Below are 56,358 nucleotides of genomic sequence, written 5' to 3'. Positions count from 1 at the left end.
GTGCGTTAACCTCCGATCAGCAAGCGCATTTTGCCCAGCAGGCCGCCGCCCGTATGATGGCGTATCCCCCTGTCGTGATGGCGCACACTGTTGCCCTGTTTCTCTCATTTGACGGAGAACTGGATACCCAACCGCTCATCGAGCAGCTCTGGCGCGCCGGGAAAAAGGTGTATCTGCCGGTGCTGCACCCGTTCAGCGAAGGCAATCTGCTGTTCCTGCACTACCACCCGCACAGCGAACTGGTGGTGAACCGCCTGAAAATTACCGAGCCGAAACTCGACGTCCGCGACGTGCTGCCGCTCTCTGAGCTGGACGTGCTGATCACGCCGCTGGTGGCGTTTGATGAACAGGGCCAGCGTTTAGGGATGGGCGGCGGTTTTTACGACAGAACGCTGCAAAACTGGCAGCAGTACGGGTTGCAGCCGGTGGGTTACGCGCATGATTGTCAGGGCGTGGAGGCGTTGCCGGTAGAGAAGTGGGATGTGCCGCTGCCGGCTGTGGTGACGCCCAGTAAAACGTGGCTTTGGTAGAATTAAGCCGGGTGGCGGCTACGCCTTACCCGGCCTACATAAATCCTCGGACGTTGTAGGTCGGGTAAGCGTTAGCGCCACCCGACACCACAGACCGCACATTAGTAAAGCAGACGCGCGCGAATAGTCCCCTGAATCGCCTTCATGCTCTGCAACGCTTTCTCGGCAACATCTTCATCCGCTTCGATATCAATAACCACGTAACCCATCTGCGAATTGGTCTGCAGATACTGCGCGGCAATGTTGACGCCCTGCTCGGCAAAGATCTGGTTGATGGCGGTCAGCACGCCTGGACGGTTTTCGTGGATGTGCAGCAGACGACGGCCACCGTGCAGCGGCAGAGACACTTCCGGGAAGTTCACCGCAGAGAGCGTAGAACCGTTGTCGGAGTATTTGCTCAGTTTGCCCGCCACTTCCAGACCGATATTCTCCTGCGCTTCCTGAGTTGAACCACCGATGTGCGGCGTCAGGATCACGTTGTCGAACTCGCACAGCGGAGAGGTAAACGGATCGCTGTTGGTGGCTGGTTCCGTCGGGAACACGTCGATGGCCGCGCCCGCCAGATGCTTACGTTTTAGCGCATCCGCCAGTGCCGGGATATCGACAACCGTGCCGCGCGCGGCGTTAATCAGCAGTGAGCCTGGCTTCATCAGCGCCAGCTCTTCCGCGCCCATCATGTTTTTGGTGGAGGCATTTTCCGGCACGTGCAGGCTCACCACGTCGCTCATGTTCAGCAGGTCAGACAGGTGTTGAACCTGGGTCGCATTGCCCAGCGGCAGCTTGCTTTCGATATCGTAGAAAAACACGTGCATCCCCAGAGATTCCGCCAGAATACCGAGCTGCGTACCGATGTGGCCGTAACCGATAATCCCCAGCTTTTTACCACGCGCTTCATAGGAGCCAGACGCCAGTTTGTTCCACACGCCACGGTGCGCCTTGGCGTTAGCTTCTGGAATACCGCGCAGCAGCAGCAGCAGTTCGCCAATCACCAGCTCCGCCACGGAACGGGTGTTGGAGAACGGGGCATTGAAGACGGGGATACCGCGTTTGGCGGCCGCATTCAGGTCAACCTGGTTGGTACCGATGCAGAAACAGCCGATAGCCACCAGCTTTTCCGCCGCAGCAATAACATCTTCAGTCAGATGAGTACGGGATCGCAGGCCAATGAAGTGGGCATCACGGATGGACGCTTTCAGCTCTTCAGTATCGAGCGCGCCTTTGTGAAATTCGATGTTGGTGTAACCTGCCGCACGAAGGCTATCGATTGCTTTTTGATGCACGCCCTCGACCAGCAGGAATTTAATCTTGTCTTTCTCCAGTGATACCTTTGCCATTTACCCGACCCTGTTTTTGTCTGAACTGATGTTGTGCTGGATATGAATCCGCTGTAGCCAACATATCAAAAAAAACTATTGCAGCAATATGAACGTTTGCGTCGGCACTCTGAAGAAAAGTCATACAGAGCAAAATGTCAGAGGAAAATGCTATGGAAATTTACAAACGCGGCAGGATCGGCAAAAGAGGCGGAAAAACGTGACACAAGTCACCGAATTTAGCTTTTCAAATTTTTTTTAGCGGGGGGAGGTCTCCCCCCGTCAGATCATTTTACGATGGTTTTCACGCCGTCAGCGGTGCCAATCAGCGCCACATCCGCGCCACGGTTGGCGAATAGCCCTACGGTCACTACGCCAGGAATGCCGTTGATGGCATTTTCCAGGGCAATCGCGTCGAGAATTTCCAGACCGTGAACGTCGAGGATCACGTTACCGTTGTCGGTGACTACGCCCTGACGATATTCCGGACGACCACCCAGCTTCACCAGTTGACGGGCAACAGCGCTACGCGCCATCGGGATCACTTCGACCGGCAGCGGGAAATTACCCAGAATGTCGACCTGCTTGGAGGCGTCCGCGATGCAGATAAACTTGTCCGCAACGGAGGCGATGATTTTTTCGCGCGTCAGCGCCGCGCCACCGCCTTTGATCATCTGCATGTGGCCGTTGATCTCATCCGCGCCATCAACGTAAATCCCCAGACGATCCACTTCGTTGAGATCGAAAACGGTAATGCCGAGGCTTTTCAGCTTTTCCGTAGAAGCATCAGAGCTGGACACCGCGCCCTCGATCTGCCCTTTCATCGTGCCAAGTGCATCGATAAAGTGTGCCGCGGTTGATCCCGTACCGACACCGACAATGGTACCCGGCTGTACGTACTGGAGAGCGGCCCATCCTACTGCTTTTTTCAGTTCATCCTGCGTCATGATCGTTTTGCCTGTGGTGTGAAAACTCAGGGCGCATTATAGAACACGTCGAATGGAATTCGTCTGCCACGAAGGGAAAATTGTGTCATAGTGCAGATTAAGCAAAATTAAGGAGCCAGCCAGAGCAATGAAACGTCCGGACTACAGAACACTACAGGCACTTGATGCAGTTATTCGTGAACGAGGTTTTGAGCGCGCGGCGCAAAAGCTTTGCATCACGCAGTCCGCCGTATCGCAGCGTATCAAACAGCTTGAAAACATGTTTGGCCAGCCACTGCTGGTGCGTACCGTGCCGCCTCGCCCAACGGAGCAAGGGCAAAAGCTCCTCGCCCTGCTGCGTCAGGTTGAACTGCTGGAAGATGAGTGGCTGGGTGACGAACAAACGGGCTCCACGCCGCTGCTGCTCTCTCTGGCGGTCAACGCCGACAGTCTGGCAACATGGCTGCTGCCGGCTCTTGCGCCGGTCTTAGCGGATTCCCCTATCCGCCTGAATTTGCAGGTTGAAGATGAAACCCGTACCCAGGAGCGCCTGCGTCGCGGTGAAGTGGTCGGGGCGGTCAGTATCCAGCCTCAGGCGCTGCCAAGCTGCCTGGTGGATCAGCTCGGCGCGCTGGATTACCTGTTTGTCGGTTCAAAAGCCTTTGCCGAGCGCTATTTCCCCAACGGCGTGACCCGCGCCGCGCTGCTGAAAGCACCTGCCGTGGCGTTCGACCATCTGGACGATATGCATCAGGCTTTCCTTCAGCAAAACTTCGATCTGCCGCCGGGCAGCGTGCCGTGTCATATCGTCAACTCATCCGAAGCGTTTGTGCAACTTGCGCGCCAGGGTACGACCTGCTGCATGATCCCGCATCTGCAGATTGAGAAAGAGTTGAAAAGCGGTGAGCTGATTGACCTGACGCCGGGGCTGTATCAGCGCCGGATGCTCTACTGGCACCGTTTCGCGCCAGAAAGCCGAATGATGCGCAACGTCACCGACGCGCTGCTGGCGTTTGGGCATAAGGTGTTGAGGCAGGATTAATCGCTTGAATTCCCTCTCCCTGTGGGAGAGGGTTAGGGTGAGGGCAAATTACTGCGCCTTAGCCGCCTCAGTTTGCTGAGTTTTAGTTGGCTCCAGCTGGAACACCACATCCACCTGATCGTCGAACTGAATCGTCGGCTGCTCGTAAGTTTCCTGAGCGGATACCGGCGCCGCATCGGCCTTCATCATCCGCACCATCGGGCTTGGCTGATAGTTAGAGACGTGGTAACGCACGCTGTATACCGGGCCGAGCTTGCTGTTAAACCCGGACGCCAGCTGCTGCGCCTGGTGAATTGCATCATCAATCGCCGCTTTACGCGCTTCGTCTTTGTATTTCTCCGGTTGCGCAACGCCCAGCGACACAGAACGGATTTCGTTCAGCCCCGCCTTCAGCGCGCCGTCCAGCAAGGCATTCAGCTTATCCAGCTGACGCACGGTCACTTCAACGGTGCGCACGGCACGGTAGCCTTTCAGGATGCTTTTGCCATTCTGATAGTCGTAATCGGGTTGAGTACGCAGGTTCGCCGAGTTGATATCTTTTTTACCGACGCCGTTCTGCTCGAGGAAAGAGAGATATTGCGCAACACGATCGTCAGCCTGCTTCTTGGCAGACGCCGCATCTTTCGCAGCCACATTCACTTCAATTGCCAGCGTTGCAACATCGGGTACCGCATCCACGCTTGCGGTGCCTGAAGTGACGATGTGCGGGCCATCCGGCAGTTCACTTGCCTGCACCGACACCGCACCTAAACTTACTAATGCCGCCAGGGCCATCACTTTAAACTTCACTGTTATTCCTCCATGTTGCAAAGAGTGCCCAATAACAGGGCGCATGCCAGCAAGCTTAGCGGGTCCTGGTCAGTTGTCCATAAGACAAGGATTAGTTGAACAATTCCTGAACGTGGTGAATGCCCTCTTTTGCCAGTTGAAAAGCAATAAACCACATCACCAGCCCCACCAGGGTATTAATGATGCGCTGGGCTTTGGCAGTCCGCAGACGAGGTGCCAGCCATGCCGCCAGAATGGCGAGACCAAAGAACCAGAGGAACGAGGCGCTGACCGTGCCGAGCGCAAACCAGCGTTTCGGCTCAACGTCCAGCTGCCCACCCAGGCTGCCCAGCACCACGAAGGTATCAAGATAGACATGCGGGTTAAGCCAGGTCACCGCCAGCATGGTGACGATGATCTTCCAGCGCCCCTGCTTCATCACTTCTGCACTCGCCAGTTCGAGATTGCTACTCATCGCCGTTTTCAGGGCACCAAATCCGTACCAGAGCAGAAACGCCACGCCGCCCCAGGTAACAAGCGCCAGCAGCCAGGGAGACTGCATCAGCAATGCGCTGCCGCCAAAAATCCCGGCGCAGATCAGGAGTAAATCGCTTACCGCACACAGCAGGGCAATCATCAGATGATACTGGCGGCGGATGCCCTGGTTCATCACGAACGCATTTTGCGGGCCAAGGGGAAGGATCATGGCCGCACCTAAGGCAAGTCCTTGAAAGTAATACGATAACATGACGAAACTCTCACAGTATTGTTCTGGAAGCAGACTATACTGCGGGAATAACATTAGAGGAAATGGATAATATTAATTGGGGATTAGCTAGTCTAATAAAAGAAAAGCCCGGTGGCGGTGGCGCTTACCGGGCCTACGGGAGACGTTATTCTGCTTCTTTGACTTTTTTGACGTTTACGTCCATCTGCGGGTACGGGAAGCTGATGCCGTTAGCGTCGAAGTCGCGCTTAATGCGTTCCAGCACGTCCCAGTAGACGTTTTGCAGATCGCTGCTCTTGCTCCAGATACGCACCACGAAGTTGATGGATGACGCGCCCAGCTCGTTGAGGCGAACGGTTTGCTCTTTATCTTTCAAAATACGATCGTCTGAGGCAATGATATTGCTAATCAGCGACTTCACCTGATCGATATCCGAATCATACGCCACGCTGATAATCAGCTCGTTACGACGCACCGGCTCACGGGAGAAGTTAATGATGTTGCCGGCGATGATTTTACCGTTCGGCACCACCACGATGCGGCCATCGACGGTACGCATGGTCGTTGAGAAAATCTGCACCTGCAGCACGGTTCCGGCAATGCCACCAAGATCAACGTATTCGCCGGAGCGGAACGGACGGAAGGTCACCAGCAGCACGCCTGCCGCCAGGTTTGAAAGCGAGCCCTGCAGCGCCAGACCAATAGCCAGACCGGCAGCACCGAGAACGGCAATGACGGAGGCGGTCTGCACACCCACACGGCCCAGCGCGGCAATCAGCGTAAAGGCGATAATACCGTAGCGCACCAGAGCAGAGAGGAAGTCAGCCACCGTGGCGTCAATGTGACGGGCCAGCATCACGCGGTTAACCGCGTTCGATACGATACGCGCAACAATCATCCCGACGATGATGATGGCAATCGCCGCGACGATGTTCACGGCGTAGCTCAGCAACAATGCCTGGTTACGCGCCAGCCAGTTACCGGCGTGATTGATGCTGTCTACAACATCGAGTTGTTCCATTTATTCTTCCTTTTGTTAAACCAAAACACAAAATCCATCCCCCATGGAGACAGGCAGGTCCGTAAAGGGTAAACAAAAAGCACCGGGTTTGCCAAACAGATCACAAAAACTGCTCTGGCAGGGTATTGAAAAAGCATAAAAAAAGGCCCGCATTTGCGGGCCTTCAGATGCTGTTAGCAGCTCAAATTACAGAACGTCAACCGCGTTCAGCTCTTTGAATGCCTGCTCCAGACGAGTAATCATTGAAGTCTGTGCAGCACGCAGCCATACGCGTGGATCGTAGTATTTCTTGTTCGGCTGGTCTTCGCCTTTCGGGTTGCCCAGCTGACCCTGCAGGTAAGCTTCGTTGGTTTTGTAGTATTGCAGGATGCCGTCCCAGGTTGCCCATTGGGTGTCGGTATCGATGTTCATTTTCACTACGCCGTAGCTTACGGAGTCTTTGATTTCCTGAGCAGAAGAACCGGAACCGCCGTGGAAGACGAAGTTCAGGCTGTTGTGCGGCAGGTTGTGTTTCTTGGAAACATATTCCTGAGAATCACGCAGGATGGTTGGGGTCAGAACCACGTTACCTGGTTTGTAAACGCCGTGCACGTTACCGAAGGACGCTGCAATCGTGAAGCGTGGGCTGATTTTGCTCAGCTCGGTGTAAGCGTAATCAACGTCTTCTGGCTGGGTGTACAGTGCAGAAGCGTCCATGTGGCTGTTGTCCACGCCGTCTTCTTCACCACCGGTGCAACCCAGTTCGATTTCCAGGGTCATGTCCATTTTGGACATACGCGCCAGGTATTTGGAGCAGATTTCGATGTTTTCGTGCAGTGACTCTTCAGACAGGTCGATCATGTGAGAAGAGAACAGTGGCTTACCGGTAGCTGCGAAGTGTTTTTCACCCGCATCCAGCAGACCGTCGATCCACGGCAGCAGTTTCTTCGCGCAGTGGTCAGTGTGCAGGATAACCGGAACACCGTAGTGCTCAGCCATCTGGTGTACGTGGTGCGCACCAGAGATAGCACCCAGGATTGCAGCGCCCTGAGGAACATCAGTTTTCACGCCTTTACCTGCGATGAACGCAGCGCCGCCGTTAGAGAACTGAACGATAACCGGTGCTTTTACTTTTGCAGCGGTTTCCAGTACGGCGTTGATGGAGTCGGTACCCACGCAGTTAACTGCTGGCAGAGCGAAGTTGTTTTCTTTAGCTACCTGGAACACTTTCTGTACGTCATCACCAGTGATAACGCCAGGTTTTACGAAATCAAAAATTTTAGACATGTTGCTTAGTCCTGTATCTTCGGCCGTTAGAAAAGGTGCGAGCTCTTAAAAGCGCGCTGAAAATTGGGCAGGTTTCCCTGCCCTTGAATGGCTTACTTCTTAGCGCGCTCTTCGAGCATTGCTACTGCTGGCAGTACTTTGCCTTCCACGAATTCGAGGAATGCACCGCCACCAGTGGAGATGTAGGAGATCTTGTCAGCGATACCGAACAGATCGATTGCTGCCAGGGTGTCACCACCGCCTGCAATAGAGAACGCTTCGCTGTCTGCGATAGCGTTAGCTACGATTTCAGTACCTTTGCGGAAGTTCGGGAATTCAAACACGCCAACAGGGCCGTTCCACAGGATGGTTTTTGCGTTTTTCAGGATTTCAGCCAGTTTCTGTGCAGAAACGTCGCCCAGGTCCAGAATCTGCTCTTCATCTTTGATGTCGTTTACAGATTTCAGGGTCGCTGTTGCAGTTTCAGAGAACTCAGTCGCAACGCGAACGTCAGTTGGAACCGGGATATCACAGGTTGTCAGCAGGCGTTTTGCTTCGTCAACCAGGTCTGCTTCGTACAGGGATTTACCGACGTTGTGGCCCTGAGCGGCAACGAAGGTGTTCGCGATACCACCGCCAACGATCAGCTGGTCAGCGATTTTAGACAGGGAATCCAGAACGGTCAGTTTGGTAGAAACTTTAGAACCGCCAACGATAGCCACCATTGGACGAGCAGGTTCTTTCAGCGCTTTACCCAGTGCTTCCAGTTCGTCAGCCAGCAGAGGACCAGCACACGCAACGTCTGCAAATTTACCGATACCGTGGGTAGAAGCCTGTGCACGGTGAGCCGTACCGAATGCATCCATCACGAATACGTCGCACAGTGCAGCGTATTTTTTGGACAGCGCTTCGTCGTCTTTCTTCTCGCCTTTGTTGAAGCGAACGTTTTCCAGAACCACCAGTTCACCGGCAGCGACTTCAACGCCGTCCAGGTAATCTTTTACCAGGCGAACAGGGTTAGACAGTTTGTCTTTCAGGTAATTAACAACTGGCAGCAGAGAGAACTCTTCGTTGTACTCGCCTTCAGTTGGACGACCCAGGTGGGAGGTTACCATCACTTTAGCGCCCTGCTTCAGAGCCAGTTCGATGGTTGGCAGAGATGCACGAATACGCGCGTCGCTGGTCACTTTGCCATCTTTAACCGGTACGTTCAGATCGGCACGGATGAAAACGCGTTTACCAGCCAGATCCAGATCGGTCATCTTAATTACAGACATGGTGAATCCTCTCGTTGATTCTTAAAGTTTTGCAGACGCACGATGCGTCTTACCTGAAACCTTGAGCGGCCATTGCTAACGTGGTGTCGAGCATTCGGTTAGCAAAGCCCCATTCGTTATCACACCAGACCAGCGTCTTGATAAGGTGTGCGCCACTGACGCGCGTTTGAGTGCCATCAACAATGGCGCTATGCGGGTCGTGGTTAAAATCCACTGAGACCAACGGTAATTCCGTATAGTCAACTATACCATGAAATGCCCCCTGTGCCGCTTTTTGCAGCAACAGGTTGACTTCACAGGCTTTTACCGGTTTTTTCACCGTCACGCTAAGGTCGATTGCGGTGACATTGATCGTCGGAACTCGCACGGCAATCGCTTCAAAACGGTCTTTAAACTGCGGAAAAATTCGGGTGATCCCTGCAGCCAGCTTTGTGTCCACCGGAATGATTGACTGGCTCGCTGCACGCGTGCGCCGTAAATCCGGGTGGTAAGCGTCAATTACCTGCTGATCGTGCATGGCGGAGTGAATCGTGGTCACGGTGCCAGATTCAATGCCATACGCATCGTCTAACAGTTTGATGACCGGAATAATGCAGTTAGTCGTACAGGAGGCGTTGGAGACAATGCGGTGTTCGGCTTGCAGTTCATGCTGGTTGACGCCAAACACGACGGTCGCGTCGAGGTCGTTACTGCCGGGATGAGAAAACAGGACTTTCTTCGCGCCTGCTGCCAGATGCGCTTCGCCATGTTCGCGGTTGCCGTACACACCGGTACAGTCAAGCACCACATCCACACCCAGTTCACGCCAGGGCAACCCGGAAATGCTGTTCTCATGCAGCACACGAATAGCATCGTCACCGACAAAAAGCTGATCTCGTTCCTGGCGTACATCCCAGGCAAAGCGTCCGTGGCTGGTATCATATTTCAACAAATGCGCCATGCCCGTAGCATCCGCCAGTTCATTGATTGCCACCACGGTCATCTCCGCTCGACGTCCGGATTCATACAAAGCACGAACCACATTACGCCCGATGCGACCGAAGCCATTAATCGCTACGCGTACGGTCATAGATCTCCTGCAAAGCTATCCCTGAATCTGAGGTGGCTGAAAGAGTAATCCAGCTACGCCCGAAGGGGAATCCTTGCTGTCACAAACTGCGATTGATTGGTCAATTGTCGAACATTTAATCGACTGAAACGCTTCAGCAAGAATAAGCGAATCGGGGAATAAAAGGAATGTCTGTCCAGATGAATAAGCGAGCTATATGACTTGCGTCACATTTTCGGTGGAATAATGCCGACAAAAAAGCCGGGTGGCGCGCTAGCGCTTACCCGGCCTACTTTCGTGCTATTTGTTGGCCCGGTAAGCGTAGCGCCACCGGGCAAAACAGCAATTACAGCAGTTCTTTCGCCTTCGCGACAACGTTCTCAACGGTGAAGCCGAACTCTTCAAACAGCAGTTCCGCCGGAGCAGATTCACCGAAGGTGGTCATGCCGACGATTGCGCCGTTCAGGCCCACATATTTGAACCAGTAGTCAGCGATACCCGCTTCCACTGCAACACGAGCAGAAACCGCTTTAGGCAGAACAGATTCACGGTAAGCAGCATCCTGCTTGTCGAACGCATCGGTAGACGGCATGGATACCACGCGCGCCTTCACGCCTTCGGCAGTCAGTTTGTCCCAGGCCGCGACAGCCAGCTCAACTTCAGAACCGGTTGCGATGAAGATCAGCTCAGGCTGGCCTGCGCAATCTTTCAGCACGTAGCCACCGCGAGCGATGTTCGCCAGCTGCTCTGGCGTACGATCCTGCTGCGCCAGGTTCTGACGGGAGAGGATCAGTGCGGTTGGGCCGTCATGACGCTCAACACCGTATTTCCACGCAACGGCAGATTCAACCTGGTCACATGGACGCCATGTGCTCATGTTCGGGGTCACACGCAGGGAAGCCACCTGCTCTACCGGCTGGTGGGTTGGACCGTCTTCGCCCAGACCGATTGAGTCGTGAGTGTAGACCATCACCTGACGCTGTTTCATCAGCGCAGCCATACGCACGGCATTACGTGCATATTCTACGAACATCAGGAAGGTAGACGTGTACGGCAGGAAACCGCCGTGCAGGGAGATACCGTTCGCAATAGCCGTCATACCGAATTCACGTACACCGTAATGGATGTAGTTGCCGGCAGTATTTTCGTTGATAGGCTTAGAACCAGACCACAGGGTCAGGTTGGAAGGTGCCAGGTCAGCGGAACCGCCCAGGAATTCCGGAAGCAGTGGACCGAACGCTTCGATCGCATTCTGAGACGCTTTACGGCTGGCGATTTTAGATGGGTTCGCCTGCAGCTTAGCGATGAATTCGTTCGCTTTCGCGTCGAAGTCAGACGGCATGTCGCCTTTCATACGACGAGTGAATTCAGCCGCTTCCTGTGGGAAGGCTTTCGCGTAAGCAGAGAACTTCTCATTCCATGCCGCTTCTTTCGCCTGACCCGCTTCTTTTGCATCCCACTGAGCATAAATGTCAGATGGGATTTCGAATGCAGGGTGTTTCCAGCCCAGTGCTTCACGGGTCAGTGCGATTTCCGCGTCGCCCAGTGGTGCGCCGTGAGAGTCGTGAGTACCCGCTTTGTTCGGTGAACCGAAGCCGATGATGGTTTTGCACATCAGCAGGGACGGTTTGTCAGTGACCGCGCGCGCTTCTTCTACCGCACGTTTAATCGAGTCAGCATCGTGGCCATCAACGCCACGCACAACGTGCCAGCCGTAGGCTTCGAAACGTTTAGCGGTGTCATCAGTGAACCAGCCTTCAACGTGACCGTCGATGGAGATACCGTTGTCGTCATAGAACGCAACCAGTTTGCCCAGCTTCAGGGTACCTGCCAGGGAGCACACTTCGTGAGAAATGCCTTCCATCATGCAGCCGTCGCCCATGAACGCGTAGGTGAAGTGGTCTACGATGTCGTGACCAGGACGGTTGAACTGTGCCGCCAGCGTCTTCTCAGCAATCGCCATACCCACAGCGTTAGCAATACCCTGACCCAGCGGGCCGGTGGTGGTTTCTACGCCAGCGGTGTAGCCCACTTCCGGGTGACCTGGAGTTTTGGAGTGCAGTTGACGGAAGTTTTTCAGCTCTTCAATAGGCAGATCGTAACCAGTGAGGTGCAGCAGGCTATAGATCAGCATAGAGCCGTGGCCGTTGGACAGCACGAAGCGGTCGCGGTCAGCCCATGACGGGTTCTGCGGGTTGTGGTTCAGGAAATCACGCCACAGGACTTCGGCGATATCAGCCATACCCATAGGAGCCCCTGGGTGGCCGGATTTGGCTTTCTGTACTGCGTCCATGCTCAGCGCACGAATAGCATTAGCAAGCTCTTTACGTGAGGACATTTTAACTCCAGATCGGACTGTTAAAGGCCATGCCCTTGACGACAGCGCGTTTTGGGCTACGCCGGAAAAAAGTGCCAACAATGTAACCCAAGCGGCATGCCATGTACATGGACCATTCTTTTGCTTGTTAAGAAATCTCTGGATCATGCTCGCATGTTGCGCAATCTGCTCGCCCGGCCCTGTAGATATTCCTTATACTTAGCCCGACACCGGCTTCGCTGACGGTGCACTTTTCGGATTTTATTCAGATTAACGAGTACGGAAGCAACCTCATGAAAATGCGTGCAATAGTGCTGGCCCTGGGTACAACGCTCCTGCTGAGCGGCTGTCAGAGTATGGATTCTAACGGCCTGATGACGTCAGGCGCAGAAGCCTTTCAGGCCTATTCCCTGAGCGATGCGCAGGTTAAAGCGCTGAGCGACCAGGCCTGTAAAGATATGGACGGAAAAGCCACGCTTGCGCCGGCTAACAGTACCTACACGCAGCGTCTGAATAAGATTGCTTCCGCGCTGGGCGACAACATCAACGGCCAGCCGGTGAACTACAAGGTTTACATGGCGAAAGACGTGAATGCGTTCGCCATGGCGAACGGCTGTATCCGCGTCTATAGCGGATTGATGGATATGATGACCGACAATGAAGTCGAAGCGGTTATCGGTCATGAAATGGGCCACGTTGCACTCGGCCACGTGAAGAAAGGGATGCAGGTTGCCTTAGGCACCAATGCCATCCGCGCTGCGGCGGCCTCAGCGGGCGGTATCGTTGGCAGCCTGTCACAATCACAGCTTGGCGATGTCGGTGAAAAACTGGTTAACTCCCAGTTCTCACAGCGTCAGGAGTCCGAAGCGGATGACTACTCCTACGATCTGTTGCGCAAACGCGGTATTAATCCATCAGGTTTAGCCACCAGCTTTGAAAAGCTGGCCAAACTGGAAGCGGGACGCCAAAGCTCCATGTTTGACGATCACCCTGCCTCAGAAGAGCGTGCACAACATATTCGCGACCGTATGGCCGCAGACGGAATTAAATAATTTTGGAAGGAGGCAGATTTGCATCCTTTTTATTTCGCATGAATTGTTAACTTAACCGCACATATCGACAATGCCCTGTAAAGCCCCGCCATATCTGCACTTAACCATTGAAATGTCTGGTCACATAATTATTGCAAACGTTACTTTTTCCGGTAATTATCACCCCCGCAGTTATTCAAATTAATATATCCAGACAGAGACGTTCCCTCCGTGAAAAAAGAATTATCATTAATTGCTTTAAGCTTATTTACCGCATTATCCGCCGCTGCAAGCCAGCAATCCGGCAGCCAGGGTTTTATTGACGACAGCCATCTGGATCTGTTTTTACGCAATGCGTATATCAGCCGCGACTACCATCAGGGCCAGCAGGACAAAGCCGAATGGGGCCAGGGTATTATTGCCACCTTTGAATCCGGTTATACCGAAGGGCTGGTGGGCTTTGGGGTCGATGGCATCGCGCAATACGGCGTGCGCCTGGACGGCGGCCGCGGCAAGAGTGGCGCTGGCGGCATCGACTTCTTTAAACAGGAAGACGACGGCCGGGCAAAATCCGATCTGGCAAAGTTTGGCGCAACCGCAAAAATGCGCATCTCGAATACCGTACTGAGCTACGGGAATCAGCGTCCTGAGCTGCCCATCGTGAATGCCGACAGCTCTCGCCTGCTGTTTGAAAGCTACACCGGCGCCATGCTGACTTCAAAAGAGATCGACGGTCTGGAAATCAACGCCGGTTACTTCACCGATGAGCAGCGTAAAAGCGACGATCGCCACGACAGCGGGCTGAAGAGCCTCTCCTTCGGCGGTGCGAGCTACCAGTTCAACGACCAGTTCAGCGGCGCGCTGTACGCTTCTCATAATGAAGAGGTGATGAACAAGCAGTACCTGGGCATGAACTTCAAACAACCGTTCAGCACCGGGCAGCAGCTGGTGCTCGACTTCAACGGTTATAACTCCCGTCTTGATCAGGGTTACGCTGACAACCTCAACACGGGCCGAAGCAACACCATCTGGAGCCTGGCGGCGAGCTACATCTGGGACATTCATACGTTCAAAGTGGCGTACCAGCAGAGCAGCGGCAGCACCGGTTACAACTACGGCGGCTACCGTGACCAGGGCGGCGTGGGTGACGGCGGCAACACCATCTGGCTGGCGAACTCTTACTGGTCTGATTTCAACGGCGAAGACGAGCGTTCATGGCAGGCGTCTTACGGTCTGGACTTCGGCGGCCTGGGCTTGCCGGGGCTGAGCTGGACCACGGCCTACGTGCGTGGCGACAACATCAAAACGTCTGAAACCAGCAACGGCAAAGAGCACGAGTGGTTTAACCAGATCCAGTACCAGGTGCAGGATGGCCCGGCGAAAGACCTCAAGCTGAAACTGCGCTATTCCGTACTGCGCGTCTCAAGCAACGCCAGCGATTACAACGTGGGCGGGGACGAGATCCGCGCTTACGTGGAATACCCATTTAACGTGTTCTGAAGACAATAAAAAACCTCTCCATGGAGAGGTTTTTTTTCACATCACGTAAGGCTTATTCGCCTTTTTTCGCCGCCTGGATGTAGAGCATTTCCAGTGCCAGGGTCGCCGCGGCCAGCGCGGTGATTTCGGACTGGTCATAGGCAGGCGCCACTTCCACCACGTCCATCCCGACAATGTTCAGATCCTTCAGGCCGCGCACCAGTTTGATGGCACGATCTGAGGTCAGGCCGCCGATCACCGGCGTGCCGGTGCCTGGAGCAAACGCCGGATCCAGACAGTCGATGTCGAAGGTCAGGTAAACAGGCATATCACCGACGATCTGCTTCACCTGAGCGATGATGTCATCAACGCTGCGATCGTTCACCTGGCCCGCATCCAGCACGGTGAAGCCGTTGTCTTTGTCGAACTCGGTACGGATGCCGATCTGCACCGAGTGGTTCGGGTCGATCAAGCCTTCGTTTGGCGCGGTGAAGAACATGGTACCGTGGTCAAACTCGCAGCCGTTCGCGTAGGTGTCGGTATGCGCATCGAAGTGCACCAGCGCCATTTTACCGAAGTGCTTCGCGTGGGCGCGCAGCAGCGGCAGGGTCACGAAATGGTCGCCACCGAAGGAGAGCATGCGCTTACCGGCAGCCAGCAGCTTCTCGGCGTGCTCCTGCAGCTTTTCGCTCATCTCACGCGCGTCGCCGAAGGCGTACACCAGGTCACCGCAGTCCACCACGTTCAGACGCTCGCGCATGTCAAAGTTCCACGGGAAGCGGTTATGCTCCCAGGCCAGGTTAGTGGATACCTGACGGATCGCTGCCGGGCCGTGACGACCACCCGCACGGCCAGAGGTTGCCATATCGAACGGCACACCGGTGATGACCCAGTCAGCGTCACTGTCGTACGGCTGGAAGTTCATCGGAAGGCGTAAAAAACCAAACGCGTTAGATACCAGAGAGTTATCGTACTGATGACCTAAAGTGCTCATGTCCTGACCTCTTTTAAAGTCGATACATTAAAAACAGATGAAAAAAAATCCCCTCCGCGTCGTTAAACCCGACGAGGAAGGGATTGATTCGTAAATCGCTAATTGGGGCGAATTATCGCCGGTAATGCATACGGGTTCAAGTGAGTATAGGGCATTGCGCGGTCTGATGCCCTCACCCCGCCCCTCTCCCACCGGGAGAGGGTGGTTACCTACTCGTCTTCCAGGTAGGTGTACCCGTACAGACCCGCTTCAAACTCTTCCAGGAACTGCTGCTGCAGCGCATCATCCAGACCGGTGTTTTTCACCTGGTCGCGGAACTGAGTGAGCAGTTTTTTCGGATCCAACTGTACGTATTCCAGCATGTCCGCCACGGTGTCCCCTTCATCGGACAGCTCGATTTCCACGTTGCCGTCAGGGAAGACAAATACGTCAACCGCCTCGGTATCACCGAACAGGTTGTGCATGTTGCCGAGGATCTCCTGATACGCACCGACCATAAAGAAGCCCAGCATTGGCGGGTTCTCCGGGTCGTATTCCGGCATTGGCATCGTCGTTGCGATACCGTCGCCGTCAACGTAGTGGTCGATAGCACCGTCAGAGTCACAGGTGATGTCCAGCAGCACTGCACGGCGTTCCGGAGCGTGGTTCAGCCCTTCCAGCGGCAGAACCGGGAACAGCTGATCGATACCCCAGGCATCCGGCATAGACTGGAACAGCGAGAAGTTGACGTAGATCTTATCCGCCATGCGCTCCTGCAGCTCGTCGATAATCGGACGGTGCGCGCGGTTGCTTGGGTCGAGTTGCTTCTGCACTTCGTGGCACATGTTCAGATAAAGCTGCTCTGCCCACGCGCGCTCCTGCAGGCTAAAGGTGCCTGAAGAATAACCCACGTGAATGTCGTGCAGGTCCATCTGGCTGTCGTGCAGCCATTCGCGCAGGGAACGGCGCGTGCCCGGCTCGTGCATCTCCTGCCAGGTTTCCCACATGCTTTGCAGGGAACGCGGGGCATCGTCTGCCGGAGGCGTCGCTTCGGTAGTTTCGCTGCGCTCAACGCCGATAATGTTAGAGACCAGCACCGTATGGTGCGCGGTCACCGCGCGACCGGATTCGGTAATCACCGTCGGGTGCGGCAGGCCGTTCTCTTCACAGGCGTCGCCGATCGCCCAGATGATGTTATTGGCGTATTCGTTCAGGCCGTAGTTCACGGAGCAGTCAGACTGCGAGCGGGTACCTTCATAGTCCACGCCCAGGCCGCCACCCACATCGAAGCACTGAATATTCACGCCAAGCTTGTGCAGCTCAACGTAAAAACGTGCAGATTCACGTACGCCGGTCGCGATATCGCGAATGTTGGCCATCTGCGAACCGAGGTGGAAGTGCAGCAGCTGAATGCTGTCCAGACGACCGCGCTCGCGGAGGATCTCCACCAGCTGCAGAACCTGGTTCGCCGCCAGGCCGAACTTGGATTTTTCGCCACCGGAGGACTGCCATTTACCGGAACCTTGCGACGCCAGACGCGCACGCACGCCAAGGCGTGGCACCACGTTCAGACGTTCGGCCTCTTCCAGCACGATCGCGATTTCAGTCATCTTCTCGATAACCAGATAGACCTTGTGGCCCATCTTCTCGCCAATCAGCGCCAGACGAATGTATTCACGGTCTTTATAGCCATTACAAACGATCACCGACCGGGTCATGCCCGCATGCGCCAGCACGGCCATCAGTTCCGCTTTGGAGCCCGCTTCCAGGCCCAGCGGTTCGCCGGAATGGATCAGGGATTCAATGACGCGACGGTGCTGGTTTACCTTGATCGGATAGACCAGGAAGTAGTCGCCTTTATAGCCGTAGGATTCACGCGCACGCTTGAACGCAGCGTTAATAGAACGCAGGCGATGTTGCAGGATCTGCGGGAAGCAGAACAGTGCAGGCAAACGCTGGCCCTGCGCTTCGCGGGCTTTCACCAGTTTGGCGAGATCCACGCGCGCGTCAGGGACGTCGGGATCCGGGCAGACGCTAATGTGGCCCAGTTCGTTGACGTCGTAGTAATTATTGCCCCACCAGGCAATATTGTAGGTGCGCAGCATCTTGCTGGCTTCCTCGGAGCTCATCGCAACCTCCTGCATAGAACGTAGTACACCCTGTTCGCCCGCTGACGAAGGCGAAAAAGAAGACATGTCGTCAGACATAGCGAACCTCAACTCTTTGTATTAAGTGTAAAACAGTTGACTACTATCGCAGCGTTATACGGCGATAACAACCCATAAACGGCTCCGTTTCCCAGCAGAGTATGCTGAAATCCAGACCGTGCGACCGGTTTCTTATTCATATCATTGTAAAACACGTATCCGAACTCTGTATGACAAGGTTCGGCGAAACCACGAGAAAACTCTTGTATTAACAAGAGCGCCCTTGTTCAGTTTTCACAGAGCGTAACCGGCCCTTGAATCCTGAGAAGCGCCGAGATGGGTATAACATCGGCAGGTTTGCAGATTAGAAATGCGGGTTGCGGGAATCAAATGCGCGCCAGAACGGCTGCGCTGAATGTGCGGAAAACGATGGTTCATTATCTCGTATCACCTCCACGGCCGCCTCTGCTGAAACGGACCACAAGCCAAAGCTAAAAGTTAACTGCTTAACCCGGCTGGAAGTGGCGACACGATGAGTTCATCGAGCGCTTATTTTATATGAGCCGCGCGCCGCGTTTTATACCGAGAAGGGGGCTAAAAAGCAAAACAAAAATGCGCGTGTTGCCGGCAGCGTCAGGAAAAATTTCCAGCCGCCATTTCAACGCAGTGAGAGATGAATCAAAAAAAACTGGAAATGGGGCGAAGAAGTGACCTAAAATAGCCATCCAGATGTTAATCCATCTATACTGATTAACACTCATACTGCCAGTGTCATAAACCTGCAGGCCTTGGTAGAATTATCTCCTTTGGCTATTCCACACAGCAGCTTGAGCTAACCAAATTCCTCTTAGGTGAAATAAAACATGGCAAAACACCTGTTTACGTCCGAGTCCGTATCAGAAGGACATCCTGATAAAATTGCTGACCAAATCTCCGATGCGGTGCTGGATGCGATCCTGACCCAGGATCCAAAAGCGCGCGTAGCGTGTGAAACCTATGTCAAAACCGGCATGGTTCTGGTTGGCGGTGAGATCACCACCAGCGCATGGGTTGATATCGAAGAGATCACCCGTAACACGGTGCGTGAGATCGGCTATGTGCATTCTGATATGGGCTTTGATGCCAACTCCTGCGCGGTACTGAGCGCGATTGGCAAACAGTCTCCGGACATCAACCAGGGCGTTGACCGTGCCGATCCGCTGGAACAGGGCGCGGGAGACCAGGGTCTGATGTTCGGTTATGCAACCAACGAAACCGACGTACTGATGCCAGCACCGGTAACCTACGCACACCGTCTGGTGCAGCGTCAGGCTGAAGTGCGTAAAAACGGCTCTCTGCCGTGGCTGCGCCCGGATGCGAAAAGCCAGGTGACCTTCCAGTACGACGACGGCAAAATCGTCGGTATTGACGCGGTGGTTCTGTCTACCCAGCATTCCGAAGATATCGATCAGAAATCCCTGCAGGAAGCAGTGATGGAAGAGATCATCAAGCCGGTGCTGCCTACCGAGTGGCTGAGCAGCGCAACCAAATACTTCATCAACCCAACCGGACGCTTCGTTATCGGCGGCCCAATGGGTGACTGCGGTCTGACCGGTCGTAAAATCATCGTTGATACCTACGGCGGCATGGCGCGTCACGGCGGCGGTGCATTCTCCGGTAAAGATCCGTCTAAAGTTGACCGCTCTGCTGCGTATGCAGCGCGTTATGTTGCGAAAAACATCGTTGCTGCCGGCCTGGCTGACCGCTGTGAGATCCAGGTTTCCTACGCTATCGGCGTGGCTGAGCCAACCTCCATCATGGTTGAAACCTTTGGTACTGAGAAAGTGCCTTCAGAGCAGCTGACCCTGCTGGTGCGTGAGTTCTTCGACCTGCGTCCATACGGCCTGATTCAGATGCTGGATCTGCTGCACCCAATCTACAAAGAAACCGCTGCATACGGTCACTTTGGTCGCGAACATTTCCCATGGGAAAAAACCGACAAAGCCGCTCTGCTGCGTGAAGCTGCCGGTCTGAAGTAATCGACTGACAACTGCTTTATAAAAGGCCAGCCTTCGGGCTGGCCTTTTGCATTTGTGCGGTCATCTTTGCCCGGCGGCGCTTCGCTTGCGCGGGCCTACAGGTTTTGCGGTATTTGTAGGCCGGGTAAGGCGCAGCCGACACCCGGCTGAAAGGCGCACCATTTGGAACCGATTACACCGCAGCGGATGCCTTCCGCTTTCAGAATATTCTCTTTGCACGATCGCTTTTCTTCTGCTGTTACATCCCCTTTCAGTTAAGTCTGAAATGTGTTCTTTCGCGATGCGCATCACCTCGTTTACCTCTATATTTTCAAAGCTTTAATTATTTTTACGGTTCCGCGTTAGTGTAACCGATTACACCAATGTGATTAATCTCACATATTTTTACGGGTCGCTCACCTACCCTTAACCTCGATAAAACTGATAACCCAACTGGAGGGCATAATGCCTGACAATAAAAAACAGGGGCGTACGTCCAACAAGGCGATGACATTCTTCGTCTGTTTCCTCGCAGCCCTGGCAGGATTACTTTTTGGCCTGGATATCGGCGTGATTGCCGGTGCATTACCTTTCATCACTGAAGAGTTCCAGATCAGTGCTCACACCCAGGAGTGGGTGGTCAGCTCCATGATGTTTGGTGCTGCCGTCGGGGCCGTCGGCAGCGGCTGGCTCTCCTTCAAGCTCGGGCGTAAAAAGAGCCTGATGATCGGCGCCATCCTGTTCGTTGCCGGTTCACTCTTCTCTGCCGCTGCGCCTAACGTTGAGGTCCTGCTGGTTTCTCGCGTTCTGCTCGGTCTGGCCGTGGGCGTGGCGTCCTATACCGCCCCGCTTTACCTGTCTGAAATCGCGCCGGAGAAAATCCGCGGCAGTATGATTTCGATGTACCAGCTGATGATCACCATCGGCATTTTGGGCGCATACCTTTCCGATACCGCGTTTAGCTACAGCGGTGCATGGCGCTGGATGCTCGGCGTGATCATCATCCCGGCCATTCTGCTGCTGATTGGCGTCTTCTTCCTGCCGGACAGCCCGCGCTGGTTTGCCGCTAAACGCCGCTTCGTTGATGCTGAACGCGTGCTGCTTCGCCTGCGTGATACCAGCGCGGAAGCTAAAAATGAGCTGGAAGAGATCCGCGAAAGCCTGAAGGTCAAACAGTCTGGCTGGGCGTTGTTTAAAGAGAACAGCAATTTCCGTCGCGCCGTTTTCCTCGGCGTACTGCTTCAGGTCATGCAGCAGTTCACCGGGATGAACGTCATTATGTATTACGCACCAAAAATCTTTGAGCTGGCGGGTTATACCAACACCACCGAGCAAATGTGGGGGACCGTCATCGTGGGTCTGACCAACGTGCTGGCGACCTTTATCGCCATCGGCCTGGTAGACCGCTGGGGACGTAAGCCAACGCTGACGCTGGGCTTCCTGGTGATGGCGGCCGGTATGGGTGTCCTTGGTACAATGATGCATGTGGGCATTCACTCTCCAACCGCCCAGTACTTCGCGGTAGGCATGCTGCTGATGTTTATCGTCGGTTTTGCAATGAGCGCCGGTCCGCTGATTTGGGTGCTGTGCTCTGAGATCCAGCCGCTGAAAGGGCGTGATTTTGGTATCACCTGCTCCACCGCAACGAACTGGATTGCCAATATGATCGTCGGCGCAACGTTCCTGACCATGCTCAATACCCTGGGCAATGCCAACACCTTCTGGGTCTATGCGGGTCTGAACCTGTTCTTTATTGTTCTGACTATCTGGCTGGTTCCAGAAACCAAACATGTGTCCCTGGAACATATCGAACGTAACCTGATGAAAGGTCGTCCTCTGCGCGAAATCGGCGCCCACGACTAATCCTCCCATGGGAGGTGCCCCTTGCACCTCCCCGCTTCGCGCTTTATGCTCTGCCCCTATGAAAGCTCCCCGTCTCCCCATCGCCCTTCAGCAGGCCGTTATGCGCAGCCTGCGGGAAAAACTCGCCCAGGCGAACCTGAAGCTCGGTCGCAACTACCCTGAACCTAAGGTAGTTTATCAGCAGCGTGGCACCGCGGCCGGTACCGCCTGGCTCGAGTCTTATGAGATCCGCCTTAACCCGGTACTCATGATGGAAAACCAGCAGGCGTTTATTGAGGAAGTGGTGCCGCACGAGCTGGCGCATCTGCTGGTCTGGAAGCACTTCGGGCGCGTCGCTCCCCACGGAAAAGAGTGGAAATGGATGATGGAGGCGGTGCTCGGCGTTCCGGCGCGCCGTACCCATCAGTTCGAGCTGGAATCAGTGCGCCACAATACCTTCCCCTACCGCTGCCAGTGTCAGCAACACCAGCTTACCGTCCGCCGCCATAACCGGGTGGTACGCGGCGAGGCAACCTACCGCTGCGTCAAATGCGGCGAGCCACTGGTGGCGGACTAATCACCTGAACTTTCAGGAACTTTCCTGACCTGACTGATTGCATACAAGAACAACTTTCGTTACGTTGCGGGCTCGTTTTGACACGGAGTGTAAGATGTCCCGTAATTTTTCTCTCGCGGTCGCCTTTTTGACGACGGCGCTCTCAGGCCACGCGCTGGCCGACGGTATCAACAGTTTCTCTCAGGCCAAAGCGGCCGGTGTAAAAGTCAACGCTGACGTGCCGGGCGATTTCTACTGCGGCTGTAAAATTAACTGGCAGGGTAAAAAAGGGGTCGTTGACCTTGAGTCCTGCGGCTATAAGGTGCGTAAAAACGAAAACCGCGCCAGCCGTATTGAATGGGAACATGTCGTTCCGGCATGGCAGTTTGGCCACCAACGCCAGTGCTGGCAGGACGGTGGACGTAAAAACTGCGCCAAAGACCCGGTTTATCGCCAGATGGAAAGCGATATGCACAACCTGCAACCCGCCGTGGGTGAAGTGAACGGTGACCGCGGCAATTTCATGTACAGCCAGTGGAACGGTGGCGAAGGCCAGTACGGCCAGTGCGGAATGAAGGTTGATTTTAAAGAGAAAGTCGCCGAGCCCCCTGCCCGCGCGCGCGGCAGCATTGCCCGCACCTATTTCTATATGCGTGACCGTTACGCTCTCAACCTCTCCCGCCAGCAGACGCAACTGTTCAACGCCTGGGACAAGCAATACCCGGTGACGGAGTGGGAATGCCAGCGCGACGAACGCATCGCCAGGGTTCAGGGGAATCATAACCCTTACGTCCAGCGGGCTTGCCAGGCGCAAAAGAGCTAACCTACACTAGCGGCAATTTGCTTACATCGTATTACACACGGAATTTCTGACTATGCGCATTCCCCGCATTTACCATCCTGAACTGATTACCGCAGGTCGCGAAATCGCCCTGTCTGATGACGCCGCCAACCACGTTGGCCGCGTGCTGCGCATGGGCGCAGGTCAGACAATTCAGCTGTTCGACGGCTCTAACCAGGTTTTCGACGCACAAATTACGCGGTCCGATAAAAAAAGTGTGCACGTTAACGTGCTGCGTGGCGAAGTGGATGACCGCGAATCACCCCTGCACATTCATCTGGGTCAGGTGATGTCGCGCGGGGAAAAGATGGAGTTCACGATTCAGAAATCTATTGAACTGGGTGTAAGCCTCATTACGCCACTTTTTTCTGAGCGCTGTGGCGTTAAACTGGATGCGGAACGTCTGAACAAAAAGATCCAGCAGTGGCAGAAAATTGCCATCGCGGCTTGTGAACAGAGTGGTCGCAACCGTATTCCGGAGATCCGCCCGGCGATGGATCTGGAAGACTGGTGTGCAGAAGAGGAAAGTGGGCTGAAGCTCAATCTTCATCCGCGCGCCAGCGCCAGCATCAATACGCTGCCCCTGCCCGTTGAGCGCGTACGCCTGCTGATTGGCCCCGAAGGTGGGCTTTCGGCGGACGAAATTGCGATGACGGCACGTTACCAGTTTACTGATATTCTGTTGGGACCTCGCGTTCTGCGCACTGAGACAACGGCACTCACGGCCATTACCGCGCTACAGGTACGGTTTGGCGATCTGGGTTGACGCATATTGGAGAGAAAGATGATCAAGCTCGGCATCGTGATGGACCCCATCGCAAACATTAACATCAAGAAAGATTCCAGCTTCGCCATGCTGCTGGAAGCGCAGCGTCGCGGTTATGAACTCCACTATATGGAGATGAACGATCTTTACCTGATCAACGGTGAAGCCCGCGCGCGTACCCGCATCGTTAACGTCGAGCAGAACTACGACAAATGGTACGAGTTCGGCACAGAGCAGGACATTGCGCTTGCCGATCTCAACGTCATCCTGATGCGTAAAGATCCGCCGTTCGACACCGAGTACATCTACTGCACCTATATCCTTGAACGTGCAGAAGAGAAAGGGACGCTGATCGTCAATAAACCGCAGAGCCTGCGCGACTGCAACGAGAAGCTTTACACCGCCTGGTTCTCCGACCTGACGCCTGAAACGCTGGTGACCCGCAACAAAGCCCAGTTGAAGGAATTCTGGCAGAAGCACGGCGATATCATCATGAAGCCGCTGGACGGCATGGGCGGCGCGTCGATTTTCCGCGTGAAAGAGAGCGACCCGAACATTGGCGTGATTGCCGAAACGCTGACCGAGCTGGGCACCCGTTACTGCATGGCGCAGAACTATATTCCGGCGATCAAAGACGGCGACAAACGCGTTCTGGTCGTGGATGGCGAACCGGTTCCTTACTGCCTGGCACGTATCCCGCAGGGTGGCGAAACCCGTGGTAATCTGGCGGCCGGTGGCCGTGGCGAACCGCGCCCGTTGACCGAAAGCGACTGGGAAATTGCCCGCCGCGTTGGCCCTACTCTTAAGGCTAAAGGCCTGATCTTCGTTGGTCTGGATATCATCGGCGACCGTCTGACGGAAGTGAACGTCACCAGCCCGACCTGCATTCGTGAAATTGAAGCGGAATTCCCGGTCTCCATTACCGGAATGCTGATAGACGCTATCGAAAAACGTTTACAGAAATAACCTGTGACAGCGCCCGGGTTTCTCCGCATACTGGACGCTGTCGCTTTTTAAACCAGGAAACAGTACCTCTGACAATGAATTTACAGCATCACTTTCTTATTGCCATGCCTGCTCTCCAGGACCCGATTTTTCGCCGCGCTGTGGTTTATATTTGTGAATACAATGAAGACGGCGCGATGGGCATTATCATCAACAAACCGCTGGAAAATCTTCAGGTTGAAGGGATTCTGGACAAGCTGAAAATCCCGGCTGAAGCGCGACTGCCGGAAATCCGGCTCGATAAACCCGTGATGCTGGGTGGACCTCTCGCAGAAGATCGCGGTTTTATCCTGCATACGCCGCCGGTATTCTCTTCCAGTATTCGAATTTCGGATAACACCGTCATCACCACCTCACGCGACGTGCTGGAGACGCTGGGCACCGCTGAGCAGCCTTCTGAAGTGCTGGTGGCGCTGGGCTATTCGTCGTGGGAGAAAGGCCAGCTTGAGCAAGAGATCCTCGATAACGCCTGGCTCACCGCCCCTGCGGACATGAATATCCTGTTTAAAACCCCTATCGCCGATCGCTGGCGTGACGCGGCGAAGCTGATTGGCATTGATATTCTGACCATGCCTGGCGTCGCGGGGCACGCCTGATGAGCGGAACACTTCTGGCCTTCGATTTTGGCACCAAAAGCATTGGCGTCGCCATTGGTCAGCGCATTACCGGTACCGCCCGTCCGCTTACGGCCCTGAAGGCCAACGACGGCACGCCTGACTGGAATCTGATCGAGCGTCTGCTCAAAGAGTGGCAGCCGGATGACGTGATTGTTGGGCTGCCGCTGAACATGGATGGCACAGAACAGCCGCTTACCGCCCGGGCGCGTAAGTTCGCCAATAAAATCCATGGCCGCTTTGGCGTCTCCGTGAAGCTTCACGACGAGCGCCTCAGTACTGTAGAAGCGCGAGCGGGTCTGTTTGAACATGGCGGCTTCCGGGCGCTCAACAAAGGCAGCGTGGACTCCGCTTCTGCCGTCATCATCCTCGAAAGCTATTTCGAACAGGGCTATTGAACACAGGGGCCTACAGCCGCCCCTGCGCCCGTCTCTCTGCCAGGCTCTGGTCAAAGTTCTGCATTCCTGCCTGCTGACCGGTTTGAATAATGCCGGGCAACTGCCATGTTTTTCCTTCGCGAATGAGATTCGCCGCCGCTGCTGTGTTCACCAGCAGTTCATACAGCGCGACGCGGCCATCCTGGAGATCGGGAACCAGCTTCTGCGCCAGGACTGCTCGCAGGCTGCCGGCTAGCTGGTTACGCACCGGATCTTTCTCCTGCGCCGGGAACGTATCGACCAGCCGTTCAATCGCCTGCGATGCGCCGCGCGTATGCAGCGTCGCCAGCACCAGATGCCCGGTTTCGGCCGCCGTCAGCGCCAGGCGGATCGTTTCGCTGTCGCGCAGTTCCCCCAGCAAAATCACGTCCGGATCCTCACGCAACGCACTGCGCAGCGCTTCAGCAAATGACGGGCTGTGCTGACCTATCTCCCGCTGCTGTATCAGGCAACGTTCACTCTGGTAGATAAACTCCACCGGATCTTCGAGCGTGAGAATATGGCCGTCAGTATGGTGGTTGAGAAAATCGACCATTGCCGCGAGCGTAGTGGATTTGCCGCTGCCGGTCGCCCCCGTCACCAGAATCAACCCTGAGTCATTGGATAACAGTTCCGGGATTGCCCGTGGCACGGCCAACGAAGCGAGCTGCGGACAGGTACGCGGCAACAGCCGCAACGCCACAGAGACACCGCTCATTTGCTTAAAGGCACTGCCGCGCAGACGCTGGCTCCCCGCCACTGTCGCGGCAAAATCCACCTGCCCGTTTGCCCACCATGTTCCCTGCTGCTCGTCGTTGAGCCACGCTTTTAACAACGCTTCGACGTCAGGAGGCGGAAACGGTGCCGGTTCAAGGCGGCCTGTTCTGCGCCAGCGGGGTGGCGAATCACTGCACAGGTGTAGATCGGAGACATTATGCTTTACACTAAGCGCCACCATTTCTTCCACATCCATAGACTACTCCTCGGAAAATGAACGACATTGCGCATAACCTGGCACAGGTCCGGGACAAAATCTCAGCCGCCGCAACGCGTTGCGGCCGTGCTTCAGAAGAAATTACGTTACTTGCAGTCAGCAAAACGAAGCCTGCGAGCGCCATCGCAGAAGCCATTGATGCTGGCCAGCGGGCGTTTGGTGAAAACTACGTCCAGGAGGGTGTGGATAAAATTCGCTACTTCCAGGAACAGGGGAATACCCGTCTGCAGTGGCACTTTATTGGTCCCCTGCAGTCGAACAAAAGCCGTCTGGTGGCAGAGCACTTCGACTGGTGCCACACCATTGACCGTCTGCGCATTGCTACCCGCCTGAATGACCAGCGTCCGGCAGAGATGCCTGCGCTTAACGTGCTGATTCAGGTCAACATCAGCGACGAAAACAGCAAGTCCGGCATTGCGCTGAGCGAGCTGGATGCGCTGGCAGCAGAGGTAGCCGCACTGCCGCGCTTAACCCTGCGCGGGCTGATGGCAATTCCGGCACCTGAGTCAAGTTATGAAAGGCAGTTTGCCGTGGCACAGCAAATGGCTGTAGCATTTGAGGCGCTTAAAGCGCGCTATGACACGGTAGACACGCTTTCTCTGGGCATGTCGGATGATATGGAAGCCGCCATCGCGGCAGGCAGCACTATGGTGCGCATCGGTACAGCCATTTTCGGTGCGCGCGACTACACCCAATAATAAGGAAACCTGAGGAACGCCATGAAGACGTTGACTTTCCTGCTCTCAACGGTCATTGAGCTGTATACGATGGCGCTTTTGCTGCGCGTCTGGATGCAGTGGGCCCGCTGTGACTTTTACAATCCGTTCTCCCAGTTTGTCGTGAAAATCACGCAACCTATTGTCGGACCGTTGCGCCGTATTATTCCGGCAATGGGTCCCATCGACAGTTCGTCTCTGCTGGTGGCGTTTATTCTGAGCGTTATCAAAGCAATCGTGCTGTTTATGGTCATCACCTTCCAGCCGATTATCTGGATAGCCGCCGTCCTGATTCTGATCAAAACCGTCGGTCTGCTGATTTTCTGGGTGCTGCTGGTCATGGCCATCATGAGCTGGGTCAGCCAGGGGCGCAGCCCGGTGGAGTACGCATTGATTCAGTTGGCCGAACCGCTGCTGCGTCCGATCCGTAACCTGCTCCCGTCTATGGGCGGTATCGACTTTTCCCCGATGATCCTGGTTCTGCTGCTCTATGTGATCAACATGGGGATCGCAGAGCTGTTACAGTCCACGGGCGATATGCTGCTGCCGGGGCTGTGGATGGCGCTATGAGTGCAGTAAGCACCTGCGCTGACGGGCTGGTTTTGCGGCTGTATATTCAGCCGAAAGCCAGCCGTGACAGTATTGTTGGACTGCATGGCGACGAGTTAAAAGTCGCCATCACTGCCCCACCCGTTGACGGCCAGGCGAACGCGCATCTGACCAAATATCTGGCAAAACAGTTTCGCGTGGCTAAAAGCCAGGTCATCATTGAAAAAGGCGAGCTGGGGCGGCATAAACAGGTAAAAATCCTCAACCCGCAATCGATCCCGACGGAAGTCGCGGCTTTGACAGAACAGGACTAAACCATGCAGAAAGTTGTTCTCGCGACCGGTAACGCCGGTAAAGTGCGCGAGCTGGCCTCGCTATTAAATGATTTTGGGCTGGACGTGGTCGCTCAGACCGATCTTGGCGTGGATTCCGCCGAAGAGACGGGGCTAACGTTTATCGAAAACGCGATCCTGAAAGCACGCCATGCCGCGCAGATTACGGGCCTGCCCGCGATTGCCGACGACTCCGGCCTGGCCGTTGATTTTCTCGGCGGCGCGCCGGGGATTTACTCTGCACGCTATTCCGGCGTTGACGCTACCGACCAGCAGAATCTGGAAAAGCTGCTTGTCTCACTGAAAGACGTGCCTGACGAACAGCGTACCGCGCAGTTCCACTGCGTGCTGGTCTATATGCGTCACGCTGAAGACCCAACACCCATCGTCTGCCACGGCAGCTGGCCGGGGGTGATTACCCGCGAAGCGGCAGGCAACGGCGGCTTTGGCTACGACCCGATTTTCTATGTCCCGTCCGAGGGCAAAACCGCTGCGGAACTGACCCGCGAAGAGAAAAGCGCGATTTCCCACCGTGGACGCGCGTTGAAACTGTTACTGGAAGCACTGCGTAATGGCTAATTTGCCACCCCTGAGTCTGTATATTCACATCCCGTGGTGCGTGCAGAAATGCCCGTACTGCGATTTCAACTCGCACGCGCTGAAAGGTGAAGTGCCGCACGATGATTACGTTGCGCATCTGCTGGCCGACCTGGATGCCGATGTACCTTACGCACAGGGACGTGAAGTTAAGACTATTTTCATTGGTGGCGGTACGCCGAGCCTGCTGTCTGGCCCGGCGATGCAGACGCTGCTGGACGGCGTGCGTGCACGTCTGAACCTGGCAGCGGATGCTGAAATTACGATGGAAGCCAACCCCGGTACCGTTGAGGCCGACCGTTTTGTCGATTATCAGCGTGCGGGCGTGAACCGGATTTCCATCGGCGTACAGAGCTTTAGCGAGCCGAAGTTAAAACGTCTGGGGCGTATTCACGGCCCGGAAGAGGCGAAGCGTGCGGCAAATCTGGCAACAGGGCTGGGTCTGCGCAGCTTTAACCTCGATCTCATGCACGGTCTGCCTGACCAGTCGCTGGAAGAGGCGCTGGACGATCTGCGTCAGGCGATTGCGCTGAATCCGCCGCACCTTTCGTGGTACCAGCTCACCATCGAGCCAAACACGCTGTTCGGCTCCCGTCCTCCGGTGCTGCCAGATGACGACGCGCTGTGGGATATCTTCGAGCAGGGCCACCAGCTGTTAACCGCGGCGGGCTATCAGCAGTATGAAACGTCGGCCTACGCGAAGCCGGGCTACCAGTGTCAGCATAACCTGAACTACTGGCGGTTTGGCGACTATCTGGGGATTGGCTGCGGCGCGCACGGTAAAGTGACTTTCCCGGAAGGGCGCATTCTGCGCACGGCTAAGACTCGCCATCCGCGCGGGTATATGGAAGGCCGTTATCTTGAACGTCAGCATGACGTAGAGGCGGCGGATAAGCCGTTTGAGTTCTTTATGAACCGCTTCCGCCTGCTGGAAGCTGCACCCCGTGCAGAGTTTGCGCGATACACCGGGCTGCCGGAGTCAGTGATTCGTCCACAAATTGACGAAGCGCTGGTGCAGGGGTATCTCACGGAATGTGAGGAATACTGGCAGATTACCGAGCACGGCAAACTGTTCTTAAACTCCCTTCTTGAGCTGTTCCTCGCAGAAGATTCCTGAAGGCTGATTCAGGATTTCGCATCCCGTCCTGCCGGCTGAGGGAAAGGCTGGTATGTCATTCGATTCTGGAACAACGAGCTCTGGAATAACGAAGAAGGGGTGTTAGAAAAATCCTTGAAACACTGCAAAGGCTGCTACCCTCTCCCTGAAAGGGAGAGGGTTAGGATGAGGGGTGAAGTTAATTACTTCAGCGTCCCCACCAGCGCCTTCCTGCTGTCTTCCAGCGACACCACGCGTTTACACACGTCTTTGCCGAACTTCTGGAAATCATCTTCCTGGTTCTTCCACTCGTTCTGAATGGAGGTCTGCAGGCCACCCAGACTGCCCAGCACGCCCTGAAGCGGGTTACCACCGCCTTTCAGTACCGCTTTGGCGCCCATCTCGTTGATGCTGTCCTGCAGGATACCGCCCATCGCCTGGTTCACCAGCTGCTGCCCGTCAGCACGGACCTGATCAATCGCTTTGTAGTGGAACGTCAGGCCGTCGGTACGCGTTTCGATAATCCGGTTCATCTGCTCTTTGAGCTGCTTATCGAGCTTGGTCAGGCGGGTGCGCATATTGCTGCTCTCACCTACCTCTTTGGTAATGATCTTGTCCAGCGCCACACGGCTTTTCTCAACGCGCGTCAGTGCGCCGTCGTTAATCCACGGCAGCGCGGTACGCAAATCGGCCTGGTAGTCTTTCGCCTGCTCACGCTGTGCGGCAGTCAGGTTGTACTGCTTGCCGTTAAAGGTGACATTCCCTTCCGGCGTAATCACCAGATTGCCGTTCTCGCCTTTAACCTGCACGGTTTGCGGGCTTAACACCACGTCATCACGCGGAGTCACGCTACATTTATACTCCGCATGGGCGGTGAATCCGGTAGCCATCAAAGCAACGGCCAGCAACGTTTTGCGCATCTTAAACACTCCCTCAGACAAAATGGGCCAGCTAATGCTGGCCCTTGGCTTCTTAATTAGTCCCACCAAACGTCGAAAAGTTCGCTGACGCGGACATCTTCCAGCTTGCGGTCTTCAAGCCATTTACGTACCAGAGCCTGATGTTCTTCGGTGCATTTACCCACTTCCTGGGTGCAGATCAGACCTTCCCATGCCAGGTAGCCGCTACCGTCGAAGGCCAGCTTGTTGGGTTCGATCACGTCATTGATGAACGCATCTACTTCCTGATCGATCTGTTCTACGCTGGTGCCTTCCGGGAAACGCCACGCTACGGAGAAACCCACTTCCTGGAATTCTTCGATATGCATTTTTTTACGCAGACGACGGCTACGATTCTTTGCCATTATTTCACCCTCTCGAACATTAAGTCCCATACACCGTGACCAAGACGATGGCCACGCTGTTCAAATTTCGTTACCGGACGCGATTCCGGACGCGGTACGTAGTCGTTGCTGGCAGACTGGTTTTTGTAACCATCCAGAGACGACATCACTTCCAGCATATGTTCCGCATACGGTTCCCAGTCGGTCGCCATATGGAAGACACCGCCCAGCTTCAGCTTACTTTTTACCAGCTCAGCAAACGGCGCCTGAACGATACGGCGTTTATTATGACGTGCTTTGTGCCACGGGTCAGGGAAAAAGAGCTGAACCATGGTTAAAGAATTGTCAGGAATCATTTTATGCAGCACTTCCACCGCGTCGTGACACATCACGCGCAGGTTCTCAACGCCCTCTTCATGGGCCGTTGCCAGGCATGCACCCACGCCCGGGGAGTGTACTTCGATACCGAGGAAGTTCTGCTCCGGGCGGGCTTTCGCCATGGCCACCAGCGAGGTGCCCATACCAAAGCCGATTTCCAGCGTGACTGGCGCCTCGCGACCAAACAGTTCAGTAAAGTCCAGAGGCTGCTCGCTGAACTCAACGCCCATCACCGGCCAGTAGTTGTCCAGCGCATGTTGCTGCCCTTTTGTCAGGCGGCCCTGACGGCGGACAAAGCTGCGAATACGGCGCAGCGGGCGACCGTTTTCATCAAATTCCGGTGAAATGACGTCGTTTTTCATAAAAGAGTTGTCTGCTTGTGAGAATGTTCGGGAAACGGGCATTATCCAAAGTTAAGGCTTCTATGCAAGCATGGGAAAGATCCGGTTTACAGCAGATTGACGCTGTGCTGCAATCGGCGTCCCTGATTATACGAATCGATGACCATGCAAGCCTCTCAATTTTCAGCCCAGGTGCTGGACTGGTACGACAAATACGGGCGTAAAACCCTGCCCTGGCAAATTGAAAAAACGCCTTACAAAGTATGGCTCTCCGAAGTGATGTTGCAACAAACGCAGGTCGCCACGGTGATCCCTTACTTTGAGCGTTTTATGGCACGCTTCCCGACGGTGACCGATCTGGCCAACGCGCCGCTGGACGAGGTGCTGCACCTGTGGACCGGGCTTGGCTACTACGCCCGCGCGCGTAATTTGCACAAAGCCGCACAGCAGGTCGCGACGCGCCACAACGGTAAATTCCCGGAAACCTTCGACGAAGTGGCGGATTTACCCGGCGTCGGGCGTTCAACCGCGGGCGCCATTCTCTCTCTGTCTTTAGGCAAACATTTCCCGATCCTCGACGGCAACGTTAAGCGCGTGCTGGCACGCTGCTATGCCGTCGACGGCTGGCCGGGGAAGAAGGACGTTGAAAAACGTCTTTGGGAGATCAGTGAAGACGTCACCCCAGCCAACGGCGTGGAGCGTTTTAATCAGGCGATGATGGACCTCGGCGCGATGGTCTGCACGCGCTCAAAACCAAAATGCGAACTCTGCCCGGTGAATAATCTCTGCATGGCGTATGCCAACCATTCGTGGGCGCAGTATCCGGGTAAGAAACCCAAGCAGACGCTGCCCGAGCGCACCGGCTATATGCTGCTGATGCAGCACGGCGACGACGTCTTCCTGGCCCAGCGTCCACCGAGCGGTCTGTGGGGCGGTCTATACTGCTTCCCACAGTTTGAAAATGAAGCGCTGCTGCGTGAATGGCTTAAATCACGCGGGATTGCTGCCGATAACCTGACGCAGCTGACCGCGTTTCGCCACACCTTCAGCCATTTCCACCTGGATATTGTGCCGATGTGGCTTCCCGTGTCCTCATTCACCTCGTGCATGGATGAAGGCACTGCTCTCTGGTATAACTTAGCGCAACCGCCATCAGTCGGACTGGCGGCTCCCGTGGAGCGCCTGTTACAGCAATTACGTGCCGGTGCAATGGTTTAGCATCGGCTAAAAAAGAGGAATGAGTATGGCCAGAACGATTTTTTGTACTTTCCTGCAGCGTGACGCTGAAGGCCAGGATTTCCAGCTTTATCCGGGCGACCTGGGTAAACGCATTTATAACGAAATCTCCAAAGAAGCCTGGGGACAGTGGCAGAAAAAGCAGACCATGCTGATCAACGAGAAGAAACTCAGCATGATGAACCCGGAACATCGCAAACTGCTGGAGCAGGAGATGGTGAGCTTCCTGTTCGAAGGCAAAGACGTGCACATCGAAGGCTATACGCCGCCGGAAAAATAATATCGCGCCGCTGTTGCCGGGTGGCGCTGCGCTTACCCGGCGAAAGCAACGACTAAGCAAACACAACACGCACTCCCGGAATGATGAAAAAACTTTTAGCGCTAGCCCTTGTTGCGCCGTTGCTTGTCTCGTGTTCTTCAAAAAAAGGCGATGATTACAACGAAGCCTGGATCAAGGACACCAACGGTTTTGACATTTTGATGGGGCAGTTTGCCCACAACATCGAGAATATATGGGGATTTAACGAAGTTCTTATTGCCGGACCTAAGGACTACGTTAAGTACACCGACGCCTATCTGACCCGTAGCCACATCAACTTTGATGAGGGTACGATCACGATTGAAACCATCGCAGGCACAGACCCTGCGGCACGACTCCGTCAGGCGATTATCAAAACCCTGCTGATGGGTGACGATCCGGGCTCTATCGATCTCTACTCCGATGCCGACGATATCACTATCTCGAAAGAGCCGTTCCTGTACGGTCAGGTTGTCGATCAGACCGGCCAGCCGATCCGCTGGGAAGGTCGCGCTACGAAATTTGCCGACTATCTGCTGCAGACGCGCCTCAAAAGCCGCTCTAACGGTCTGAAGATTATCTACAGCGTCACCATCAACCTCGTCCCGAACCACCTCGACAAGCGTGCGCATAAGTACATTGGGATGGTGCGTCAGGCCTCGCGTAAGTACGGTGTGGATGAGTCGCTGATCCTGGCGATTATGCAAACCGAGTCGTCGTTTAACCCGTACGCGGTAAGCCGTTCCGACGCCCTGGGGCTGATGCAGGTTGTGCAGCACAGCGCCGGTAAAGACGTCTTCCGCGCGCAGGGTAAATCCGGGACGCCGAGCCGCAGCTATCTGTTCGATCCGCAGAGCAACATTGATACCGGCACGGCCTATCTGGCAATGCTAAACAATGTCTACCTTGGCGGGATTGATAACCCAACCTCGCGCCGCTATGCGGTGATCACCGCCTATAACGGCGGCGCGGGCAGCGTGCTGCGTGTGTTCTCGAATGACAAAGTGCAGGCCGCAAACATCATCAACAGCATGGCACCAGGGGATGTCTACTCAACCCTCACCACCCGCCACCCGTCTGCGGAATCCCGTCGCTATCTGTATAAGGTGAATTCGGCGCAGAAGAACTACCGTCGCCGATAATCAACACACCTTCTCCTGCAAGGAGAAGGTGTTCTGCTTTCCCTCTCCCCGTGGGAGAGGGTCAGGGTGAGGGCATCAGGCCACACCCATCCCCACCCATACGAAAATGTTATTTGCATCACAATCCAAACTGCAAATTAATGTGGATTGCATTTTTTTGCGGGAGGTAACAAAACATATCGTTGCCAACTGATAGAATTGCATCAAATAACAACCCTGAATGTTCCCAAAACAACATATCTCCCGCTCACTTGTGAGGAAAGTAACATGAACCTTAAGCTGCAGCTTAAAATCTTGTCGTTTCTGCAGTTCTGCCTGTGGGGTAGCTGGCTAACCACACTCGGCTCCTATATGTTTGTGACGCTCAAGTTCGATGGTGCGTCAATCGGTGCCGTATACAGCTCGCTCGGTATTGCGGCTGTCTTCATGCCAACGCTGCTGGGGATCGTGGCGGATAAATGGTTAAGTGCGAAATGGCTGTACATGCTTTGCCATCTGGTAGGCGCGGGGACGCTGTTTATGGCAGCCCAGGTGACCACGCCGGGGGCGATGTTCATGGTGATCCTGCTTAACTCGCTGGCCTACATGCCAACGCTTGGCCTGATCAACACCATCTCCTACCACCGCATCAAGTCTGCGGGAATGGATATCGTGACTGACTTCCCGCCAATCCGTATCTGGGGCACCATCGGCTTTATCATGGCGATGTGGGGCGTGAGCTTCGCGGGCTTTGAACTGAGCCACATGCAGCTCTACATCGGCGCAGCGCTCTCTGTGGTACTGGCATTGTTCACCCTGACGCTGCCGCACATTCCGGTTTCTAACCAGCAGAAGAACCAGAGCTGGAGTTCAATGCTCGGTCTGGATGCGTTCGCATTGTTCAAAAACAAACGCATGGCGATCTTCTTTATCTTCTCCATGCTGCTGGGCGCGGAACTGCAGATCACCAACATGTTCGGCAATACCTTCCTGCACAGCTTCGATAACAACCCGCTGTTTACCGGAAGCTTTATTGTTGAGCACGCGTCGGTGATGATGTCCATCTCTCAGATCTCTGAGACGCTGTTCATCCTGACCATCCCGTTCTTCCTGAGCCGCTACGGCATCAAGAACGTCATGCTGATCAGTATCGCGGCATGGATGTTGCGCTTCGGTCTGTTCGCCTACGGCGACCCAAGCCCGTTCGGCACCGTGCTGCTGGTTCTGTCGATGATTGTTTACGGCTGCGCCTTCGACTTCTTCAACATCTCGGGTTCCGTGTTTGTAGAAAAAGAAGTGAAGCCTGAAATCCGCGCCAGTGCACAGGGTATGTTCCTGATGATGACCAACGGCTTCGGCTGTATTCTGGGCGGTGTGGTGAGCGGTAAAGTGGTTGAGATGTACACCACCAACGGCATCACCAACTGGCAGCCTGTGTGGCTGATCTTCGCCGCGTACTCGCTGGTGCTGTTCTTCGCGTTTATCGCGCTGTTCAAGTACAAGCATGTTCGCGTGCCGAATGGTGCACAGCCAGTCGCGCATTGATATGCTATGCCCGGTGGCGCTGCGCTTACCGGGCCTACAAAACCAGACCGTAGGCCGGGTAAGGCGTAGCCGCCACCCGGCTATTTTATTGCAGAAAGCACCCACCCCACCGACAGCAAATCCGCACTGCCGCCCGGACTCAGGTTTCGTTTAATCAATGCGTTATCCATTCTGAGCAACGCCTCGCGGTCCCAGCCGTCAGCCAGTAATTCCCGTGCGTAGCCCTGAACGTAGCGCAGCCCCTCAATGCCGCCGCGCGAAACCAGGTTGCTGTCCTGATTTATCGCCATCAGGCGTAACAGCAGGCCGTGAAGGGAATGTCCTTTCCACTGCGCCAGCGCCTTACGTACCGTTGCAAAGCCACTCTCTGCCTCACCGCGCGCGCCCGTTAAGCCGTACTGCTGAAATTGCCGCTCGCCCGCGGTCGCCTGTCCGCTGCGTGCGGCCAGCTCCCGCGAAACCAGCCCGTTGCAGATGTTACTCACCTCACAACAGAGGTTGTCTGCGGAGACTTTTTTCACGCGCCCGGCGGCAAAGCACAGTAAGCCCAGGGCAAAAATACCGCCTTTATGCGTGTTCACCCCGTTCGTTGCGGCATACATCGCCTGCTCGCAGGCCATCCCCATCGGGCGGAGAACCCGTAACTGCTCGTCAGCGGGTTTATCTGCATGCGCGTTACCCAGTTCAGCAAAGCGCGAAAACCACGGCGTAATCGCCGCAATGCTGCGGACAAACAGCGCGTGGTCCATATCGCGATGGGAGCCGTTATTAAGCTTGTCTACCAGCCCCGGCTTGGGCGTCAGTTCCAGCTCCTGCCACAGCGCCGCTTCGACAAGCGCTGGCACGTCAGCCGGGCAGGGTTTAGTCGCGAGCAAACCAGTCATCGATCATCTTCTCCACGCGGGAAACCACCAGCTCAACGGGATGGTTCCGCGAACGGGAGCAGGCATGCGCGGGCTCGTCGCAGATCAGGCAGCGTCTGAGATTCGCCCCCAGCGACTGACGCCCTACATGGCCGTGCTGAGGGCAGATCACATCCAGATCCCACAGTCTGCCGAGCGGATGCGTTTGCTCCAGCTCCGCACAGTGCGCTTTGATTTCCACCGCAGGATGGGCCACGCACCACAGGGCTTCCGGCCCGGTCGGGAGCCACAGCACCTGGCGGTCCAGCACCTGCCAGCGGTTTTCCCACAGCAGCTGGTCGCACATCTGCAGCGCCACGCCCATGGTGTTGCGATAGCGCAGGCTGTCTTTGATTTCCCCTGGCGTAACCAGCGTGAGGGAAATCACCGGTTGTTGATAGTGCTCAAGCATGTCAACCTGACGCGCTGCGCGGCGCTCTTTCGCCGTCAGCAGTTCGTCCAGGCTGACACCCGTCCGCACGGGTGTCGCTGTTGTCATAACTACTCCTTCACCTGTCGTACGGTGTCGATCACGCTGCCGTCGCGGTAGCGGATCACCCCGACGATTTTGTCTGTAAATTCAATCGGTTTAGGTACGCCGGTCAGGGAAATCGCCCGCTCGTAAAGCGCGCTGATATCCACAACTTTGAGTCCTGCTTCCAGCAGCCGCTCGCGGATTTCCGGGCGCGCCGGGTTGACCGCAATGCCGTGGTCGGTGACCAGCACGTCAATGCTCTCCCCCGGCGTGAGGCGCGTGGTAACGCGCTTCACCACCGTTGGAATACGGCTGCGCAGCAGCGGCGCAACAACGATGGTCAGGTTTGCTGCGGCGGCGACGTCGCAGTGCCCGCCAGACGCGCCGCGCATCACGCCGTCGGAGCCGGTGATGACGTTAACGTTGAAATCGACGTCAATTTCCAGGGCGCTGAGGATCACCACGTCGAGCTGGTCGCAGCTCGCCGCTTTGCTGCCAGGGTTGGCGTAGACGTTGGTGGAAATCTCCACGTGGTTCGGGTTACGCGCCAGCGAGGCCGCCGCCTGGCCGTCAAAGCACTGGGTATCGAGCAGCTTTTCGATAAGCCCCTTCTCGTGCAAATCCACCAGGCTGCCGGTGATGCCGCCGAGCGCAAAGCGTGCCTTAACGCCGCTGCGCTCCATCTTCTCTTCCATAAAGCGCGTGCAGGCGGTGGCCGCCGCGCCGGAGCCGGTCTGCATCGAGAAGCCGGGTTTGAAATAGCCGGAGTGTTCAATCACGTCTGCTGCATAGCGGGCGATCATCAGCTCGCGCGGGTTGCTGGTAACGCGCGCCGCACCGACGCTGATTTTCGCCGGGTCGCCGACGCTCTCGACCTGCACGATGTAGTCCACCTGGTCCTGCACCAGGCTGGCAGGCATATTGGGGAACGGCACCAGCTCTTCGGTCAGCAGCACCACCTTACGGGCGAAGTGCGCGTCCACCATGGCGTAGCCCAGCGAGCCGCAGCAGGATTTGCCGTGCGTGCCGTTGGCGTTGCCAAATTCATCGCTGCACGGCACGCCGAGAAACGCCACGTCGATATTCAGCTCGCCGTCCTGCAGCAGCTTGACGCGCCCGCCGTGAGAGTGAATTTGCACCGGCTCGTCCATCAGCCCGTGCGAGATGGCATCCGCCAGCTTGCCGCGCATGCCGGAGGTGTAAATCCGGGTGATGACGCCGCTCTCAATATGTTCGATCAGCGCGTCGTTACAGGTCATCAGCGAGCTGGAGGCCAGCGTCAGGTTTTTAAAGCCCATCCGTGCCAGCAGCGCCACAACGGTATTGATCACCCGGTCACCTTCGCGGAATGCGTGGTGGAAGGAGATGGTCATCCCGTCCTGCAGACCGCTGCGTAATACGGCCTCTTCAACGGTCGCACACAATTTTCGGTTATGTTTAGCCTCGCTGTCTGCCAGCCACGGCGTCGCGCTGTGCGCAGTATCAAAGGGTTTTAAATCCCGCAAATGGGGAAAATTCACATGGAGAAGTTCTGTCTGATTCATTGTGTAATCCTTAACGACGCACGCCGGAGGCCGCTGCGCGCTCGAGCACTACCTGCGCGTGGTTAATTATCGGGGCATCGACCATTTTGCCGTTGAGCGACACCACGCCGAGACCGTTACGTTCGCCCTCTTCTGCGGCTTCAATCACGCGTTTCGCGTGATCCACCTCTTCCTGCGTCGGGGCGTAAGCGTTATGCAGCAGGTCAATCTGGCGCGGGTTGATCAGCGATTTACCGTTAAAGCCCATCTTGCGGATCAGATCGACCTCGCGCAGGAACCCGGCCTCGTCGTTAACGTCTGACCACACCACGTCGAAGGCATCGATGCCCGCAGCGCGGGCGGCATGCAGTACGGCACAGCGGGCATAGAACAGCTCGGTGCCGTCGCCGCGCTCGGTCTGCATGTCCATGACGTAGTCAAAGGCCGCCAGCGCGATGCCAATTAAGCGCGGGGAGCTGCGGGCAATCGCCACGGCGTTGATGACGCCAATGGCCGACTCGATCGCCGCCATTACGCGGGTGGAGCCAACCTTGCGTCCGCATTCACGTTCAATGCGCTCCAGGTGGCCTTCCAGCTCGTAGATATCTTCCGGCGTGTCGGTTTTCGGCAGGCGGATCACGTCCACGCCAGCATGCACGGCGGCCTCCAGATCCAGCAGGCCAAACGGCGTGCTCAACGGGTTAATGCGCACCACGGTTTCGATATCCTGATACATCGGGTGCTGTAGCGCGTGGAACACCAGCATGCGTGCGGTGTCTTTTTCACGCAGGGCGACCGCATCTTCAAGGTCAAACATGATGGAGTCCGGGCGGTAGATAAACGCGGTGGAGAGCATGGCGGCGTTGGCGCCGGGCAGGAACAGCATACTGCGGCGGAGTTTGCTCATTTCAGCGCCCCCCAGTTGATGGCCTGGTCATCGGCGGCACGCATCAGCGCGCTTTGCAGGCGGGCGCGGATCACACAGTCCAGCGCCCCTTTGTCTTCAATAATGATTAATCCCTGGTGCACGTTCATGGCGCGCAATGTGTCGTTGACCACCTGGCGAATTTGCTCGCCAAACTGCTTAATCACTTCACTGTGGATGACTATCTCCAGCTCGCCGTGAGCGGGAGCGATTTTCACCATCAGGTCGCTGGACTCCTGCGTTCCGGCCAGCGCCTCCCTTACAATTTTCATGATAAATTCCTGGTAGTTAAGCGACTTCCGCACTCGCACGGTAATGTGTTTCGAGGTGCGCGAAGGTGGAGTCCGGGACAATCTCCCGGATCCGGGAAAACTGCTGTGTCTTCAGTAAGCGGCGCACTTCGGACGCTGAAATGGCGTTGCCGGTGGCCTTGATGCGCGGCATTTCCACAACTTCGATATGCGAGGCGAGCAGGTCGTGCAGCGTCTGGTTGTACTGACGGGTGATATCGCAAAACGGCTCCGAGCCAATAAAGCGATGGGTAATCCCCAGCGCCGGGGCGATGAAGTCCCGGAAGATCAGCACGTCGATTTCGCTCCACGCCTGCTGCACTTTGCCGGTCTCCTTCAGGAAGTAGGCCGGGAAGGTGGCGCGGGAGATGATGTACTGCGAGCCTTCGTGTACCACCACGTTCGGCAGATGCGCCACGCCCGCACGAACCATCTCGAGGCGCGCGCTAAACGGGAAGAACGAGGCATCTTCACGCACCACGAACAGGTGCAGGGCATCGCACTGCCCTGCCGCCTGCTCCACCAGATGGCGGTGGCCGAGGGTGAACGGATTGGCGTTCATCACTATCGCGCCAATTTTTTCCCCACATTTACGCATCCTGGAGAGGGACCGGCAGTAACGTTCGATGCCCTGCGGGGTGTTCTCCATCAGCACCGCATTGTTACCGCTCTGGGCAATCGGCCAGAAACCGCTGCGGGCAAAGCGCTCCTTGTTGCACGGACGCGTGCAGAGGAAAAGATGAAAATGGCCGCGCTCCAGCGCCGCATTTTGCACCTCTGCCAGCAGGCGCGCGCTGAGGTTCTCGCCACGAAGCTGCTCGTTGACCGCCACGCATTTGATGACGTTGGCGGCAAGCCCTGCGCAACCCACCAGCTGCGAGCCGGACCAGGCTTCGACGAAAAGCGTGATGTCGTTGTCCAGGCCAAGGCCGCTGTCGGCCAGCAGGTAACGGATCTGGCTTAAACGTTCCGGGTGCTTCGCCACCAGCGTGTGGCGAAAATCGATGGGTTGCGATTGCATGCTGCCGCCTTACCTAGTGTGCTGCCGCAAGCCCGACGGCTGGCGCTTCCACGATCACGTTGCTCAGATGACCGATATGCTCGATCTCCACCTCAATGCGATCGCCCTCTTTCATAAACAGCGGCGGGTTACGCTTTTTACCCACGCCGCCAGGGGAGCCGGTGATGATCACATCGCCCGGGCTTAAGCGGGTGAAGGTGCTGATGTATTCGATAAGCTCCGCCACCTTGTGGATCATGCTGCTGGTGTTGTCTTCCTGCACCATGCGGCCGTTCAGCCAGGTGCGGATCGCAAGCTGGTGCGGGTCCGGGATCTCATCGGCCGTCGCCATCCACGGGCCGAACGCGCCGGTCTGACGCCAGTTTTTACCGGCCGTAAACCAGGTGTGCTGCCAGTCGCGGGCGGAGCCATCCATGTAGCAGCTGTAACCGGCCACGTGGCGCAGGGCGTCGTTGCGGCTGATGTTCTCCCCGCCTTTACCGATGATCACCGCCAGCTCGCCTTCGTAGTCGAATTCGCTGGAGTGGCGCGGCTTCAGCACCGGCTCGTTATGTCCGGTCTGTGAATCCGGGAAGCGGACAAACAGCGTCGGGGCCGGGTTATGCTGGTCAAACTCCTTGCGCTTGTCGGCGTAGTTCATGCCCACGCAGAGAATTTTTTCCGGCTGCTCAATCACCGGTAAGAAGGTGATGGCGCTCATCGGCACATCCACCGCATCGTTGATATAGCGGGTGGCCTGCGCCAGCCCGTTGCCCTGCAGCAGCGCTTTGAGGTCGCTGTACTGGTCGCCCAGACGGCGACGTAAATCAATCACACCTTCGGCCTGGACGATGCCGTAGCTGCGTTTTCCCTGGTATAAAAAGCTTGCGAGTTTCATTGTTCTTTCCTGAAAACTTAAACGAGGAAGTTGCCCAGAATCAGCAGTGAGATAGAGACGTTAATCGCGCCGCCGATACGGGTAGCAATCTGGGCGAACGGCATCAGGCTCATACGGTTGCCTGCGGTCAGGATCGCCACGTCGCCGGTACCGCCCTGGCCGCTCTGGCAGCAGGAAACGATGGCGACATCAATCGGGTGCATACCAATCTTTTTGCCGACGAAGAATCCCGTGGCGACCAGTGCAGAAACGGTGCTGACAATCACCAGCAGGTTGCTGACGGTGAAGGCCGCGACCAGTTCGTGCCACGGGGTAATAGCCACGCCGACGGCAAACAGGATTGGGTAGGTCACAGAGGTCTGGAAGAATTTGTACACTACCTGAGAGCCTTCCAGCAGGCGCGGAGAGGCGCCGTTGCAGAGCTTCACCAGTACCGCCATAAACAGCATGCCAACCGGTGCAGGCAGGCCAATCAGCTTGTGGCCGAGCATGCCCAGCATGTAGAGCAGTACCGCCAGCAGCGCGCCGGAGGCGATAGTGGTCACGTCTGCTTTGCCAGAGAATGCAGGCTGAGAGACGGTGGTATCCGCATTCGCGCGGTTAGGCATCAGCTGGCCTTCACCGGTCAGGTGCGGGTAGCGTTTACCAAGCTGGTTCAGACAGCCGGAGATAATAATTGCGGTCAGACCGCCGAGCATCACCATCGGCAGCACGCGACCGAGCGCCACGCCCTGGTCCATATGGAGCAAAGTGGCATAGCCGATGGAAAGCGGGATCGCCCCTTCTCCTACGCCGCCCGCCATGATCGGCAGAATAATAAAGAAGAAGATCTGGAACGGTTCAAGGCCCAGGGCGATACCGACGCCCATCCCGACAATCATGCCGACGATTTCACCGCACAGCATCGGGAAGAAGATGCGCAGGAAGCCCTGAATCAGCACGGTGCGGTTCATACTCATGATGCTGCCGACAATAATGCAGCATATGTAGAGGTAGAGAATGTTGGTGGATTTGTAGAACTTGGTCGTGGACTCGACTACCACATCCGGCAGCAGGCCGTAGTAAACCAGTGCGGAAGGAATAAAGGTGGCGCAGATTGCCGCCGCGCCGAGCTTGCCGACAATCGGCAGGCGTTTACCAAACTCGCCGCAGGCAAAGCCGAAGAACGCCAGCGTAGCCACCATCACCACGATGTCGCTCGGCAGTTTTCCGCCCAGACAATCAATGGCAATCAGTACACCCGCCAGAACAAACAGTGGCAGAGGAATAATCCCGATTTTCCAGGTATCCATAATATGCCACCAGCGCTCTTTGAGCGAAGGTCGCTGAATTTCAATCGGGTCGTGGGTAACAGAGAAAGAATCGTCAGTTGTGCTCATAATAAGCCCCTTAGTTATTTTGTGCGTTCAGCTTAGAGTCACAAAGGCTTACTTTATGTGAGGAAAGGCATATTAAAAGCGAAGTTTTAATGGCCACTATGGTTTTAATGGTTTCTTTTATTTAATGTGATTTATGCCTTATTTATTCGCGTGGTTTTTATGGTTTCTTTTCCGAATTGAACAAACAAATAACATTTGTTCGCGCAGCCTGAAGCAGGCCAGCCTTTAAGATAAATCTTTTACAGACCCTGCTGTGCAAGGGATCACAAGTTTTCGGCAAAGCGGGCATCCGCACGAAAAAAGATGATATATTGTCCATCTTTGTCGCTACCTCGCGTGATAGTTATGAAAGTCTCTTTCCAGATTAAGCTGTTTATTTCGCTGGTTGCCTTTTTCTCAGTACTTTTTGCGTTACTGGGCGGATATTATTACGTCGATGTCGGCAAACAGCTTTATCAGGAAATGAGCGCCCGCGCCAAAATACAGGCTGAAGAGATAGCGCTTATTCCGACATTGCGTAATGAAGTCGAACAAAAAAATATCAACGCCATCCATGATTTTATGCAGAAGATGTCTGCGCACAGTGACGCCAGCTTTATTGTGATTGGTGATAATAAGGGCCAGCATCTTTTTCACTCCGTCTTTGCCGACAGAGTAGGTACAACGCTGGTAGGCGGTGACAATGAAGCCGTTTTGCAGGGTAAAAGCACCACTACCATCCGCAAAGGCGGGCTGGGTATTTCGCTGCGCAGTAAAGCCCCCATTTTCAACGATGCCGGTCAGGTAGTAGGCATTGTCTCGGTAGGCTATCTCACCAGCTACCTTGATACCATTACCGTTAGTAAAGTGGTCAATATCCTGATTGCCGCCGTGCTGTTGCTGATTGCCCTCTTTATCTTCTCCTGGTTCTTTACCCGCAGTATTAAGAAGCAGATTTTCTCCCTTGAACCGCGAGAAATCGGGCTGCTGGTGCGCCAGCAAAAGGCGATGATGGAGTCTATTTATGAAGGAGTGATTGCCATTGACGATCGGCGGCGGATTGAAGTGATCAACCAGGCGGCGCGCAAGCTGCTGGGCCTGAGCCAGCCAGCCCGGGAACTGCGCGGGCAGCTGATAAGCCAGGTTATCGATCCGGTCCCGTTCTTCGACACGCAGACGATGCTGGCGAAAGATACCCATGATGAGATTTGCCGTTTTAACGATCTCACGGTGATTGCCAGCCGGGTGCACATCATGCTTGAGGGGGCGCTGCAGGGCTGGGTGATCACCTTCCGCGATCGCAACGAGATCGACTCACTGAGCGCCCAGCTCAGCCAGGTAAAACGCTATGTCGATAACCTGCGCATTATGCGCCACGAACAGTTAAACCGGATGACCACCCTCTCCGGGCTGCTGCATATGGGCCGCTATGAGGAGGCGATTGGCTACATTCAGGCGCAGTCGGAGCATGCCCAGGAGCTGCTGGACTTTATCTCTTCGCGGTTCAGTTCCCCGACCCTGTGCGGCCTGCTGCTGGGCAAAGCCGCCCGCGCGCGGGAGAAAGGCGTCGAGCTGAGTTTCGACCCGGCCTGTCTTCTGGACAGGCCGTTCCTGCCGCTGGGAGAACAAGAGCTGATTTCGATTATTGGCAACCTGCTGGATAACGCCATCGAAGCGACACAGCGTTCACCGCTTCCCCACGCGCCGGTGGAGGTGCTGATAAAACTCAGCGAACAGGAACTGATTATTGAAGTGGCCGACCAGGGCGTTGGCATTAAACCGGAGATCCGTGACCAAATTTTTGAACGCGGCATCACCACCAAGACACGCGGCGATCATGGGATTGGCCTGTATCTGATCGAAAGCTATGTCACACAGGCTGGCGGCGCAATTGAAGTTGCCGATAATACGCCGCGCGGCGCCATTTTCTCATTGTTTATCCCTGCCACGGGAACCGCCCGGCAACTGGAAGACACCGACTATGCAACATGAACTTATCGACGTACTGATTGTTGAAGACGAAAACGAGCTGGCGCAACTGCACGCGGAGCTGATAAGTAAGCATCCGCGTCTGAGACTGGTAGGCATTGCCTCGTCGCTGGCAGCGGCCCAGGCTGAACTTGAAAGCAAACAGCCGCAGCTCATGCTGCTGGATAACTATCTGCCTGACGGCAAAGGGATCTCGCTGATTAATGATCCGATGCTGGCCCGCGCTAACTGCTCGGTGATTTTCATTACTGCCGCCAGCGATATGGACACCTGCAGCCAGGCGATTCGCAACGGCGCGTTCGACTACATCCTCAAACCCGTCTCCTGGAAGCGGCTCAGCCAGTCGCTGGAGCGGTTTGTGCAGTTTGCCGAACAGCAGCGCGTCTGGAAGATTGTCGACCAGCAGAACGTCGATTCGCTCTATCAGCTACAGGCGAAAAACTACCGCCAGGACAACGGCAGCAAAGGCATTGAGGAAAATACGCTGGCCCGCGTGCAGACGCTGTTTAACGACAAGGCGACGCACTGCTTTACCGTGGATGAGGTCGTGAGCGAGACGGGGTTGAGTAAAACCACCACCCGGCGCTATCTGGAACACTGCGTGGAGACCGGGTTTCTCAGCGTGGAGATGCTGTACGGGAAGATTGGGCATCCGAGGAGGATGTACCGCCGCGCAGAGGTCTGACGCTGTATTGTAGGCCCGGTAAGCTTGCGCCACCGGGCAAATCGGCGGGTGGCGCAAGCTTACCCGGCCTACGTTAGAGAGAGGCTCTACTTTAATACATACCCATACAGCCGCTTAATCCCGTCAGCATCCTTCTCGCTGTACACACCCTGCAGTTCCGGCGAGAAGCCGGGCAGCAGGTTGATGCCCTCCTCCAGCGCCAGGAAGTAACGCTGTACCGCCCCGCCCCAGACTTCACCCGGCACCACGCACAGCACGCCTGGCGGATAGGGCAGCGCGCCTTCAGCAGCGATACGCCCTGCAGCGTCACGAATACGCACTAACTCTACGCTTCCGCGAATGTACTCCTGATTGGCATCCTGCGGATTCATCACCACCTCCGGCAGGCTCTCCTTACGGAACATCGCCTTCTGCAAATCTTTCACGTCAAAGCTGACGTAGAGATCGTGCATCTCCTGGCACAGCTGTCGGAGCGTATAATCCCGGTAGCGCACCGGGTATTTCTGGAAGATAGTCGGCAGTACGTCCGCCAGCGGCGTATCGTCCTCAATGTGCTGTTCAAACTGGCCCAGCATCGCCACCAGCTGCGCCAGCTTCTCGCTGCTTTCGGCAGGCGTCAGCAGGAACAGGATCGAGTTGAGGTCGCATTTTTCCGGCACGATGCCGTTTTCACGCAGATAGTGCGCCAGAATCGTCGCTGGAATACCGAAATCCGTGTACTCCCCCGTTTCGGCATCGATGCCCGGCGTGGTCAGCAACAGCTTGCACGGGTCGACAAAGTACTGCTCGCGGGCATAGCCCTCAAACCCATGCCATTTTGCTCCCGGCTCAAAGCTGAAGAAGCGAAGCTCGCTGGCAATGGCGTGAGTCGGATGATCCTGCCACGGCCGCCCCGCCACCACCGGTGGAATAAACGGTTTGATCATATGGCAATTCGCAACGATCGCCTTACGCGCTTCAATCCCCAGCTCGACGCACTCCGCCCACAGCCTGCGCCCGCTTTCCCCTTCGTGGATTTTTGCGTTCACATCCAGGGCCGCGAACAGCGGATAGAACGGGCTGGTTGAAGCATGCAGCATAAACGCGTTGTTAAGACGCTTGTGTGGGCAGAAACGCGCCTGGCCACGAATGTGGTTGTCCTTTTTATGGATCTGCGACGTTTGCGAGAACCCGGCCTGCTGCTTATGCACCGACTGGGTGACAAAAATGCCCGGATCGTTCTCGTTCAGCTCCAGCAACAGCGGGGACGTTTCCGCCATCATCGGAATGAACTGCTCGTAGCCCACCCACGCGGAGTCAAACAGAATGTAGTCGCAAAGGTGGCCGATCTTGTCGATCACCTGACGGGCGTTGTAGATCGTCCCGTCGTAGGTGCCAAGCTGAATGATCGCCAGGCGGAACGGCCGTGCTTCGTCGGCCTTTTCCGGCGCCGTCTCGCGGATCAGCTCCCGCAGATACGCATCGTCAAAGCAGTGCTCGTCAATCCCGCCAATAAATCCAAACGGGTTACGTGCTGCCTCAAGATAAACCGGCGTAGCACCCGCCTGGATCAGCGCCCCATGGTGGTTGGATTTGTGGTTGTTACGATCGAACAGCACCAAATCGCCGCGAGTCAGCAGCGCGTTGGTCACCACCTTGTTGGCCGCCGACGTACCGTTCAGCACGAAGTAGGTTTTGTCCGCGTTGAACACTTTCGCGGCGAACTTTTGCGCATGCTTGGCGGACCCTTCGTGGATCAGCAGATCGCCCAGCTTCACGTCGGCATTGCACATGTCGGCGCGGAACACGTTCTCCCCGAAGAAATCATAGAACTGTCGCCCTGCCGGGTGCTTTTTGAAAAAAGCCCCATGCTGGTGGCCCGGGCAGGCAAAGGTGCTGTTGCCCATCTCCACATACTGGCTCAGGGTGTCGAAAAACGGCGGTAACAGGTTCTCTTCATAACGGCTGGCTGCGGTCTCCAGCTCCAGAAACTCCTGCGCTTTACCCGAGATGACCGCGGTGGCGCCGTCGGGCGCTTCCGTGGGCTCCTGCGAGAAAATGAACACCGGAAGCTGAAAGCCCGTGCGTTTCAGCAACGCAAGAATGCCGCTGCGACTTTCTGTCGTCGTCATGACGACGGCTGCCACATCGGTGAAATCCGTGTTATCCAGCGTCACCTTTTCGCGGTGCGTAGACACAGTAGAGAGCAGCTCGCGGCTGACAGCGATTTTCATGGTTTTCATAAGCGCAGTTACCCTCACCGAGCGGTGAGACAGGAGGAGAAAATTCGCGCAATAATGTCACCTTTTATTTTTAGCCGCAACAAAGAATCCTTATGCATTTAATCACCCAAAGCTAACGGCCATAAAGCAGAAGCATGTCATAATCATGCAATACCAATGAGTAAGTAACAGGAGTTAAGCGTGGTTATCGGGCCATTTATCAACGCAGGTGCCGTATTGCTGGGCGGCGTACTCGGCGCAGTGCTGAGCCAGCGGCTGCCGGAGCGTATTCGCACTTCCATGCCCTCAATATTCGGCCTGGCATCGCTAGGGATCGGTATTCTTTTAGTGATCAAATGCGCCAACCTGCCCGTGATGGTGCTGGCCACCCTTCTCGGCGCGCTCATTGGCGAATTTTGCTATCTGGAAAAAGGCATTAACAGCGCGGTGAGTAAAGCCAAAAACCTGATTGCCCGACCGGGCGGCAAGGCGAAACACGGCACGCACGAGTCGTTTATCCAGAACTATGTCGCCATCATCATTCTGTTTTGCGCCAGCGGCACCGGGATTTTCGGTTCGATGCAGGAAGGCATGACGGGCGATCCAAGCATATTGATTGCGAAAGCGTTTCTGGATTTCTTCACCGCCACTATTTTCGCCACCACCCTTGGCGTCGCCGTCGCGGCGATTTGCGTCCCGATGCTGCTTATCCAGCTGGCACTTGCTACCTGCGCCACCTTGATTCTCCCGCTGACCACGCCGGCGATGATGGCGGACTTCACCGCCGTCGGCGGCCTGCTGCTGCTGGCAACAGGATTACGAATCTGTGGGATTAAGATGTTTGCCGTGGTGAATATGCTGCCCGCGTTGCTGCTGGCCATGCCGCTCTCTGCGCTCTGGACGCACTTTTTCGCTTAAGGATGCGGCGAAACGGTGAGAGATTGCGCAGTCTGTAACGAAAACAACATTTTTCGTTGACGGCGGAGAGTGAATCGGGTTTAATGCGCCCCGTTGCCCGGATAGCTCAGTCGGTAGAGCAGGGGATTGAAAATCCCCGTGTCCTTGGTTCGATTCCGAGTCCGGGCACCACTATTTAAAGAACCCGCCTAAAAGGCGGGTTTTTGCTATATGGCTACGGCCGATTTCTGGGCGCTGATAAGCGTGGCTTTAATGCAGGCACGCTTACGCTAATAGCCCGGTAAGTTAATACAGGCGGTGGCTCTTTTTTATCACTTAATTTTGCCGGATAAATTGCTGACCTGATTTGAAAGGTTGTCGTTGCTCCGCTTCATGTCATCAAGGCTTCTTTGCAATCGCTCGATCTTACTCTCCTGCTCAGAATTCTTTCTCTCAAGCTGTAAAACCTTCTGAGTTAGCTCATCGACTTTGCGGTTGTCGGACTTCATCTTCCTCAGGCTATCCTGCATCTCCTGTAGATCCGACTCCCTGAAATCAGAAGGCTCGATTTCATCTGCATCAGAAATTACCGGGATATATCCTCTATTAGCGCTGCTGGGTTCGATACTAACCTGAACTTTATTTAGACCCGCAGAGTGCGCGTAACCTATTGAAGAAAAATAAAAAAAAGAAACAACACACAGACCAGACAGATATTTATTCATTTCTAACGTCCTTTTAAATTTTTCAATCACTTACAGGAGTCTCCTTCTGGTACCACCCGCTCAGGATAAAATACATGGCTTAGCCTCTGGCAGTTCATAAACGGGGTTAAAGAGCAGAAGATACTATTCGTTTTTCATTATAATACGCGTTTCCTCTCCCCCAAAATCCAACCGCCACCCGCTCATTTTCTGCCACCTTATATCCGCCGGTATCGAGATAAGCGCGTTACCACGCACCTTATCAAAGGTATCTCCCATGCCCGTGAAAGAAATAATCCTGCTTAGCGCCTGCCTGTCAGGGCACCTTATCCGCTACAACGGTACCGATAAATCCTGTTCCTCAGATCTGCTGAACACTGGCGCAAAGAAGGCCGTCTGGTCACCCACTGCCCGGAACTGGCGGCAGGGCTATCTACCCCACCTTTATCCGCAGAGAGGGTTAGCGGTCAGGGAATCGACGTGCTGAACGGGCACGCGCAGGTGGTAGAAAGCGATGGGCGCGACTGTACTCGCCTATGTTGGTCATTAAGGAATTCGATTGTTCAAGCCCATGCCTGTACAAAGTTGCTGTACTCAATTCCGTACCGGGTGAAAAGGTCAAGCAGCATGTCCTCAAGATCTTCAGGTATGAGATTGAAATGCTCCTGGAAGGTCCATTCTTTCTTTGCCGGAGATTTACGGTCACTGTAATTCTCAGTGAGGTAATCTAACAATTCTTGCTCATCATGTAGCATCAGAAAAATTTCCAACCAGTCTCTTCAACCGTGTCCATTACAACGTCCTTTCTCTCGTTTTGAGCCAGAGTAAATCCATAGCTAAAACAAGGATGTCGTCACCGTCCAGTTTTCTTAAAACTCAGAATACCGCCCGCAAGTCAGTTTTATGCTTTTTGTCTCTCCCCAACCTAGGGATCGTTCCCACCTGCGTCCAGCAGTTTGTTTTTAAAGATAAACAAACACGCCTCGTTGAAGTTCTCCGCCCCCAGGCGTTCCGAGAGAGCCGTGCGTTTGCGATAGAGGCTTTTCACCGACGTATTCAGCTCATCGGCGATGGCTTCCATCGACATACCTGCCCTCAGCAACCGCAGCATGATCGCTTCGTGCGTGCTAAGCCGTAAATTAAGCAGCCACTTCGTGGTCAGGCGCCTGCCCTTCATATTCAGAACCAGATTAAACAGCGAGGCCATATCCGGCACGGTGAGCGACGTGTTCATAAACAGCTTCATACTGAGCAGATTCTCCTCGCGATGGCGCATATCAAGCATAACGCAGCAGATCGTTTTTTTCGTTCTGGCCGGATGGCGTATCAGGTAATCATATAAACGGAGCGGAGAACGACTATCAATCAATACAGAATATTCATCTGCACCGTTATCAAATATGTTTCGGTCAATCGAGTCGAGCAGAATAATATCCGGGAAAAATATCCTCATCCCCCTGACAAGATAGCGATCCTGCGTCACTAACACTATTGAAGTTGCCACTAACCATCCCTTTTAGATTAAAGCAAGAACGATCCTTCGGAAAGAAGGCCGCCTTCGTTTTATAGCGCTGTTATATTAACGATAAATGTATTCCGGCTTTGGACATCCCTCAATACAGACATTGATGTGTAAGACTTCCTGTAGACTATCATTCAATGGCCGCCATTAATTATAAATAAAAAACAATCGCAGAAAAGTCACTTCTCTAAACATTAAGAATTTTTGTCATGAAACTTCCCAAACATGCACCAGAAAGTACTTTAATTGGCCCAGATAAACGTCATTAAAAATATAAACAAATCTGTCACAATAAAAATAAAAAAGATAATTTTCAATGAGTTATAAATAACCCACCAATTCAAAATAATCATCATTAACCGCTCAATCCAGAATTATCTCAAAACAACACAGCCGCTTTTCAACATATTTATCCGGCAAGATATCGGGTGTACATTACCTTCTACCCAGTCCACTGAGATAAGGATCCATAATTACCTTTAAGTAAGTACCCCATAACGTCACCGCATTCAGATTTAATGTTCTTCTTTATGGCCTTTAACGCGAGTTTAAAGGCGGCCGTGTTGTGCAATGGATTCATGATAAACAAATGGCAAATAGATATGGAAAGCTCACTTCGCTTCAATACGTTATTCTTTTATCGCACCCCAACATTATTGTTCCTGTTATTACTCTTTCCTGTTCTGGTTCAGGCTTCGGAATCCGTTTATCAGCAACAGATTCAACAGGCGCGTAACGGTAATTACACGTCGTTTCTTGATTATCTTCAGCGTTATCAGCAACAGCATGCTCTGACGCCGGAACAAGTTGCGGACTGGCTACAGGTGGCAGCGTGGGCAGGTCGCGATGACGAGGTGATTCAGGTCTGGCAGCGTTACGGTATTTATATGCCGCTGCCCGCCCGCGGCGTTGCGGCCGTCGCACAGTCCAGGCGAAACCAAAAAGCGTGGCAGCCGGCCTTAGCGCTCTGGAAAGAGGCCCGTAGCCTTGCGCCGGATAACGACGATTATCGTATCGGCTATATCAAAACCCTGGCCGATGCCCGTATGGATGCCCTCGCGCTGCAGGAAGCCCGGCAGCTGGTGAAGGAAAATCCGTCTCAGGCCCATCTACAAACGCTCTCTTACGTCTGGTTACGCCAGGGAAAAAGCTGGGATCGGCTTTTAGCGGACACGCGCGCACTAAACATCGCGCCAGAGAATAATGCCCTGCTCAGCGAGAAGATCGAGGCGCTGACGGATAACCGGGTGAATACCCCTGCGCTTCAGCTTTCACAAAGGGTGACGCTGTCCCCCGCGCAGCGTCGCCGTCTTGAGCTGAATGCCGCTGCCGAAAAGGTTCGCCTTGCTGATGTGCCCTCGAGGACAGAAAAAGAGCGCCTGCAGCTTGCGCAAAGTGCACTGAATCGTTACGACACCCTGCTTGCTCGCTGGCAAAACGATCCGCAGGCGGCGGAAGACGTCGTTCTTGCGCGTATCGACAGGCTTGGCGCGCTGTATGCGCATGGTGATTACCCGCTGGTCATCCGTGAATATCAGGCATTGACGACAGCGCAGCATCCGGTGCCGGGCTGGGCAATCGGCTGGGCGATCTCCGCGTATCTGCAGGAGAAAAACGCTGCCGCCGCCTTCTCGCTTGTGCAGCGCTATCCGCAATACGCCTCGAACCCGCAGGACGAGGAACATGCGCTTTTCTACGCCTGGCTGGATACCGGGCAGTACCCGGCCGCCCGCCAGTACGTTGAGCGCCAGACCCGCAGCGTCCCCTGGACCCGCTATGATTTCGGCTCCCCTACCCCTCAGCCGAACGATCAATGGCTGATTGGGCAGTCGCTCCGCTTTAACTATTTGCTGGCGACGAATGCCCTGCCGGAGGCCGAAAAGCTGGCGCGAAGTCTGGCGACAACGGCGCCGGGCAACCAGGGATTGCAGATTGACTATGCCACCCTGCTGCAGGCGCGGGGCCTGCCGCGCGCGGCCGAGAAAAAGCTGAAAATGGCAGAAACGCTGGAGCCATCGAATCTGGAACTTGAGCAGCAGCAGGCCTACGTCGCTATGGATCTGCAGGAGTGGCGGCAGATGGATTTACTCACCGACGACGTGCTTGCTCGCGCGCCCGTCGATCGTAGCGCCCAACGTCTGGACAGGCTCAGAACGGTCCACCATATGTCCGAGCTGCGCCTCAACGCGGGAAAAGGGCTGCACTCCGATAACCCCGTCAGCGGTACACACGACCTGAGCTGGGACGCCACGCTCTATGGTCCACCCGTGGCGGATAGCTGGCGGCTATTTGCAGGCACCCGCTATGGGCAGGGCAATTTTGATGAAGGCAAAGGCTCCAGCCGTCACCTTTTTGGCGGCGTTGAATGGCGGCCTCGTGACCTTCAGCTTGAAGCCGAGCTCTCCAGCAACCGCTATCACGGGGAAAACAAGCCGGGGGCTCGCCTCTCAACCACATACAGCCTCACGGATAACTGGCAGGTCAGCGGTAGCCTCGAACGCCTGTCCCGCACCACGCCTCTGCGGGCGTTACGCAACGGGATTAGCGCAAACCGGGGTGAAGGCGGCGTGCGCTGGTATCAAAACGAACGGCGTGAGTACCAGTTCAGCGCCGCGGTCAGCCGCTTCTCAGATCATAACCGTCGCCAGGAATACACCCTCACGGGTAAAGAGCGTCTCTGGCAGGCCCCGTCCCTGACGCTGGATATCGAACCGGAGATAGCCGCCAGTAAAAACAGCCTGCGGGATACGCTCTATTACAACCCGGCGCGGGACCTGTCGGTGACGGCAGCCCTGTCCGTTGACCATGAGATGTACCGCCATTACGACACCCTCTGGAGCCAGCAGTTCGTGGCGGGAGGCGGCAGGTACTGGCAGAAAAATCAGTCCGCCGGAGCCATCACCCTGCTGGGTTACGGGCAGCGCATCCAGTGGAACAACGTCATTGATACCGGCGTGATGCTGAACTGGGATAAACGCCCTTACGACGGCAAACGCGAGAGCAATCTCTCCGTCACGTTTGATGCGACTTTACGCTTTTAAGGATGAATATGCTGAATACACGTCTTTCCGTGAGCCTGATCGTCATCGGCTGGCTCTGCCTCAGCGCGAGCGCCTGCGCGCAGGCGATCTCGTTCATTGCGCCCAAAGCGCGGCCGCAGCTGGAGGCGACCAAACCCTGGCCAACAAACCAGTTTCTGGTCCTGGCCTACCACGACGTAGAAGATGATGCCGCCGATCAACGCTACCTCTCCGTTCGCACCAGCGCGTTAAACGAGCAGATTAGCTGGCTTGTGCACAACGGCTATCACGCGGTCAGCGTGCAGGACATTCTGGATGCCCATGACGGAAAAAAAACGCTGCCGCCAAAGGCCGTTTTGCTCAGCTTTGACGACGGCTACAGCAGCTTTTATACCCGCGTCTGGCCGCTGCTTCAGGCATGGAACGTTCCTGCCCTGTGGGCGCCGGTGGGCAGCTGGGTGGATACGCCGGCAAATCAAAAGGTTAACTTCGGCGGCCTGATGACGCCCCGCGATCGCTTCGCGACGTGGGACATGGTGCGCGAGCTCAGCCGGTCCCCGCTGATTGAGATCGGCTCGCATACCTGGGCCTCGCATTACGGCATTCCGGCTAACCCGCAGGGCAGCCGCGAACCGGCGATCGCCAATCGCTTTTATGATAAAGCAACGGGACGCTATGAAACCGACCAGCAGTTCAAACAGCGGATCGGCGATGACGTTCGCAAAGTGACCGAAAAAATCACGCAGGTGACCGGAAAGGCACCGCGCGCCTGGGTCTGGCCGTATGGCGCCGCCAACGGGACATCGCTCGCGATAGCTAAAAACCAGGGCTATCAGTTGGCCTTTACCCTTGAGGACGGGCTGGGTGACGTGCGCAATCTCGGCAGCATTCCCCGTCTGCTGATCGCCGGTAATCCCTCACTCAAAACTTTTGCCAGCACGGTCAGCCAGGTTCAGGAGACTGAGCCGGTGCGCGTGATGCACGTCGATCTCGACTACGTTTACGATCCCGACCCGGCTCAGCAGACCAAAAACATCAACAGGCTGATCCAGCGGGTCTACGACATGAAAATCAGCCACGTTTTTCTACAGGCGTTTGCCGATCCGCAGGGCGACGGCAGGATCAAGGCGCTTTATTTCCCCAATCGCCGGCTTCCGGTCCGGGCCGATCTCTTTAATTTTGTCTCCTGGCAGCTGCAAACCCGCGCGGGGGTAAAAGTCTTCGCGTGGATGCCGGTGCTCTCGTTCGATCTCGATCCCTCCCTGCCGCGCGTGCAGCGTCGGGATCGTCAGACCGGCCGGTTGAGCGACGCCACCGAGCCCTATATCCGGCTTGCCCCATGGAATCCGCAGGTGCGCCAGCAGGTGACCGACATCTATGAAGATCTGGCCCGCTATGCCAGCTTCAATGGGATCTTGTTCCATGACGACGCGGTGCTGACGGACGTGGAAGATGTATCTCAGAACACCACGCGCCAGAAAAGCCAGATGCTTGTCGGGTTTACCCACGCCCTGAGCCTGGCGGTGAAGCACATCCGCGGCCCGCAGATTAAAACCGCGCGCAATATGTTCGCCTTACCCATTCTGCAGCCCGAAAGCGAAGC

Annotated in this window: 55 protein-coding genes, 1 tRNA gene and 1 pseudogene (2 of these 57 only partly in view); 28 read left to right on the top strand and 29 right to left on the bottom strand. The window is 55.5% G+C overall.

Features of this window, described 5'->3' with window-relative positions:
• Positions 1-530: the 3' portion of a 5-formyltetrahydrofolate cyclo-ligase gene (locus E3U32_RS10940; RefSeq protein ID WP_134348810.1), read on the top strand. The gene continues 67 nt to the left of window position 1, outside the view; the window shows 530 of its 597 coding nt (coding positions 68-597); the start codon falls outside the window, past its left edge; its stop codon occupies positions 528-530.
• Between the two features lie 101 nt (positions 531-631).
• Here E3U32_RS10940 and serA read toward each other — a convergent pair whose 3' ends face one another.
• Together serA and rpiA are read right to left on the bottom strand one after the other, a co-directional pair.
• Entirely contained in the window at positions 632-1,864 is a 1,233-nt protein-coding gene (gene serA, locus E3U32_RS10935; protein WP_134348809.1) for a phosphoglycerate dehydrogenase, read from the bottom strand.
• Between the two features lie 266 nt (positions 1,865-2,130).
• Complete coding sequence (gene rpiA / locus E3U32_RS10930; protein ID WP_003860091.1) at positions 2,131-2,790, bottom strand: ribose-5-phosphate isomerase RpiA; 660 nt, start codon at positions 2,788-2,790, stop codon at positions 2,131-2,133.
• A 127-nt stretch (positions 2,791-2,917) separates the two neighbouring features.
• Between rpiA and argP the strand changes: the two genes are divergently transcribed.
• Positions 2,918-3,811, top strand: a complete 894-nt coding sequence (gene argP / locus E3U32_RS10925; protein ID WP_003860089.1) for a DNA-binding transcriptional regulator ArgP — start codon at positions 2,918-2,920, stop codon at positions 3,809-3,811.
• Between the two features lie 48 nt (positions 3,812-3,859).
• Here argP and E3U32_RS10920 read toward each other — a convergent pair whose 3' ends face one another.
• The 7 genes from E3U32_RS10920 to tkt all read right to left on the bottom strand — a co-directional run bounded on the left by E3U32_RS10920 (position 3,860) and on the right by tkt (position 12,235).
• Positions 3,860-4,600 carry an oxidative stress defense protein gene (locus tag E3U32_RS10920; RefSeq protein ID WP_134348808.1) on the bottom strand — a complete coding sequence of 247 codons (741 nt, stop codon included), beginning with the start codon at positions 4,598-4,600 and terminating at the stop codon, positions 3,860-3,862.
• Between the two features lie 91 nt (positions 4,601-4,691).
• Positions 4,692-5,327 (bottom strand): arginine exporter ArgO, encoded by a 636-nt coding sequence (gene argO, locus E3U32_RS10915; RefSeq protein WP_021242063.1) that lies wholly within the window; start codon positions 5,325-5,327, stop codon positions 4,692-4,694.
• Between the two features lie 145 nt (positions 5,328-5,472).
• Entirely contained in the window at positions 5,473-6,327 is an 855-nt protein-coding gene (locus E3U32_RS10910) for a small-conductance mechanosensitive channel MscS (RefSeq protein WP_134348807.1), read from the bottom strand.
• A gap of 186 nt (positions 6,328-6,513) precedes the next feature.
• Entirely contained in the window at positions 6,514-7,593 is a 1,080-nt protein-coding gene (fbaA, locus tag E3U32_RS10905; RefSeq protein WP_134348806.1) for a class II fructose-bisphosphate aldolase, read from the bottom strand.
• Between the two features lie 92 nt (positions 7,594-7,685).
• Positions 7,686-8,849 (bottom strand): phosphoglycerate kinase, encoded by a 1,164-nt coding sequence (gene pgk / locus E3U32_RS10900; RefSeq protein ID WP_134348805.1) that lies wholly within the window; start codon positions 8,847-8,849, stop codon positions 7,686-7,688.
• A 49-nt stretch (positions 8,850-8,898) separates the two neighbouring features.
• Positions 8,899-9,918, bottom strand: a complete 1,020-nt coding sequence (gene epd, locus E3U32_RS10895; protein ID WP_134348804.1) for an erythrose-4-phosphate dehydrogenase — start codon at positions 9,916-9,918, stop codon at positions 8,899-8,901.
• Between the two features lie 325 nt (positions 9,919-10,243).
• On the bottom strand, positions 10,244-12,235 hold the full coding sequence (gene tkt, locus E3U32_RS10890; RefSeq protein ID WP_134348803.1) for a transketolase: 1,992 nt from the start codon (positions 12,233-12,235) through the stop codon (positions 10,244-10,246).
• A 272-nt stretch (positions 12,236-12,507) separates the two neighbouring features.
• On the opposite strand from tkt, the gene E3U32_RS10885 reads away from it, so the two are divergent.
• The gene (locus tag E3U32_RS10885; protein ID WP_134348802.1) at positions 12,508-13,266 is read left to right on the top strand and encodes a M48 family metallopeptidase; all 759 of its coding nucleotides are present in this window, start codon (positions 12,508-12,510) and stop codon (positions 13,264-13,266) included.
• Positions 13,267-13,476: 210 nt separating this feature from the next.
• The gene (locus E3U32_RS10880) at positions 13,477-14,745 is read left to right on the top strand and encodes an OprD family outer membrane porin (RefSeq protein ID WP_134348801.1); all 1,269 of its coding nucleotides are present in this window, start codon (positions 13,477-13,479) and stop codon (positions 14,743-14,745) included.
• Between the two features lie 52 nt (positions 14,746-14,797).
• On the opposite strand, the gene speB is transcribed toward E3U32_RS10880, so the two are convergent.
• From speB to E3U32_RS10860, 5 genes are all read right to left on the bottom strand, one after another.
• On the bottom strand, positions 14,798-15,718 hold the full coding sequence (gene speB / locus E3U32_RS10875; RefSeq protein ID WP_134348800.1) for an agmatinase: 921 nt from the start codon (positions 15,716-15,718) through the stop codon (positions 14,798-14,800).
• A gap of 209 nt (positions 15,719-15,927) precedes the next feature.
• On the bottom strand, positions 15,928-17,904 hold the full coding sequence (speA, locus tag E3U32_RS10870) for a biosynthetic arginine decarboxylase (RefSeq protein WP_134348799.1): 1,977 nt from the start codon (positions 17,902-17,904) through the stop codon (positions 15,928-15,930).
• A gap of 8 nt (positions 17,905-17,912) precedes the next feature.
• Positions 17,913-18,044: an acid stress response protein YqgB gene (gene yqgB, locus E3U32_RS10865; protein ID WP_127312443.1), complete on the bottom strand. Its 132-nt coding sequence runs from the start codon at positions 18,042-18,044 to the stop codon at positions 17,913-17,915.
• A gap of 94 nt (positions 18,045-18,138) precedes the next feature.
• Positions 18,139-18,282: a hypothetical protein gene (locus E3U32_RS23950; protein WP_435659344.1), complete on the bottom strand. Its 144-nt coding sequence runs from the start codon at positions 18,280-18,282 to the stop codon at positions 18,139-18,141.
• A 116-nt stretch (positions 18,283-18,398) separates the two neighbouring features.
• Positions 18,399-18,569 (bottom strand): hypothetical protein, encoded by a 171-nt coding sequence (locus E3U32_RS10860; RefSeq protein ID WP_166790927.1) that lies wholly within the window; start codon positions 18,567-18,569, stop codon positions 18,399-18,401.
• A 138-nt stretch (positions 18,570-18,707) separates the two neighbouring features.
• Between E3U32_RS10860 and metK the strand changes: the two genes are divergently transcribed.
• The 8 genes from metK (at position 18,708) to ruvX (ending at position 25,863) form a co-directional block, all read left to right on the top strand.
• Positions 18,708-19,862, top strand: coding sequence for a methionine adenosyltransferase (gene metK, locus E3U32_RS10855; RefSeq protein WP_134348797.1), 1,155 nt, complete (start codon positions 18,708-18,710; stop codon positions 19,860-19,862).
• A 444-nt stretch (positions 19,863-20,306) separates the two neighbouring features.
• Entirely contained in the window at positions 20,307-21,704 is a 1,398-nt protein-coding gene (gene galP / locus E3U32_RS10850) for a galactose/proton symporter (protein ID WP_134348796.1), read from the top strand.
• A 58-nt stretch (positions 21,705-21,762) separates the two neighbouring features.
• On the top strand, positions 21,763-22,260 hold the full coding sequence (locus tag E3U32_RS10845) for a SprT family zinc-dependent metalloprotease (protein ID WP_134348795.1): 498 nt from the start codon (positions 21,763-21,765) through the stop codon (positions 22,258-22,260).
• 94 nt (positions 22,261-22,354) lie between these two features.
• On the top strand, positions 22,355-23,062 hold the full coding sequence (endA, locus tag E3U32_RS10840; protein ID WP_134348794.1) for a deoxyribonuclease I: 708 nt from the start codon (positions 22,355-22,357) through the stop codon (positions 23,060-23,062).
• Between the two features lie 52 nt (positions 23,063-23,114).
• On the top strand, positions 23,115-23,846 hold the full coding sequence (gene rsmE, locus E3U32_RS10835) for a 16S rRNA (uracil(1498)-N(3))-methyltransferase (RefSeq protein WP_134348793.1): 732 nt from the start codon (positions 23,115-23,117) through the stop codon (positions 23,844-23,846).
• Positions 23,847-23,864: 18 nt separating this feature from the next.
• Positions 23,865-24,812: a glutathione synthase gene (gene gshB / locus E3U32_RS10830; protein WP_134348792.1), complete on the top strand. Its 948-nt coding sequence runs from the start codon at positions 23,865-23,867 to the stop codon at positions 24,810-24,812.
• Positions 24,813-24,886: 74 nt separating this feature from the next.
• Positions 24,887-25,447, top strand: a complete 561-nt coding sequence (locus E3U32_RS10825; RefSeq protein WP_008499752.1) for a YqgE/AlgH family protein — start codon at positions 24,887-24,889, stop codon at positions 25,445-25,447.
• Entirely contained in the window at positions 25,447-25,863 is a 417-nt protein-coding gene (ruvX, locus tag E3U32_RS10820) for a Holliday junction resolvase RuvX (protein WP_047347906.1), read from the top strand. Before E3U32_RS10825 ends, ruvX begins: the two co-directional genes overlap by 1 nt.
• A 10-nt stretch (positions 25,864-25,873) precedes the next feature.
• On the opposite strand, the gene E3U32_RS10815 is transcribed toward ruvX, so the two are convergent.
• The gene (locus E3U32_RS10815) at positions 25,874-26,854 is read right to left on the bottom strand and encodes a type IV pilus twitching motility protein PilT (protein WP_134348791.1); all 981 of its coding nucleotides are present in this window, start codon (positions 26,852-26,854) and stop codon (positions 25,874-25,876) included.
• Between the two features lie 17 nt (positions 26,855-26,871).
• On the opposite strand from E3U32_RS10815, the gene E3U32_RS10810 reads away from it, so the two are divergent.
• The 6 genes and pseudogenes from E3U32_RS10810 to E3U32_RS23945 form a co-directional block, all read left to right on the top strand.
• Entirely contained in the window at positions 26,872-27,573 is a 702-nt protein-coding gene (locus E3U32_RS10810; RefSeq protein WP_134348790.1) for a YggS family pyridoxal phosphate-dependent enzyme, read from the top strand.
• A 21-nt stretch (positions 27,574-27,594) separates the two neighbouring features.
• The gene (locus tag E3U32_RS10805; protein ID WP_134348789.1) at positions 27,595-28,161 is read left to right on the top strand and encodes a YggT family protein; all 567 of its coding nucleotides are present in this window, start codon (positions 27,595-27,597) and stop codon (positions 28,159-28,161) included.
• Positions 28,158-28,454, top strand: a complete 297-nt coding sequence (gene yggU, locus E3U32_RS10800; protein WP_014885193.1) for a DUF167 family protein YggU — start codon at positions 28,158-28,160, stop codon at positions 28,452-28,454. The genes E3U32_RS10805 and yggU overlap by 4 nt, the downstream gene beginning before the upstream one ends.
• Positions 28,455-28,457: 3 nt before the next feature.
• A complete protein-coding gene (locus tag E3U32_RS10795; RefSeq protein WP_134348788.1) occupies positions 28,458-29,051 on the top strand; it encodes an XTP/dITP diphosphatase in 594 nt (197 codons plus the stop codon).
• Entirely contained in the window at positions 29,044-30,186 is a 1,143-nt protein-coding gene (gene hemW / locus E3U32_RS10790) for a radical SAM family heme chaperone HemW (protein ID WP_134348787.1), read from the top strand. The genes E3U32_RS10795 and hemW overlap by 8 nt, the downstream gene beginning before the upstream one ends.
• A 42-nt stretch (positions 30,187-30,228) precedes the next feature.
• Positions 30,229-30,335: pseudogene (locus E3U32_RS23945) on the top strand (DUF559 domain-containing protein); the annotation flags it as partial.
• A 33-nt stretch (positions 30,336-30,368) separates the two neighbouring features.
• Here E3U32_RS23945 and E3U32_RS10780 read toward each other — a convergent pair.
• The 3 genes from E3U32_RS10780 to trmB are packed head-to-tail and all read right to left on the bottom strand — an operon-like array spanning position 30,369 to position 32,187.
• Entirely contained in the window at positions 30,369-31,085 is a 717-nt protein-coding gene (locus E3U32_RS10780) for a DUF2884 domain-containing protein (protein ID WP_047347899.1), read from the bottom strand.
• A gap of 56 nt (positions 31,086-31,141) precedes the next feature.
• Complete coding sequence (locus E3U32_RS10775) at positions 31,142-31,468, bottom strand: YggL family protein (RefSeq protein WP_134348786.1); 327 nt, start codon at positions 31,466-31,468, stop codon at positions 31,142-31,144.
• The gene (trmB, locus tag E3U32_RS10770; RefSeq protein ID WP_134348785.1) at positions 31,468-32,187 is read right to left on the bottom strand and encodes a tRNA (guanosine(46)-N7)-methyltransferase TrmB; all 720 of its coding nucleotides are present in this window, start codon (positions 32,185-32,187) and stop codon (positions 31,468-31,470) included. The genes E3U32_RS10775 and trmB overlap by 1 nt, the downstream gene beginning before the upstream one ends.
• 138 nt (positions 32,188-32,325) lie before the next feature.
• Between trmB and mutY the strand changes: the two genes are divergently transcribed.
• The 4 genes from mutY to E3U32_RS10750 all read left to right on the top strand — a co-directional run bounded on the left by mutY (position 32,326) and on the right by E3U32_RS10750 (position 36,366).
• The gene (gene mutY / locus E3U32_RS10765) at positions 32,326-33,384 is read left to right on the top strand and encodes an A/G-specific adenine glycosylase (RefSeq protein WP_134348784.1); all 1,059 of its coding nucleotides are present in this window, start codon (positions 32,326-32,328) and stop codon (positions 33,382-33,384) included.
• Positions 33,385-33,409: 25 nt separating this feature from the next.
• Positions 33,410-33,682, top strand: a complete 273-nt coding sequence (locus E3U32_RS10760; protein WP_023309138.1) for an oxidative damage protection protein — start codon at positions 33,410-33,412, stop codon at positions 33,680-33,682.
• Between the two features lie 83 nt (positions 33,683-33,765).
• A complete protein-coding gene (gene mltC / locus E3U32_RS10755) occupies positions 33,766-34,842 on the top strand; it encodes a membrane-bound lytic murein transglycosylase MltC (protein WP_134348920.1) in 1,077 nt (358 codons plus the stop codon).
• A gap of 267 nt (positions 34,843-35,109) precedes the next feature.
• Entirely contained in the window at positions 35,110-36,366 is a 1,257-nt protein-coding gene (locus E3U32_RS10750) for a nucleoside permease (RefSeq protein ID WP_134348783.1), read from the top strand.
• Positions 36,367-36,446: 80 nt separating this feature from the next.
• Here the strand turns inward: E3U32_RS10750 and citG are convergent, their stop codons facing one another.
• From citG to E3U32_RS10710, 8 genes are read right to left on the bottom strand one after another with little or no spacing between them, the layout of a single operon-like run.
• A complete protein-coding gene (citG, locus tag E3U32_RS10745; protein WP_134348782.1) occupies positions 36,447-37,250 on the bottom strand; it encodes a triphosphoribosyl-dephospho-CoA synthase CitG in 804 nt (267 codons plus the stop codon).
• Positions 37,228-37,767 (bottom strand): citrate lyase holo-[acyl-carrier protein] synthase, encoded by a 540-nt coding sequence (gene citX / locus E3U32_RS10740; RefSeq protein WP_134348781.1) that lies wholly within the window; start codon positions 37,765-37,767, stop codon positions 37,228-37,230. Before citX ends, citG begins: the two co-directional genes overlap by 23 nt.
• A 2-nt stretch (positions 37,768-37,769) precedes the next feature.
• Positions 37,770-39,287: a citrate lyase subunit alpha gene (gene citF, locus E3U32_RS10735; protein ID WP_134348780.1), complete on the bottom strand. Its 1,518-nt coding sequence runs from the start codon at positions 39,285-39,287 to the stop codon at positions 37,770-37,772.
• Between the two features lie 10 nt (positions 39,288-39,297).
• Positions 39,298-40,173, bottom strand: coding sequence for a citrate (pro-3S)-lyase subunit beta (gene citE, locus E3U32_RS10730; protein ID WP_134348779.1), 876 nt, complete (start codon positions 40,171-40,173; stop codon positions 39,298-39,300).
• The gene (gene citD, locus E3U32_RS10725; protein ID WP_023333363.1) at positions 40,170-40,463 is read right to left on the bottom strand and encodes a citrate lyase acyl carrier protein; all 294 of its coding nucleotides are present in this window, start codon (positions 40,461-40,463) and stop codon (positions 40,170-40,172) included. Before citD ends, citE begins: the two co-directional genes overlap by 4 nt.
• Before the next feature lie 16 nt (positions 40,464-40,479).
• Positions 40,480-41,502 carry a [citrate (pro-3S)-lyase] ligase gene (citC, locus tag E3U32_RS10720; RefSeq protein ID WP_134348778.1) on the bottom strand — a complete coding sequence of 341 codons (1,023 nt, stop codon included), beginning with the start codon at positions 41,500-41,502 and terminating at the stop codon, positions 40,480-40,482.
• Positions 41,503-41,515: 13 nt separating this feature from the next.
• The gene (locus E3U32_RS10715; RefSeq protein WP_134348777.1) at positions 41,516-42,379 is read right to left on the bottom strand and encodes a fumarylacetoacetate hydrolase family protein; all 864 of its coding nucleotides are present in this window, start codon (positions 42,377-42,379) and stop codon (positions 41,516-41,518) included.
• 17 nt (positions 42,380-42,396) lie between these two features.
• Positions 42,397-43,758, bottom strand: a complete 1,362-nt coding sequence (locus E3U32_RS10710; protein ID WP_134348776.1) for a 2-hydroxycarboxylate transporter family protein — start codon at positions 43,756-43,758, stop codon at positions 42,397-42,399.
• Between the two features lie 345 nt (positions 43,759-44,103).
• On the opposite strand from E3U32_RS10710, the gene E3U32_RS10705 reads away from it, so the two are divergent.
• Positions 44,104-45,729 (top strand): ATP-binding protein, encoded by a 1,626-nt coding sequence (locus E3U32_RS10705; protein ID WP_166790926.1) that lies wholly within the window; start codon positions 44,104-44,106, stop codon positions 45,727-45,729.
• Positions 45,719-46,411: a response regulator gene (locus E3U32_RS10700; protein WP_134348775.1), complete on the top strand. Its 693-nt coding sequence runs from the start codon at positions 45,719-45,721 to the stop codon at positions 46,409-46,411. Before E3U32_RS10705 ends, E3U32_RS10700 begins: the two co-directional genes overlap by 11 nt.
• Positions 46,412-46,497: 86 nt before the next feature.
• On the opposite strand, the gene E3U32_RS10695 is transcribed toward E3U32_RS10700, so the two are convergent.
• Complete coding sequence (locus tag E3U32_RS10695) at positions 46,498-48,633, bottom strand: ornithine decarboxylase (protein WP_134348774.1); 2,136 nt, start codon at positions 48,631-48,633, stop codon at positions 46,498-46,500.
• Between the two features lie 180 nt (positions 48,634-48,813).
• Between E3U32_RS10695 and E3U32_RS10690 the strand changes: the two genes are divergently transcribed.
• Both E3U32_RS10690 and E3U32_RS10685 read left to right on the top strand, forming a co-directional pair.
• Positions 48,814-49,530, top strand: coding sequence for a DUF554 domain-containing protein (locus E3U32_RS10690; RefSeq protein WP_094935400.1), 717 nt, complete (start codon positions 48,814-48,816; stop codon positions 49,528-49,530).
• A gap of 95 nt (positions 49,531-49,625) precedes the next feature.
• Positions 49,626-49,701, top strand: a tRNA-Phe gene (locus E3U32_RS10685).
• A gap of 140 nt (positions 49,702-49,841) precedes the next feature.
• Here the strand turns inward: E3U32_RS10685 and E3U32_RS10680 are convergent.
• Entirely contained in the window at positions 49,842-50,264 is a 423-nt protein-coding gene (locus E3U32_RS10680; protein ID WP_286164287.1) for a hypothetical protein, read from the bottom strand.
• A gap of 874 nt (positions 50,265-51,138) precedes the next feature.
• On the bottom strand, positions 51,139-51,666 hold the full coding sequence (locus E3U32_RS10670; RefSeq protein ID WP_134348917.1) for a helix-turn-helix domain-containing protein: 528 nt from the start codon (positions 51,664-51,666) through the stop codon (positions 51,139-51,141).
• Between the two features lie 671 nt (positions 51,667-52,337).
• On the opposite strand from E3U32_RS10670, the gene pgaA reads away from it, so the two are divergent.
• Together pgaA and pgaB are read left to right on the top strand one after the other, a co-directional pair.
• Positions 52,338-54,776 carry a poly-beta-1,6 N-acetyl-D-glucosamine export porin PgaA gene (pgaA, locus tag E3U32_RS10665; protein WP_134348773.1) on the top strand — a complete coding sequence of 813 codons (2,439 nt, stop codon included), beginning with the start codon at positions 52,338-52,340 and terminating at the stop codon, positions 54,774-54,776.
• Between the two features lie 8 nt (positions 54,777-54,784).
• Positions 54,785-56,358, top strand: the 5' portion of a protein-coding gene (pgaB, locus tag E3U32_RS10660) for a poly-beta-1,6-N-acetyl-D-glucosamine N-deacetylase PgaB (protein WP_134348772.1). Its footprint extends 364 nt past the window's final position; 1,574 of the gene's 1,938 nt are visible here — the first part of the coding sequence; it begins with the start codon at positions 54,785-54,787; its stop codon lies beyond the right edge, outside the window.

The organism is Lelliottia nimipressuralis (assembly GCF_004402045.1).
Lineage (GTDB): Bacteria > Pseudomonadota > Gammaproteobacteria > Enterobacterales > Enterobacteriaceae > Enterobacter > Enterobacter chinensis.
Note: the sequence above shows the minus strand (reverse complement) of the source record. Positions and strands in the feature narration are given on the sequence as shown.

What these genes read in the sequence shown, in the direction of transcription:
- serA (WP_134348809.1), bottom strand. Translation starts at nt 1,864, where the DNA reads ATGGCAAAGGTATCACTGGAGAAAGACAAGATTAAATTCCTGCTGGTC.
- rpiA (WP_003860091.1), bottom strand. Translation starts at nt 2,790, where the DNA reads ATGACGCAGGATGAACTGAAAAAAGCAGTAGGATGGGCCGCTCTCCAG.
- argP (WP_003860089.1), top strand. Translation starts at nt 2,918, where the DNA reads ATGAAACGTCCGGACTACAGAACACTACAGGCACTTGATGCAGTTATT.
- argO (WP_021242063.1), bottom strand. Translation starts at nt 5,327, where the DNA reads ATGTTATCGTATTACTTTCAAGGACTTGCCTTAGGTGCGGCCATGATC.
- E3U32_RS10910 (WP_134348807.1), bottom strand. Translation starts at nt 6,327, where the DNA reads ATGGAACAACTCGATGTTGTAGACAGCATCAATCACGCCGGTAACTGG.
- fbaA (WP_134348806.1), bottom strand. Translation starts at nt 7,593, where the DNA reads ATGTCTAAAATTTTTGATTTCGTAAAACCTGGCGTTATCACTGGTGAT.
- pgk (WP_134348805.1), bottom strand. Translation starts at nt 8,849, where the DNA reads ATGTCTGTAATTAAGATGACCGATCTGGATCTGGCTGGTAAACGCGTT.
- epd (WP_134348804.1), bottom strand. Translation starts at nt 9,918, where the DNA reads ATGACCGTACGCGTAGCGATTAATGGCTTCGGTCGCATCGGGCGTAAT.
- tkt (WP_134348803.1), bottom strand. Translation starts at nt 12,235, where the DNA reads ATGTCCTCACGTAAAGAGCTTGCTAATGCTATTCGTGCGCTGAGCATG.
- E3U32_RS10885 (WP_134348802.1), top strand. Translation starts at nt 12,508, where the DNA reads ATGAAAATGCGTGCAATAGTGCTGGCCCTGGGTACAACGCTCCTGCTG.
- speB (WP_134348800.1), bottom strand. Translation starts at nt 15,718, where the DNA reads ATGAGCACTTTAGGTCATCAGTACGATAACTCTCTGGTATCTAACGCG.
- speA (WP_134348799.1), bottom strand. Translation starts at nt 17,904, where the DNA reads ATGTCTGACGACATGTCTTCTTTTTCGCCTTCGTCAGCGGGCGAACAG.
- yqgB (WP_127312443.1), bottom strand. Translation starts at nt 18,044, where the DNA reads ATGAATAAGAAACCGGTCGCACGGTCTGGATTTCAGCATACTCTGCTG.
- E3U32_RS23950 (WP_435659344.1), bottom strand. Translation starts at nt 18,282, where the DNA reads ATGAACCATCGTTTTCCGCACATTCAGCGCAGCCGTTCTGGCGCGCAT.
- E3U32_RS10860 (WP_166790927.1), bottom strand. Translation starts at nt 18,569, where the DNA reads ATGGCTATTTTAGGTCACTTCTTCGCCCCATTTCCAGTTTTTTTTGAT.
- metK (WP_134348797.1), top strand. Translation starts at nt 18,708, where the DNA reads ATGGCAAAACACCTGTTTACGTCCGAGTCCGTATCAGAAGGACATCCT.
- galP (WP_134348796.1), top strand. Translation starts at nt 20,307, where the DNA reads ATGCCTGACAATAAAAAACAGGGGCGTACGTCCAACAAGGCGATGACA.
- E3U32_RS10845 (WP_134348795.1), top strand. Translation starts at nt 21,763, where the DNA reads ATGAAAGCTCCCCGTCTCCCCATCGCCCTTCAGCAGGCCGTTATGCGC.
- endA (WP_134348794.1), top strand. Translation starts at nt 22,355, where the DNA reads ATGTCCCGTAATTTTTCTCTCGCGGTCGCCTTTTTGACGACGGCGCTC.
- rsmE (WP_134348793.1), top strand. Translation starts at nt 23,115, where the DNA reads ATGCGCATTCCCCGCATTTACCATCCTGAACTGATTACCGCAGGTCGC.
- gshB (WP_134348792.1), top strand. Translation starts at nt 23,865, where the DNA reads ATGATCAAGCTCGGCATCGTGATGGACCCCATCGCAAACATTAACATC.
- E3U32_RS10825 (WP_008499752.1), top strand. Translation starts at nt 24,887, where the DNA reads ATGAATTTACAGCATCACTTTCTTATTGCCATGCCTGCTCTCCAGGAC.
- ruvX (WP_047347906.1), top strand. Translation starts at nt 25,447, where the DNA reads ATGAGCGGAACACTTCTGGCCTTCGATTTTGGCACCAAAAGCATTGGC.
- E3U32_RS10815 (WP_134348791.1), bottom strand. Translation starts at nt 26,854, where the DNA reads ATGGATGTGGAAGAAATGGTGGCGCTTAGTGTAAAGCATAATGTCTCC.
- E3U32_RS10810 (WP_134348790.1), top strand. Translation starts at nt 26,872, where the DNA reads ATGAACGACATTGCGCATAACCTGGCACAGGTCCGGGACAAAATCTCA.
- E3U32_RS10805 (WP_134348789.1), top strand. Translation starts at nt 27,595, where the DNA reads ATGAAGACGTTGACTTTCCTGCTCTCAACGGTCATTGAGCTGTATACG.
- yggU (WP_014885193.1), top strand. Translation starts at nt 28,158, where the DNA reads ATGAGTGCAGTAAGCACCTGCGCTGACGGGCTGGTTTTGCGGCTGTAT.
- E3U32_RS10795 (WP_134348788.1), top strand. Translation starts at nt 28,458, where the DNA reads ATGCAGAAAGTTGTTCTCGCGACCGGTAACGCCGGTAAAGTGCGCGAG.
- hemW (WP_134348787.1), top strand. Translation starts at nt 29,044, where the DNA reads ATGGCTAATTTGCCACCCCTGAGTCTGTATATTCACATCCCGTGGTGC.
- E3U32_RS10780 (WP_047347899.1), bottom strand. Translation starts at nt 31,085, where the DNA reads ATGCGCAAAACGTTGCTGGCCGTTGCTTTGATGGCTACCGGATTCACC.
- E3U32_RS10775 (WP_134348786.1), bottom strand. Translation starts at nt 31,468, where the DNA reads ATGGCAAAGAATCGTAGCCGTCGTCTGCGTAAAAAAATGCATATCGAA.
- trmB (WP_134348785.1), bottom strand. Translation starts at nt 32,187, where the DNA reads ATGAAAAACGACGTCATTTCACCGGAATTTGATGAAAACGGTCGCCCG.
- mutY (WP_134348784.1), top strand. Translation starts at nt 32,326, where the DNA reads ATGACCATGCAAGCCTCTCAATTTTCAGCCCAGGTGCTGGACTGGTAC.
- E3U32_RS10760 (WP_023309138.1), top strand. Translation starts at nt 33,410, where the DNA reads ATGGCCAGAACGATTTTTTGTACTTTCCTGCAGCGTGACGCTGAAGGC.
- mltC (WP_134348920.1), top strand. Translation starts at nt 33,766, where the DNA reads ATGAAAAAACTTTTAGCGCTAGCCCTTGTTGCGCCGTTGCTTGTCTCG.
- E3U32_RS10750 (WP_134348783.1), top strand. Translation starts at nt 35,110, where the DNA reads ATGAACCTTAAGCTGCAGCTTAAAATCTTGTCGTTTCTGCAGTTCTGC.
- citG (WP_134348782.1), bottom strand. Translation starts at nt 37,250, where the DNA reads ATGACTGGTTTGCTCGCGACTAAACCCTGCCCGGCTGACGTGCCAGCG.
- citX (WP_134348781.1), bottom strand. Translation starts at nt 37,767, where the DNA reads ATGACAACAGCGACACCCGTGCGGACGGGTGTCAGCCTGGACGAACTG.
- citF (WP_134348780.1), bottom strand. Translation starts at nt 39,287, where the DNA reads ATGAATCAGACAGAACTTCTCCATGTGAATTTTCCCCATTTGCGGGAT.
- citE (WP_134348779.1), bottom strand. Translation starts at nt 40,173, where the DNA reads ATGAGCAAACTCCGCCGCAGTATGCTGTTCCTGCCCGGCGCCAACGCC.
- citD (WP_023333363.1), bottom strand. Translation starts at nt 40,463, where the DNA reads ATGAAAATTGTAAGGGAGGCGCTGGCCGGAACGCAGGAGTCCAGCGAC.
- citC (WP_134348778.1), bottom strand. Translation starts at nt 41,502, where the DNA reads ATGCAATCGCAACCCATCGATTTTCGCCACACGCTGGTGGCGAAGCAC.
- E3U32_RS10715 (WP_134348777.1), bottom strand. Translation starts at nt 42,379, where the DNA reads ATGAAACTCGCAAGCTTTTTATACCAGGGAAAACGCAGCTACGGCATC.
- E3U32_RS10710 (WP_134348776.1), bottom strand. Translation starts at nt 43,758, where the DNA reads ATGAGCACAACTGACGATTCTTTCTCTGTTACCCACGACCCGATTGAA.
- E3U32_RS10705 (WP_166790926.1), top strand. Translation starts at nt 44,104, where the DNA reads ATGAAAGTCTCTTTCCAGATTAAGCTGTTTATTTCGCTGGTTGCCTTT.
- E3U32_RS10700 (WP_134348775.1), top strand. Translation starts at nt 45,719, where the DNA reads ATGCAACATGAACTTATCGACGTACTGATTGTTGAAGACGAAAACGAG.
- E3U32_RS10695 (WP_134348774.1), bottom strand. Translation starts at nt 48,633, where the DNA reads ATGAAAACCATGAAAATCGCTGTCAGCCGCGAGCTGCTCTCTACTGTG.
- E3U32_RS10670 (WP_134348917.1), bottom strand. Translation starts at nt 51,666, where the DNA reads ATGAGGATATTTTTCCCGGATATTATTCTGCTCGACTCGATTGACCGA.
- pgaA (WP_134348773.1), top strand. Translation starts at nt 52,338, where the DNA reads ATGGAAAGCTCACTTCGCTTCAATACGTTATTCTTTTATCGCACCCCA.